The following is a 57,671-nucleotide window of genomic DNA, read 5'->3' as shown; positions in this document are numbered from 1 at the left end:
TACCGCTGCTCCATCGGCTTCTCGGTGCACGGCGGCTTCGTCACGGCCGGGCACTGCGGCACCCCCGGCACCTTCGTGCGCGGCTGGGACGGCTCGGACATGGGCTGGTTCCAGGGCTCCTCGTTCCCCGGCGACGACATGGCCTGGGTGAGCACCGGCTACGGCTGGTGGACCGTGCCCGTCGTGTACGGCTGGGGACAGACCTCGGACCGGCTGGTGCGCGGCTCGTGGGAGGCCCCGGTCGGCTCCTCCGTATGCCGCTCCGGCTCCACGACCAAGTTCCACTGCGGCACGGTGCTCGGCAAGAACGAGACCGTCAACTACGCCCAGGGCGCGGTGTACCAGATGACCCGCACCGACGTCTGCGCCGAGGGCGGCGACTCGGGCGGTTCGTTCATCACCGGCGACCAGGCGCAGGGCGTGACCTCCGGTGGCTGGGGCAACTGCTCCTCCGGCGGCAACACCTGGTTCCAGCCGGTCAACGAGATCCTGGGCCGCTACGGGCTGACCCTGCACACGGCCTGACCCGCCGTACGTCCCCGGGCCTGTCGCCTCCCCGCGACAGGGGCCGCACCCGCTTCCCCCAGGGAGCGGGTGCGGCCTTCGTCGTGACTAGGCGGGCTTCACCGAGTCCACACCCGACCGGGCCTTCGTCCACTCCCCGCGCGTGAAGTCGGGGATCGCCTGCGGCGCGCCCTTGGCCTTGATCGAGTCATGACTGAGCGGCACCGGAGCCGTCCAGGTCGCCGCGTCGTAGACGTCGAAGTCGGGGACCAGGCCGAGCCGCATGCACTGCGTCAGCCGGTAGAGCATGATGTAGTCCATCCCGCCGTGACCGCCCGGCGGATTGGCGTGCTCCCTCCAGAGCCAGTGCTCGAAGTCCTTCGCGTACGCCGCGAAGTCGCCCCACTGGTGACCCTGGTGGTCCGGCTCCAGATAGATCCGCGCCGGATAGTCCTCGAACACGCCCAGCGTGCCGCCCAGGCTGTTGATCCTGCTGTACGGGTGCGGGGTCGAGACGTCGTGCTCCAGCCGGATCACGCGCCCCTTGGCCGTCTGGACCAGGCTGATCGTCCGGTCGGCGCCGATGTACGACTCCTTCCAGCTCGGGTCGCCCGCCGGCAGGTGCTTCGCCCGGTACTCGGCGAGACCGAGCGCCGGCGTGCCGAAGCTGCTGATGCTGACCACCCGGTCGCCCCGGTTGACGTCCATGTAGTTGGCGACCGGCCCGAAGCCGTGGTTCGGGTAGAGGTCGCCGCGCAGCTTGGTGTGCCAGAGGCGGCGCCACGGGCCCTCGTAGTACGTGGGCGAGAACATCAGCTCGCGCAGGTCGTGGTTGTACGCCCCCGCGCCGTGCAGCAGCTCGCCGAACTTGCCCGCGTGCGCCATCCGCAGGACACGCATCTCGTTCCGGCCGTAGCAGCAGTTCTCCAGCTGCATGCAGTGGCGGCGGGTCTGCTCGGAGAGGTCGACCAGCTCCCACAGGTCCTTGAGGGTCATCGCGACCGGACACTCCACGCCCACGTGCTTGCCGTTCAGCAGGGCCGTCTTCGCCATCTCGAAGTGGAGCTCCCACGGCGTCGCCACATAGACGAAGTCCACGTCCGTGCGCTTGCACAGGTTCTCGTAGTCGTCCTCGCCGTTGGTGTACACGGCGGGGGAGGGCTGGCCGGCGGCGACGACCTTGGCGGCGGCGCGCTCCGTCTTGTCGCGGACCGGGTCGCAGACCGCGACCACCCGCACCCCGGGCAGGACCAGGAAGAGGTCGATCATGCTGCCGCCCCGGTTGCCGAGGCCGACGATCCCGACCCGGACCGTGGAGCGCTTGGCGAACGGGACGTTCACCATGGTGGCGCTTCTGCGGCGGGGCGCCCCGGCGGTCTGTCCGGCGATCTGCTCGGCGGCGGCCGCCTCGGGCGTGGCGGCCTCGGCACTCGTGGTGCCCAGGGCGCCGAGGCCGATGCCCGCTCCCGCGACCCCGGCCGTGGTCCGCAGAACGGAGCGGCGGCTCGGCGGCTGCGGTGCGTTGTCGTTCATGGAACCTCCAGTAGCTGTGTGCATGGCTGGCTCATGAATCCCGCTCAGGACCCTGTCCGCCGGGACTGGTGGTGCGCAAGGGCGCGGATTGGACTCTTGCGATGGGTGGTTGGACTCTTCCATTCCGCGTCGCCGGTCCATGCGGACGACAAGGGTCCCTCACCCACATGGGGTAAGGGACCCGTGATCTCACGGCCGAAATCCCGGCAAAGGAGTGACGAACCGTCAGGGTCGCGTCGCCCGTTCCAGCGCCAGCAGCGCCGACTGATAGCTCCGGCCCGTCGCCCGGTCCATGCCGATCTCGCACATCCGGTTCGCCGACAGATGGAGGTCGAACGGACGCGCCGTCACCTCGGCCGCCTCGCGAGCCGTCGCCGAGGCCGTCAGCTCCGGATGCAGCATGCCCCGGTCTCCCGCGAAGGCGCAGCAGCCCGCGTCGGCCGGCACGACCACCTCCTCGGCGCACGCCCGGGCCACCGCCGTCAGCTGCGCCTCGTCCCCCAGATGCCGCATCGAGCAGGTCGGGTGGACCACCGCCGACTCCACCGTGCGGCGCACGTCGAGCCGGGGCAGCAGCTCGTCCGCCGCCCACACCAGCGAGTCCACGACGGTCAGCTCCGCGTGCAACTCCCGGTTGTCCTCCGTGAGATACGGCACCACCTCATGGGCGATGCCCAGCGTGCACGAGGACGCGTCGACCACCAGGGGCAGCCGGCCCCCCGCCGTCCAGCCCCAGGCCGCCGCGACGATCCGGTTGGCCATCACCGCGTTGCCCCGCTCGTACCCCTTGGAGTGCCAGATCGTCGCGCAGCACGTACCGGCCACATCGTCCGGGATCCACACCGGGCGGCCCGCCCGGCCGGAAAGCGCCACCACCGCCTCCGGCAGGGAAGGCCCACGCAGCCCCTCCGGGCCGCCGAAGATCCGGTTCACACAGGCCGGGTAGTACACGGCGACGGCCGCCGGGCGGTGCGTCCGGGGGAGCCGGCGGCCGGCCGCCCCCGGGATCTCCGGCAGCCACTCCGGTACGAGGTCGGGCCGCACCACCCTGCGCGCCAGGCCGGTCGCCGCCTCCAGGATCCGGTCGCCGATCCGGTCGGCCGCCGCGACCGCGAGCCGGGCCGAGGCCTCCACGGCGCGGAAGTTCACCGCCGCGAGCGCCGCGACCCGCTCCTCGCGCGAGGAGTGCCGCCGATGGCGGAAATCCTTCATCAGCGCCCCGGTGTCGATCCCGACCGGACAGGCCAGCTTGCACGTGGAGTCCCCGGCGCAGGTGTCCACTGCGTCGTAGCCGTACGCCTCCAGGAGGCTCGCCTCCACGGCGGACCCGTCTCCCTGGCGCATCATCTCCCTGCGCAGCACGATGCGCTGCCGCGGAGTCGTCGTCAGATCGTGGCTGGGGCAGGTCGGTTCGCAGAAGCCGCACTCGATGCACGGGTCGGCGATCGCCTCGACCTTCGGGATCGTCTTCAGCCCGCGGAGATGCGCCTGCGGGTCACGGTCGAGGACGATCCGGGGCGCCAGCACCCCGTCGGGGTCGACGACCTCCTTGATCCGCCACATCAGCTCCGTCGCCCTCGGCCCCCACTCCAGCTCCAGGAACGGGGCGATGTTGCGACCGGTGGCGTGCTCGGCCTTCAGCGAGCCGTCGAACCGCTCCACCGTCAGCTTGCAGAACTCGTCCATGAACGCGGCGTACCGCTCCACGTCCGCCGGGTCGCCGGCGTCGAAGGCCAGCAGGAAGTGCAGGTTGCCGTGGGCGGCGTGACCGGCCACGGCCGCGTCGAAGCCGTGCCGGGCCTGCAGCTCGAGCAGGTCGGCGCAGGCCTCGGCGAGCCGCTCCGGCGGCACGGCGAAGTCCTCCGTGATCAGCGTCGTACCCGAGGGGCGGGAGCCGCCCACGGCCGTCACGAACGCCTTGCGCGCCTTCCAGTACCCGGCGATCCTGCCGGGGTCACGCGTGAACGAGTTCTCCACCGAGGCGACCGGCGTGACGAGTTCGAGCTCGGCGAGGACGGCGGCGGCCGCCCGCTCGTACGCCTCCCGCGCGGCGGTGTCCGGGGCGCGGAACTCCACGAGGAGCGCCGTCGTCTCCCTGGGCAGTTCCGCCCAGTCGGCCGGCACCCCGGCCACGCTGACGGAGGCCCGCAGGGTGTTGCCGTCCATCAGCTCGACCGCGAGCGCCCCGGCCTCGTTGAAGCGCGGCACGGCGGCCGCGGCGGCGGTCAGCGAGGGGAAGAAGAGCAGGGCCGTGGAGACCTCGCGGTCCAGCGGGAGGGTGTCGAAGACGACCTCGGAGATGAAGCCGAACGTCCCCTCCGAGCCGACCATGAGCCCGCGCAGGATCTCCACCGGCGTCGCGCCGTCCAGGAAGGCGTCCAGGCGGTAGCCGTTGGTGTTCTTGATGGCGTACTTGGCGCGGATCCTGGCCACGAGCTCCGGGTCCGCCTCGATCTCGGCCTTCAGCTCCCTCAGTCCCGCGCAGAGCCGGGGTTCGGCGCGGGCGAGCTCCTCGTCGGCGGCCGGGTCGCCGGTGTCGACGACGGTCCCGCTCGGCAGCACGACGGTGAGCGAGGAGACCGTGCGGTACGAGTTCCTGGTCGTCCCCGCCGTCATGCCCGAGGCGTTGTTGGCGACGACCCCGCCGATCGTGCAGGCGATCGCGCTCGCCGGGTCGGGACCGAGGACCCGGTCATGGCGGGCGAGCGCCGCGTTGGCCCGGACGACGGTGGTGCCGGGGCGGATCCGGGCGCGGGCGCCGGCGTCGAGGACCTCGACGCCGACCCAGTGCCGGCGCACGTCGACGAGGATGTCCTCGCCCTGCGCCTGCCCGTTGAGGCTGGTCCCGGCCGCCCGGAAGACCACTTCGCGGCCCTTGCCGTGGGCGTAGGAGAGGACGGCGGAGATGTCGTCGATGTCCTCGGCGACCACCACGACCTGCGGCACGAAGCGGTAGGGGCTGGCGTCGGAGGCGTACCGCACCAGGTCGGAGATCTTCGAGAGGACCTTCTCGGGGCCGAGGAGCGCGACCAGCTCCTCCCGCAACCGGCGCGGGGTGCCCCGGGACTGGAGGTCGGGGACCCGGTCGGGGGCGGCCCTGCGCGCCGTTCCGGGGCGCAGGGCCTGCGGGTTCGGCTCCAGGAGTGGCATGGACGGCTCCCCTCGGCGCTCCCGGCACCCGAGCGGTCAGCAGCGGCGCTCCGGCACGTGGTCGACCAGAGCGGACAGCAGACCTCCGAGCACCTCGCGCTGATCGACGGTCAATGGAGCAAGGATGTCCTCTGCGGCCGCCCGACGCGCGCTGCGCAACGCGCGCAGTGTCTCCCGGCCGGTGTCGGTGATCTCGATCCTGATCACCCGTCGGTTCGTCGGATCGGCCACCCGGCGCACCCGCCCCGCGGCCTCCAGGCCGTCCACGAGGCTGGTGACGGCCCGGGGGACCACCTCCAGGCGCTGGGCGAGGTCGGCCATCCGGGGCGGCTGCTCGTAGTGCGCGACCGTGCGCAGCAGCCGGGACTGCGCGGGGGTGATGCCGACCGGTTCGAGCAGCCGTTTCTGGCTGCGCTGCAGCCGCCGGGTGAGGCGGAGGAGCTGCTCGGCGAGGAGGCCGTCGGCGTCGGGGTTGTTCATGAGGGGAACAATATCAGGACCTGGTTCATTGTGAGTATAGGTAACAATGAGCTATGCTCTGATCGTCTTGACCTCTCACACCCTCGTAGGAGCCCATGCGTATCCACGAAGAGTCCGACTGGACACCCCCGCCCCGTGATGCCACGCAGCCGAAGGAGCCCGCCCAGACGCGGCGCATCCTGCGGCTCTTCCGTCCCTACCGCGGCCGGCTGGCGCTCGTGGGCCTGCTCGTCGCCGCCTCGTCCCTGGTGTCGGTGGCCTCGCCGTTCCTGCTCAAGGAGATCCTCGACGTCGCGATCCCGCAGGGCAGGACCGGGCTGCTCAGCCTGCTCGCCCTCGGCATGATCGTCACGGCGGTGATGACCAGTGTCTTCGGCGTGCTCCAGACGCTGATCTCCACCACCGTCGGCCAGCGCGTCATGCACGACCTGCGCACCGCGGTCTACGCGCAGCTGCAACGGATGCCGCTCGCCTTCTTCACCCGCACCCGTACCGGCGAGGTCCAGTCCCGGATCGCCAACGACATCGGCGGCATGCAGGCGACGGTCACCTCGACCGCCACCTCCCTCGTCTCGAACCTCACGGCCGTCGTCGCCACCGTCGTCGCGATGCTCGCGCTCGACTGGCGGCTCACCGTCGTCTCGCTGCTCCTGCTGCCGGTCTTCGTCTGGATCAGCCGCCGCGTCGGCCGCGAGCGCAAGAAGATCACCACCCAGCGGCAGAAGCAGATGGCCGTCATGGCCGCGACCGTCACCGAGTCCCTCTCCGTCAGCGGCATCCTCCTCGGCCGCACCATGGGCCGCTCCTCCTCGCTGACCAGCTCCTTCGCCGAAGAGTCCGAGCGCCTCGTCGATCTCGAAGTGCGCTCCTCGATGGCCGGACGCTGGCGGATGTCCACGATCGGCATCGTCATGGCGGCGATGCCCGCGCTGATCTACTGGGCCGCGGGCCTCGCCGTCCAGGCGGGCGGCCCCGCCCTCTCGCTGGGCACCCTGGTCGCCTTCGTCTCGCTCCAGCAGGGCCTCTTCCGGCCGACGGTGAGCCTGCTCTCCACCGGCGTCCAGATGCAGACCTCGCTCGCGCTCTTCCAGCGCATCTTCGAATACCTGGACCTGCCCGTCTCCATCACCGAGCCCGCCGACCCGGTCCGGCTCCCGAAGGTCAGCGGCGAGGTCACGTTCGAGAACGTCTCCTTCCACTACGACCCCGCGGACACGGGCGGCCGACCCACGCTCGACACCATCGACCTGGCCGTCCCGGCCGGCGGCAGCCTCGCCGTGGTCGGCCCCACCGGATCGGGCAAGTCCACCCTCAGCTATCTCGTGCCCCGGCTCTACGACGTGACCGGTGGCCGGGTCCTCCTCGACGGTGTCGACGTCCGCGACCTCGACTTCGACACCCTCGCCCGGGCGGTCGGCGTGGTGTCCCAGGAGACGTATCTCTTCCACGCCTCGGTCGCCGACAACCTGCGCTTCGCCAAGCCCGACGCCACCGACGAGGAGATCCACGAGGCCGCCCGGGCCGCGCAGATCCACGACCACATCGCCGGCCTGCCGGACGGGTACGACACCCTCGTCGGCGAGCGCGGCTACCGCTTCTCGGGCGGTGAGAAGCAGCGCCTCGCCATCGCCCGCACCATCCTGCGCGACCCGCCTGTGCTCATCCTCGACGAGGCGACCAGCGCCCTGGACACCCGTACGGAACACGCCGTCCAGCAGGCCATGGACGCCCTCTCCGCCGGGCGCACCACGATCACCATCGCCCACCGGCTCTCCACCGTCCGCGACGCGGACCAGATCGTGGTCCTCGACACCGGCCGGATCGCCGAGCGCGGCACCCACGAGGAGCTCCTCGCCAAGGACGGTCGGTACGCAGCCCTGGTGCGCAGAGACGAACACGCGAACGTGGGAGCGGTTGTTCCCCAGAACGTGTGATCGTTCTCGGATTCGTTGCTCAACTCCCTTGTGACGGCTGATGATTACGGTGCGCAAGCGACGGGCTGCAGACCGCGACCGCGCGCTGTCCCACCGATGCACTTTGCACAAGGAGAAGCACCACCATGAACGTCATCACCAACCTGCTCGCCGGCGTCTTCCACTTCCTGGGCTGGCTCGTCTGACCCATCCGCCCGGTACGCCCGGCAGGAAAGCGGCGCCGTCGGTCCCCCGTCCCAGGGGGCCGGCGGCGCCGCCGCGTGTGCGGGGCTCCCCGGTTTCGCGGGCGGGCCGGGTTAGCGTGCGCCCATGACGCACCGGACCTGGCAGCCCGAACACCGTCGCCGCCGCAGCCGGCTCACCCGGCGCGGCAGGATCGCCCTGCTCATCGGCGCCGCCCTCGCCGTCGCGGCGGCGATCACCGTCCCGCTGCTGCTCCTCGGCGGCGAGGACAAGCCCGCCCCCGAGAAGCAGCGGACCCTGCTCATCCCGGAGGGCTGGCGGGCGGGACAGGTCTACGCGGCCGTCGACCGCTCCCTGGGCCTCGCCGCCGGAACCACCCGCAAGGCCGCCGACACCCCGGTCACCGCCCTGGGGCTCCCGACCGCCGCCCAGGGCAACCCCGAGGGATACCTGTTCCCCGCCACGTATCCGGTCCTGTCGACGACCACCCCCGAGAGCCTGCTCCGGTACATGGTCCAGACGGCCGGCAAGCGCTTCGGCGCCGAGCACATCACCGCGGGTGCCCAGCGCAACGGTGTGAGCGTGCACCAGACGGTGATCATCGCGAGCATCGTCCAGGCAGAGGCTGACAGCACCGAGGACATGGGCAAGGTCGCGCGGGTCGTCTACAACCGGCTCGCCCGGGGCATGGCGCTCCAGATGGACTCGACCCTGAACTACGCCCTGGGGCGCTCCACCGTGGACACCACCCACGCCGACACCAAGATCGAGAGCCCCTTCAACACCTACGAACGCACCGGCCTTCCGCCCACCCCGATCGGAAACCCGGGAGAGCAGGCGATGACGGCGGCCATCGAGCCGGCCAAGGGCGACTGGCTGTACTTCGTGACCGTGAAGCCGGGGGACACCAGGTTCACCGCCGACTACGCCGAACACCAGGCGAACGTCGAGGAGTTCAACCTCGTCCGCCGGGCGTCCAGGGGAGAGGGCTGACCTACGCGACGGTCACCCGCTGCCGGTCTCCTTCAAGCAGGTGGCGGATCTCGGTGACGGCCGCGCGCCCGGCTCGGTTGGCGCCGATCGTCGAGGCCGAAGGCCCGTAGCCGACGAGATGGACGCGCTCGTCCCGGACCGCCCGCGTCCCCTCCACCTGGATGCCGCCGCCCGGCTCGCGCAGCCGGAGTGGGGTCAGGTGGTCGATCGCGGCGCGGAAGCCCGTGGCCCAGAGGATCACATCGGCGTCCACGGTCCGGCCGCCGGCCCAGGCCACACCGGTCGGGGTGATGCGGTCGAACATGGGGTTCCGCTCCAGGACGCCGCTCCGTCGGGCCGCGCGGATGGCATCGCTGAGCGGCAGACCCGTGACGGAGACGACGCTCTGCGGCGGCAGCCCCTGCCGGACCCTTTCCTCGACCAGAGCGACCGCCGCGCGGCCCTCCGCCTCGCCGAACGGCCCCTCGCGGTAGACCGGCTCGCGCCGCGTCACCCAGGTGGTCTCGGCCGCGACCTCGGCGATCTCCATCAGGTGCTGCGTCCCGGAGGCGCCGCCGCCCACGACGATCACCCGCAGGCCGGCGAACTCCTCGGGGCCCGGGTAGTTCGCGGTGTGCAGCTGGCGGCCCCGGAAGATCTCCTGGCCGGGGTAGCGGGGCCAGAAGGGCCGGTCCCAGGTGCCGCTCGCGTTGATCAGCGCGCGGGTGGCGTACGGCCCCTCCGAGGTCTCCACGAGCAGCCGCCCACCCTCGCCCTCGCGGACGGCGCGTACCTCCACGGGCCGGTGGACCCGCAGGTCGAAGCGGTCCTCGTAGGCGGCGAAGTAGTCGCCGATCACCTCGGACGAGGGCCGGTGGCCGTCGGCGCCGGTGAGCTCCATGCCGGGCAGCGCGTGCATGCCGTGGACCTTGCCGTAGGTGAGCGAGGGCCAGCGGAACTGCCAGGCGCCGCCGGGACGCGGGGCGTGGTCGAGGACGACGAAGTCCCGGTCGGGGACCAGGCCGGTGCGGCGCAGATGGTAGGCGGCGGAGAGCCCGGCCTGTCCCGCGCCGATGACGACGACGTCCACTTCTCGTACCCCGAGATCGTCTCGTACCCCGAAATCGTTCACGATTCCACTAACCGTGGCGGGGTCGAGGATCTTCCCGCCGTCGGCGGTGCCCGGTGTCCCCCACCCCAGAAGGGGGCACCGGGCACCGCGTCCTTCGCCCGCCTGCTACCGCTCGCCCGTCACCGTCCGCCGCCCGCCAGGAGCAGCGGGGCGCCGCCGGGCGCGGACGCCGGACGCCCGTTCGCGGCCGGGACGCCGAGCAGCGGGGAGGCGGGGATCCTCGGCAGCAGGCCCCGCGCCGCCAGCTCGGGGGTCACGCCCTCCCCGAACCAGTACGCCTCCTCCAGGTGCGGGTAGCCGGAGAGCACGAAGTGCTCCACCCCGAGGTCGTGGTACTCCTCGATCCGGTCGGCGACGTCCGCGTGGCTGCCCACGAGCGCGGTGCCGGCCCCACCCCGGACCAGACCCACGCCCGCCCACAGGTTCGGCGCGATCTCCAGCTTGTCCCGGTCGAGCGAGCCGCCGCCGTGCAGCGCCAGCATCCGCTGCTGGCCGACCGACTCGCTCCTGCCCAGCGTCTGCTGCGCCGCCGCGATCGTCTCCGCGTCGAGGTCCGACAGCAGCCGGTCGGCCACCGTCCACGCCTCGCGCGCGGAGTCCCGCGAGATGGTGTGCAGCCGGACGCCGAACCGCACCGACCGGCCGCGCTCCTCCGCGAGCCGGCGGATCCAGTCGATCTTCTCCTTGACCTGCCACGGCGGCTCGCCCCAGGTCAGATACACATCCGCGTGCTCCGCCGCGACCGGACCCGCGGCGGCCGACGAGCCGCCGAAGAAGATCTCCGGCAACGGGTCCGGCGGCAGCGCGGTCAGCGCGCCCTCCACCTGGTAGTGCTCGCCCTCGAAGTCGTACGGCTGCCCGGTCCAGGCCCCGCGGACGACCTTCAGGAACTCGGCCGTGCGGGCATAGCGGCGGTCGTGGTCCAGATGGTCGCCGAAGCGCCGCTGCTCCACCGAGTCCCCGCCGGTCACGACGTTGAGCAGCAGCCGCCCCCGGGTGATCCGCTGATAGGTGGCGGCCATCTGCGCCGCGAGGACGGGCGAGATCACACCGGGCCGGAACGCCACCAGGAACTTGAGCCGCTCGGTGTGCTGGGCGAGCGCCGCCGTCGTCAGCCAGGCGTCCTCGCACCACGTGCCCGTCGGCGTCAGGACGGCCTCGAACCCCAACTGCTCGGCCGCTTTGGCGATCTGCGTCAGATAGTCGATGTCGGGCGCGCGAACGCCGGTCACGGCCGCGGAGCGGGTGATGCCGCCGTCGGTGTAGGCGTGCCGGTCGACGAGCGTACGGCCGTCGCCGCCGGTCGGCAGGAACCAGTGCAGGTGGACGGTCATGAGGTGGATCCCTTTCCGTAGGTGCGCGGCGCGGTGGTGGACGGCGGCAGGTTCTTGTTGAAGCGGGTGTCGACGTAGTCGGCGAAGCGGAACTTCCGCGGGATCAGCTTCAGTTCGGCGAAGGTGTCGGCGATCGCCTGCTCGGAGGCGATGGCCTCGTCGTCGATCGCGACCGCGATCCGGGTGCCGCTGCTGCGCTTCACGGCGTCGAGCGCGACCCCGTAGGGCAGCCCGGTCTCCTTCGCCCAGACCTTCGCCCAGACGTCCGGGTGGTCGTGGACCCAGTCCTGGGCGCGCCGGAGCCGGTCGATGTAGTCGCCGATCGCCGCGGCCTTCTCTGTGTCGGCGAGCGCGGCGGGCGAGGCGACCGAGAAACCGAGCCCGTTGACCACTCCCCGGCCGTCGGTCAGCACCCGCGCCTTGCCGTTGGCCAGGACCTGTGAGGTGTACGGGTCCCAGACGGCCCACGCGTCGACCTTGCCGGTGCTGAACGCGGCGAGCGCGTCGGCGGGCTGGAGCAGGGTCACCTCGATGTCGTCGAGGGAGAGCCCCGCCTTCTTGAGGGAGGCGACCAACTGGAAGTGCGCGGAGCTGCCCTGGGCCACGGCGACCTTGCGCCCCTTCAGCTCCTGGGGCGTGCGGATCGGCGAGTCCGCCGGCACGAGGATCGCCTCCCCGGCGGCGTCGCCGTGGGTGGCTGCGACCACGGTGATCTTGGAGTCGGCTCCGGCGGCGAAGACGGGCGGGGTGTTGCCGACCGAACCGATGTCGACGGCCTTGGCGTTGACCGCCTCCAGGAGCGGTGGTCCGGAGGTGAAGGTCGACCACTGGATGCGGTAGGGCAGGTCGTCGAGTTCACCGGCCGCCCGCAGGACGGCCTCCGAACCACCCTTCTGGTCACCCACGTTGAGGACGACGGACCCCTTGCCGTCGGTGTTGGATCCGGATCCCGAGCCGGAGTCGGCGGACGAGGGGGAGGAGCAGGCGGAGGCGAGGAGGGCGAGGGGAAGGAGGAGGACGGCGGGCAGGAGGGAGCGCTTCATGGAGGTCTCTCGGTCTCTTGGTCTCTTGGTCTCGTGGGTTCTGGGGTCTCTCGGGCGCGCCGGGGGTCAGGCGGCCCGGTGGACGGCGGGGAGCTCGGCCTCGACGCCGAGCTCGGCGAGGAGACGGGAGCGCAGGGCGGCGAAGGCCGGGTCGCCGGTGGCGCGGGGGCGGTCGAGGGCGACGGGCGTGTCGTACGCGATGACACCGTCCCGCATCACCAGCGCGCGGTCGGCGAGCAGCAGCGCCTCGTCGACGTCGTGCGTCACGAGGAGCACCGCGCAGCCGCGCCGCTGCCACAACTCGGCCACCAGACGCTGGGCCTTGATGCGGGTGAGCGCGTCGAGCGCCCCGAACGGCTCGTCGAGCAGCAGGAGGTCCGGTTCCCTGACGAGCGCCCGGGCGAGTGAGGCGCGCTGGGCCTCCCCGCCGGACAGGGTCTTGGGCCAGGCGCCCGCGCGGTGACCGAGGCCGACCTCCTCCAACGCGCGCTCGGCGACGACCCTTTCGGGCCTGCCGGGCAGACCCAGCAGCACATTGCGCCACACCCGCTTCCAGGGCATCAGCCGGGGTGCCTGGAAGGCGACCGCCCGGCGGCGGGGGACGAGGACGGTCCCGGAGATCTCCCGGTCGAGCCCCGCGAGGACCCGCAGCAGCGTGGACTTGCCGCAGCCGCTGTGCCCGAGCAGTGCGGTGAACTCGCCCGCGCGCAGGGTCAGATGGAGATCGTCGATGACGGGCCTGCCGTCGAAGGAGCGGGTCAGCCCCTCGACGGTCACTGCCCGGTGAAGGTCGGTCGCCATTGCAGCAGCAGCCTTTCGAGAGTACGGACGACGGCGTCGGCCAGCAGGCCGAGGAAGGCGTAGACGACGAGGCAGACGACGATGACGTCGGTGCGGAAGAACTCCCGCGCCTGGTTCATCAGGAAGCCGATGCCGGCGTCGGCGTTGATCGACTCCCCGAAGACGAGCGCGAGCCACGCGGTCGCGAGGGAGTACCGCAGCCCGGTCATGGCACCCGGTAGCGCCCCGGGCAGCACCACGTGCCGGATCAGGCCCCAGCGCTTCAGACCCAACGACTGGCCTGCCTCCACCAGTTGGGCGTCGACGCCTCGGATCCCGGCGTACACGTTCAGATAGAGATGGAAGGCGACGCCGAGCGCGATGAGCGCGACCTTGGGCGCCTCCCCGATGCCCAGCCAGATGATGAACAGCGGGATGAGCCCCACCCAGGGCACGGTCCGCAGCATCTGCACGGTCGCGTCGACGAGGTCCTCGCCGAGCCGTGAGAGCCCGGAGACCAGGGCGAGCGACACCCCGATCGCGCCGCCCAGCAGCAGCCCGACGGCGACGCGCTGGAGTGACACACCCATGGCGTGCGGCAGGGTGCCGTCGGCGATCAGCTCGCCGCCGGCGCGGGCGATGGTGCCGGGGGAGGCGAGTACGTCGGCGGGCAGGACTCCGGCCGAACTGAGCACCTGCCAGGTGGCGAGCAACAGCAGGGGACCCACGGTCCGACGCAGCCAGCGCGGCGCGCGGGCGAGCCGACCGGAGCCGCCGCGCGCGGCGGGAGTCACCTCCTCAAGTGGCGAAACGGGGGATATGTCGGGCAGTGATGAGGGCGGGGCATGGCCGACCGTCATGAAGAGGCTCCGCGGAGAGGGGAGAGGGGTGCGAGGGGAGGAGAGGAGCTGAGTACGCGTCAGCGCCCGTGCGCACGCCGGAAACGGCGTGCGACGACGGGTGTCAGCGCGGGGAACTCAGGGTGTGAGAGGGCGTCAGCAGCCGCGACGACAGGCGGCGGAGGCCACCCGCAGCAGGTCGATGTGACCGCGCGTGGTGAGCAGGGCTGTACGCAACATGGCGCGAACGTAGCGACTCGTTCCGGTGGAGGTCAACGCCGTCTCGGAGCGTGGACGCGCCGTCCCGCGCTGTGAGCGGGCAGGATGACCCCATGTCCACCTTCAGCACCCGCGTCCTGACGCTCACCACCGGCACCACGGAGACGGTCACCGACCTCACCGGGGCCTGCGCGGACTTCCTCGTCGAGACCGCCCCGGGCCGCGACGGCCTCCTCAATCTCTTCGTCCCCCACGCCACGGCCGGTCTGGCCGTCCTCGAGACCGGCGCGGGCAGCGACACCGACCTCCTGACGGCGCTCCACCACCTCCTGCCGGCCGACGACCGCTGGCAGCACCGCCACGGCTCCCCCGGCCACGGCCGCGACCACGTCCTCCCCGCCCTGGTCCCGCCCCACGCGACGGTCCCGGTCCTGGCCGGCCGCCTCGAACTGGGCACGTGGCAGTCGATCTGCCTCGTCGACACCAATAAAGACAACCCCGAGCGTCAGGTGCGGTTGAGCTTCCTGGGCTGATCGAGCTGATCAGGAGCGTCCTGGGCGCGGCCGCCGCGGGCCGCGAGGGGCCCGGTGGCTGAGCGACGGTCAAGGGCAGTCTCACGGCCGGCTGTCCCGTCCTCCGGGGCCGGCGGAGGGGCCTTGAGCCAGCCCAGTTCGCAGGCCTGCCAGCCGAGTTGCAGCCTGGTGGTGCTGCCTGCCAGGTCCATCAGCCCCTTCACCCGTCGTTTCACGGTGCGCAGACCGATCCGCAGCTGCTTGGCGATGCTCGCGTCGGTCATGCCGACCAGGAGCAGGGCGAGGATCTCCAGGTCGGTCGGGGCGGGGCCGGCGGGGCGGTCCTCGATCAGCTCGCCTCTCTTCCCGAGCCGGAGCGGCAGCGCGTTCCGCCACACCCGCTCGAACAGGAACACCAGCAGGTCCAGCAGTCCACTCGAGTGGATCACCAGAGCGGTGGGCTCGGATCCGTGGTCGCCGAGCGGCACCATCGCCAGGGTGCGGTCGGCGACCACCAGCTTGGTCGGGACCTTCTCGACCAGCCGGGCCTCTTGCCGGCGTCCCAGGCCCACGGCCAGTTCGGTGAGCTGACCAGGCAGGGACAGCGCATCCCGTTCCAGGACGATGCGGTAGGCGACTCCGCGGGCCACGGCCGCGTCCTCGACCGGGTTCTCCATCGGTGTCACGGCGACCGGCGTGCCCGTGACCAGCACGCAGAGTTCCTCCATCGCACCCATCTGCAACTGGAGGAAGCGGTGCGAGACGGCGCTCGCTCCCGTCACGACCTCCACCCGGTCGTGCACGGCGGCCGCCGGCGCCTGCGAACGATACGTCTCCGCCAGCAGGGCAGCCGCCTGTTCGACCTCGTCGAGTACCTGTCGTCGCCGGGTGAGCAGCGCGCCCAGGGCTACCCCCGGCGGTGCCGGTATCCAGCGTTCGGCGTCGGTGCGGGGCCGTGCCGCGAGGCCCTCCTCCTCAAGACGGCGCAGCGCGGCCGCCACGGTCGCCTCGCCGAGCGCGAGCCTGCGCGCGAGGTCGCCCGCTTCGGCGCCACCGAGCCGGACGAGGCCGTGGTAGGCCGCCTCCTGCGTGTCGTCGAGTCCTATCGCTCCGAGCACTGTGGCCTCCTTCCGGAAGGTGTCCTTCCAACTCGCGTGTGGCGGGAAACGGTTGTGGCACCTTCCCGCCTGAAGCTGCTGTTCCGCCTTGCCCGTCTCCCTTGGCAAGGTGTCGACACCGCAGCAGAACCAACGACCGAGGGAGAACGATGCGCCCGATATCGCGTACGGCCCTGGGGGCGGCGACCGCCGCCGTCCTGGCCGTCACCGCGCTGACGCCGGCAGCGGCCGCCCGCCCGGAGCCCTCCGCTTCCGGCGACAGACCGCTCGTCGGCACGCAGGAAGCCGCGTCGCACGCGGGCAGGTCCGCGACGGTCACGCTTGTCACGGGCGACCGGGTCCTGGTCGTGACAGACCGCTCCGGGCGCGCCTCCGCGACGGCGTTGCCGCGCGAGGACGGCAGCTTGCCCCTGCTGGAGACGCGGCAGGCCGGTGAGGACCTGTACGTCTACCCCGAGAGCGCCGCCGGGCCGCTCGCCGCGGACCGCGTCGACGAGGAACTCTTCAACGTCACCGGTCTGATCCGGCAGGGCTACGACGATTCCCGTACCGCGGCCCTGCCGCTGATCGCCGTCTACGACTCCTCCGTCGACGTCGCCCGCGCCGTTCCGGCCTCCCCGCGCGGCGCCGACCGCGGCCCGGTGCTCAAGGCGGCCCACGGCATGGCGCTCAAGGCCGACAAGAAGAGCGCCGCCGCCTTCTGGGCCGACATCACCTCGCGCCGCTCCCACTCCGGCGCCGACATCAAGAAGGTCTGGCTGGACCGCAAGGTCGAGGCCACCCTGGAGCGCTCGACCAAGCAGGTGCACGCCCCCGAGGCCTGGGCGGCCGGCTTCGACGGCAAGGGCACCAAGGTCGCCGTCCTCGACACCGGCGCCGACGCCGAGCACCCCGACCTCAAGGGCCGGATCGTCGCCTCGGAGAACTTCACCGACTCCGACACCGCCGAGGACCGCGCGGGCCACGGCACCCACACCATCTCCACCGTCGGCGGCTCCGGCGCGGCGAGCGGCGGCAAGAAGAAGGGCGTCGCGCCCGGCGCGGAGCTCCTCAACGGCAAGGTCCTCAACGACTCCGGTTCCGGCGCCGCCTCCTGGATCATCGCCGGCATGGAGTGGGCCGTCGGCCAGGGCGCCGACGTCGTCTCGATGAGCCTCGGCAGCTCCGTACCCACCGACTGCACCGACCCGATGAGTGCCGCCGCGCAGCAACTCGCCCAGAACGCCGGCACGTTGTTCGTGATAGCCGCCGGCAACTCCGGACCGACGCTGAACACCGTCTCCTCGCCCGGCTGCGCCCCCGACGTGCTGACCGTCGGCGCCACCGACCGCGACGACTCCACCGCGTACTTCTCCAGCCGTGGCCCGACGATCGTCAACCACACCCTCAAGCCGGAGATCGCCGCGCCCGGCGTCGCCATCTCCGCCGCCGCCGTCGGCGGCCGGGGCGTGTACGCCTACCAGGCCATGTCCGGTACGTCGATGGCCACCCCGCACGTCGCGGGCGCCGCCGCGATCCTCAAGCAGCGCCACCCCGACTGGACGGCCCAACAGCTGAAGGCGGCCCTCGTCTCCTCCGCCGAGACAGACATCCCCGGCGACGTCCGGGAGACCGGCGGCGGCCGGCTCGACGTCAAGGCCGCGATCGACCAGACGGTCGTCGGCGCCCCCGCCGTCCAGGGCGGCACCTTCAACTGGCCGCAGAACAGCTCCGACCGCACCACGGTCACCGTCCCCTACACCAACACGGGCGACCGGCCGGTCAAGCTGGCCCTCGCCCTCCAGCACGTCACGGGCAATGACGGCACGGAGATCGGCTCCGGGATCGCGCGCCTCGGTGCGACCCGCGTCACCGTCCCCGCCGGGGCCACCGTCAAGGTCCCGCTCGTGCTGAACCCGGCCGCACGGCTGAAGGCCGCCCAGTACGGCGACATCACCGGCCGGGTCGTCGCCACCGCCGGCGGCGTCCAGGTCTCCACGCCGTTCTCCCTGTACGTGAAGCCGGACACCGTCACCCTGACCGTGAAGACCGTGGACCGGCTCGGCCGGCCCGCCTCGGGTCCCTCGTCGCTCGACGTCGTCAGCACCGACACCGCGACCGGCGAGCGCCGCTACAACGCGGGTGCCACCGAGCAGACGTACCGGCTGCGCCCCGGCAGATACTTCCTGTCCGGCTTCGTCGTCACCCCCGACGCCGGTGAGGGCGCGAAGCTCGCCGACTCGATCGCGTACCTGGGACGCCCGCAGCTGGAGCTGACCAAGGACACGACCGTCGTCCTCGACGCCCGAGAGGCGCACCGGCTGCGGCTGCGCACCGACCGCCCCACCGAGGTGCGCAGCGCGACCCTGTCCTTCGCTCGGTCCTGGGACGACACCTGGATGCACGCCGGAACCCTGTCCGGCAGCCGTGCCGTCCGCGGCTACTACGCCTCCGTCGAGGGCGAGGCGCACGACGGCGACTTCGAGTTCGCCGACTACTGGCGGGCCGCGGCACCGCTGATCAGCGAGTTCGCCGTCGCCGGGGGCGAGAGGCTGCACCCGGTCGCCGGCTCCGCGGGTTCGGTCAACCTCAACGGCGCCGGCGAGACGCCGCTCGTCGACGCGGGGACCGGCACGGCCGAGGAGCTGGCAGCCGCCGGCGTCCGGGACAGGTTCGCCCTGGTCCGGATCGCCGACGACCAGACATCCGTCGTGCAGCAGGTCCGCGCCGCGAAGGCCGCCGGGGCCAAGGCCGTCGTCGCCCACCGCACCACCCCCGGCCGCTGGTTCCCCGTGGTCGGTACCAACGGCGGCGAACTCCCGGCCCTCGCAGTCGAGTCCGCCGAAGCCAGGGTGCTGCTGGACCGCCTCGCGGCCGGCGGGGTCACGATCCGCTGGAAGGCCGCCTCGAAGAGTCCGTACGTCTACACGCTCGCCTTCCCGCACCGCGGCGAGGTGGACGAGGACCGGACGCACCGCGTCGACGACGACCGCCTCGGCCGCAGCCGGGCCACGTACCACTCGATGGGTGTCGCCACCGACTACATCGACATGATGCTGGTGGGGCGGCCGGACGGCCGTCAGGTGTTCGTGCCGTACGAGACCGTCGCGGCGCCCGGCACCCGTACCGAGTTCTTCACCCCCGGCGACACGACCTGGCGGCACTACGTATCCAGCAGCTTCCCCTGGGGCGAGTTCATGATCGACCGCCCTCGTGCGTACAAGGCGGGCGAGCGGCGTGACGACCAGTGGTACGACGGTGTGATCTCCCCGCGCGCCCCGATCGACGCCACCGGCAGGCCCATGCTCGCCGCGGAGCGCCAGGGCGAGCTGATCGGCTTCGCCACCGGGATGTGGGGCGACGGAGCCCACTACGCCGAGGCCGGCTCGTTCGGGGACATCGGCAACCTGCGGCTGCGTCGCGACGGCGAGCAGATCGGCGAGTCCATATACCCGTCCGATGTCTTCGAGGTCCCGGCGGAGGACGCCGCGTACGAACTGGAGCAGAACATAGAGAAGTTCGGGTATCCCGCCAAGTTCTGGCAGCGGTCCACCGTGATCAAGACGGTCTGGCGGTTCCGTTCGAAGCTCGACGAGAGCGTCTACTCGCAGGGCATCCCGATCCTCTTCCCTCGCTACACGCTCCCCGAGGACGGCATGAAGACCCTGGCCGCGGCGAACGGCCAGAAGATCAGCCTGACCGCGACCGGACACGGCGGATACACCCCGGCCCGGCTGGTCTCCGCGAAGCTCGCCTACTCCTACGACGGCGGCACGACCTGGACCGAGGCCCCGGTCACCCGGCACGACGGCACCTGGACCGCCACCGTGGACCACGCGGCCGCATCCGGCAAGCAGGTCACGCTGCGCGCCGAACTGGCCGACGCGAACGGCAACTCCGTGCTCCAGACGGTCACCCGCGCCTACGACGTGCGCTGACCGTGACGGCTCCGCAGGGCATCCCCCGTAGCAGGTGGATGCCCTGCGGGGCCTCTCTGGTTCGCGCGCCGACGGCCGTCAGGGCCGCTCCGGACACCGCCCCAGCCCGTGCTCACAACTGCTGGACTGCGGTAAATGTGGTCCTTGAGGAGGTTGGCGGACACGAACAAGGACAACCCGGAGCGCCAGGTGCGGCTGTGGTTTCTCGGGTAGTGGGTTCGGTGCTGCTGCGGCGAACGCCCGCATGGATGCCTCCGACCAAGCGGCCTTGATGTCTTGTGACTCGTCCAGAGCGGGGTCACGTACCCCGCCGGTCCGTACGCCGGAGACCGGCCGCACGCAAGGGGGCATGGGCGTCGTACGAGGCTCGTCAGGCACCGACTCGCTCAGCGTCTTTGCCGGTCCGCAGATGGTCGACCAAGGCCGCCATCACCCGGCGGCGTCCGAATGCGTAGACCACCGGGGGACCACACCATCGCCGAGCGGTCGAAGGACCATTGGTACTCCACCGACAACCCGGTCGTCATCGGCACCGATACCCGGCGCGTCGTCGCGGTCGGCCGGCCGCTCGCCGGAGACCGCAACGACTGCAAGGCAGGGGATGAATCCGCTGGCAAAGCCGCCATCGGCGACCGTCGGCTCAAAGGCGACGGAGTCCACTACGTCAGGGTCGGCGCTGCCCGCCTGCATAACCTCGCCTTGGCCGGACAGCGGCGAGCGTACGCACCGCAACTGCCCCTGCCCAGCGCGACTCGAAGATCGATGACCGGACAGCCCTCAGGGCGGCGCGGCCTTCCCGTCTGCTGAGTCGGGCGACGACCGAGGCGTAGGCGATGCCGAAGGCGAGCGAGGCGGCGAAGGCGAGGTGCTTGGAGATGCCGTCGAAGAGCGGGTAGATCTGCCAGTGCGTCAGATAGATGGCGAGGGAACTGCCGGCCAGGAGGCCGGCGGTCTGGCTGACGCGGCGGGTACTCGGCAGGGTGGGGAACCACACCAGGAGCAGGAAGCCGGCCATGACGAACAGTTCGCGGCGCGGCTCGCCGGGGAAGAATCCGGGGACGGTGGCGAGCGCGGCGACCGTGATGAGGAGCCGTCCGGGCATCGTGTTCGCTCGGGCTGCCGCCCAGCCGAGGGCGAACAGCCAGAAGACGGTGACCGCGTCGGTGATCTCGGTGCGGTCGGGCAGGCCGATGAGTTCGTAGCGGGTGAGCAGGCCGAGGCCGACGAGGGCGACGGGTAGTCCGTACGGGGAGCGTCGTTCCAGGCGGTCGACGACGGGCAGGGCCAGCAGGGCGAGCATCGTCAGGAGGATGTAGACGAGGGCCTCGACGAACCAGAGATGGATGCCCGGGCCCATGTCCTGCGGCTGCAGGGCGTTGTGCAGGAGGAGCAGGTTGGTCCAGTCGTAGTCGTCGCTGACGAGCAGCACGAAGGCGGTCCAGGCCATACAGGGAAGGGCGATCCGTCCGATGCTGCGCGCGGTGCGGCGGATCCGGGCGGGGCGCTCGGCCGAGGTGAGCAGGAAGCGGGCGAAGTTGAACCCGGCCACGGCGAGGAGGAGATGGGCACCGCCGCGGATCTCGAAGATCGGGATGTGGGAGCCGACGACGCAGACGATCGCCAACGCTCGGATGGCGACACTCGTCTCCAGGGTTCGCGCGCGGCTCGGGGCCGTCGGTGCGGGCCGCTGGAGTTCGCGTATCGGTGTGGTGTGCCAGCTCGGGGGGAGTATGCCCAGCCTCTGTTCGAGGTGGATCGACATCTCGACGTACGAGAGGGAGTCGCCGCCCAGGCCCACGAAGGAGCGGTTCGGGGTGACGTCCGCGCGGTCCAGGATGCGCGCGTACAGGGCGCAGAGGTCCTCGACCGAGACGCCGCCCGAGTCGGTCACGGTGCTTTCGGCAGTCGGCCGGGCCAGTGCGCGCACCGCCGCACGGTCAGGCTTGCCGTTCGCCAGCCGGGGCAGGTCATCGACGAGGTGCACGTCGACCGAGCTCGGCGGAAGGCCGCACTCGTCGGCCACCCGTCTTCGGATCCGCCGCACGTCCCAGCCGGGCTTGCGCGAGGCGGCGATGACGATCCGCTCGTCGTCGCCGGCGCACAGCGCCCGTACCCCGTGCCGTTCGAGCATCGTCTCCACCTGCTGCGGGTCGATCCGCAGGCCGAGGATCTTCAGGAAGCGTGAGCGCCGGCCCACGATCTCGTACATCCCGTCCTCGGCGCGACGCGCCAGGTCGCCGGTGCGCAGCTCGTCGACGGTACGGCCGAGGGCGAGGTCGTGCGGGGAGCGCGCGTAGCCGAGCATGACGTTCGGCCCGGTGTAGACCAGTTCGCCGACTCCGTCATCGGCCACCTCTTCCACCGGAGCCAGGACGAAGGAACCGCCATGCACCGGGATCCCGATCGCGTCGGGGCGGGTGAAGGCGCGGTCCGGCGGAAGGTAGGCCATCCGGGCGGTCGCCTCGGTCTGGCCGTACATGACGAACAGGTCCCAGCCGCTGCGCCGGCCGAGTTCGGCGTAGCGGACCACGTGTTCCGGTGCGAGCCGCCCGCCGGCCTGGGTGACGTACCGCAGGTGGGGCAGGTCCATGTCGGCGAACCCGATGCGGTCGAGCAGGTCGAAGGTGTACGGCACGCCCGCGAGCGCGGTGCCGCGAGCGGTACGGAACAGGTCCCAGAAGCAGGAATCGGCGACCGAGAGGCCGGTGAGGACGAGCCCGGCGCCGCGCAGCAGATGGCTGTGGATCACGGACAGGCCGTAGCAGTAGTGCATCGGCAGCGTCGTGGCGGCCCGGTCGGTGTCGCGGATGCCGAGGTAGGCCGCGATGGACTCGGCGTTGACCTGGAGGTTCTCGTACGAGAGCCGGACGAGCTTGGGTGAGCCGGTGGAGCCGGAGGTGCTGAGCAGCAGCGCCAGATCGGGGTGGAGGGTGTGGGCGGAGAGCGTCCGACGTTCCTCGATCAGCCAGTCGCCGTCTCCGTCGGGCTCCGGGTGAACGACGACGTCGGGGTCGTACGCGGCGGTGAGTGCCGCCACCGATTCCGGGTGGTCGCCCGGCACGAGGAGGACGGGGTGACCCGACGAGAGGGCCGCCAGGTGGATGACGAGTGCCTCGACGGTGTTGGCGCCCGGGAGCAGGACGAGCCGGCGTTCGGGGCCGAGGCGCTCGGCCGTCTCGGCGACCCTCCTGGCCAGTTCGCGGTAGGAGATCTCGCCGTCGGCGGTGACGAGCGCGGTGCGGTCGCCGTGGAGTGCGAGGTCGTGGGCGAGGGGAAGCAGGCTGCCGCGAGCAGGCGGGAAGGGGAGGAGTGTCACGGGCGCATCGTAGGTAAGCCTTTCCTAATCGAGAAGAGGGGGGTGGTTCCGGATGTGTGTTCGCGATGGGTTCGTTATCACGGATGGCTTGACCATTAGGTAAGGATTACCTTATTAATGCCTTGATCCGTTGGTTTCGCAGGAAGGTACCCCCGTCCCCATGCGCCGCCCCCTGGCCCGCGCCCTCGCCGCGCTCGCCGCGACCCTCCTGCTCGGTCCGGTGCTCGCCGCCTGCGGCAGCGACGAACCGGCCGACCTGGTCATCTACTCCGGCCGCAACGAGAACCTCGTGAAGCCGCTGATCGAGAAGCTGGAGAAGCACCTCGGCGCCAACGTCGAGGTCCGCTACGGCGACAGCGCCGAGCTGTCCGCCCAGCTTCTGGAGGAGGGTGACAAGACCGAGGCCGGCCTCTTCCTCTCCCAGGACGCCGGCGCCCTCGGCGCGCTCTCGACGGAGCAGCGCCTCGCCCCGCTCCCCAAGACCACCCTCGACAAGGTCGCGCCCGCCCATCGCAGTTCGGCCGGTGACTGGACCGGTGTCAGCGGCCGGGTCCGGGTGCTCGCGTACGACCCGGCCCAGGTCCCCACCCCGCCGAACAGCGTCCACGAGCTGGTGAAGCCGGAGTGGAAGGGCAAGATCGGCTTCGTCCCGACCAACGCGTCCTTCCAGGCGTTCGTCACCGGCATGCGCGTCCTGGAGGGCGAGGACGCCGCCCGTACGTGGCTCAAGGGCCTCAAGGCCAACGAGCCCAAGAAGTACGACAACAATCTCAAGGTGCTGGAGGCCGTCGACAAGGGCGAGGTCTCGCTCGGCCTGATCAACCACTACTACTGGTACGAGCAAGCCGCCGAGAAGGGCGTGGACAAGCTCAAGGCCAAGGTCCACTACCTGCCCAAGGGCGACCCGGGCGGCCTGGTCAACGTCGCCGGCGTGGGCATCCTCAAGGGCGCGGACGACAAGCAGGCAGCGTACGCCCAGAAGGCCGTCGACTACCTGCTCTCCGCCGAGGCCCAGACGTACTTCGCCGCGGAGACCAAGGAATACCCGCTGGTCGACGGCGTGAAGACAGCCGATGGCGTACCGCCGCTGGAGACCCTGCAGCCGCCGAAGCTCGACCTCGGGAAGCTGGACTCGCTCAAGCAGACCCTGGCCATGCTCCAGGAAGTCGGACTTGTCTGACGTGACCTCACCGGAGCGCTCCACCCCGGCCCGTCACGACCCCCGCCCGGCAGGCGCACCCGCGCCCGCTGGGCGGGCGCGCGACGGCGGCCGGCCCGGATGGATCCTGGTCGTGCCCGCCACGGCCGCCGCCCTGCTCGCGGTCCTGCCACTCGGCTACCTCGCGGTCCGCGCGCTCGAACGCGGCCCGGCCTACGCGTGGGACGTCGTCGCCGACGCCCGCACCGGGGAACTCCTCCTGCGCAGCCTCGGTCTGACCGCGACCGTCGTCGCCGCGTGCCTGGTGATCGGCGTCTCGCTGGCCTGGCTCACCGTCCGCACAGCCTTGCCCGGCGCCCGTGCCTGGTCCGTGCTGGTCACCCTCCCGTTGGCGGTGCCCAGTTACGTCACCGCGTTCGCCTGGCTGTCCGCCGCGCCCTCGCTGGCCGGTTTCACCGGCTCCGCCCTCGCGCTCACCCTGGCGAGCTTCCCCTACGTGTACCTGCCGGTCGCCGCCGCCCTGCGCGGCACCGACCCCGGGCACGACGAGGTCGCCCGGTCCCTCGGCCACGGCCCGCTGCGCACTTTCCTGCACGTGACCCTGCCTCAACTGCGACCCGCCGCCGCGGGCGGCGGACTGCTCGTCGCGCTGTACGTGCTGTCCGACTTCGGCGCTGTCTCGCTCATGCGGTACGACACCTTCACCCTCGGCATCCACACGTCCTACCGGGCCAGCTTCGATCGCACCCCGGCCGCCGCGCTGAGCGCCGTGCTCGTCCTCATCACGATCGCACTCGTCGCCGCTGAGACCCGCACCCGCGGGCGCGCCGACTACGCCCGTACCGGCACGGGCACCGCCCGGCGGGCCGTCCCCGCCGCGCTCGGCCGGTGGCGCCCGGCCGTCCTCGCCTGGTGCGGCGGCCTGGTCGCGGTGTCCGTCGCCTTCCCGCTCGCGGTGCTCGGCTACTGGCTGGCCGTGGGCTCCTCCGCCACGTGGAACCCGGCCGCGCTCACCAGCACCGCGCTCACCACGCTCACCCTCGCCGCCGGCGGCGCCGCGCTCACCACCGTGCTGGCGCTGCCGGTCGGCGTCATCGCTGCCCGCCATCGCGGCAGGGTCGCGCACCTCATGGAGCAGGCCGCGTACGCCGGACACGCCGTGCCCGGTATCACGGTCGCGCTCGCGATGGTCTTCTTCGCCGTCCGGTACGCCCGGCCGCTGTACCAGGAGACGCCGCTGCTGCTCTGCGCGTACGCGGTGCTCTTCCTGCCGGTCGCGGTGACCGCGACCCGGGCGGCGGTGCTCCAGGCGCCGCCCGTCCTCGACGACCTGGCCCGGTCGTTGGGTCGTACCCCCTTCGCTGTGCTGCGCGAGGTGACCGTGCCGCTCGCGGCCCCCGGCGTCGCGGCGGGCGCCGCGCTCACCTTCGTCGTCTGCATGAAGGAACTCCCCGCCACCCTGCTCCTGCGTCCCACCGGCACGGACACCCTGGCCACCCGGCTCTGGACGGAGACCGGCAGCGGGTCGTTCGCCGCCGCGGCCCCGTATGCCGCCGCGCTGATCCTGCTGGCCGCCGTCCCCTCGTACCTGCTCGGAAGGCACCGCACATGAACGACCTTCAGGTCACCGGAGTGGTCAAGGGATACGGGGCCGGGGCACCTGTCCTTGACGGCCTCGACCTCACCGTGCCCGGTGGCTCACTCGTCGCGGTCCTCGGACCGTCCGGCTGCGGCAAGACAACGCTGCTGCGGGTGATCGCCGGCTTCCTGAGGGCCGACGCAGGCAGCGTGACCGTCGCCGGCCGCCTCTTCGGCGGTCCGGGAGTCCACGTTCCGCCCGAGCGGCGTCGGATCGGCATCGTGCCTCAGGAGGGCGCGCTCTTCCCGCACCTGAGCGTGGCCCGCAACATCGCCTTCGGCCTCACGGAGCGCGACCGGGCAGGCCGGCGCGCCCGCGTGGCGGAGATGCTGGACCTGGTCGGCCTTCCCGGCTACGGCGACCGCATGCCGCACGAACTCTCCGGCGGTCAGCAGCAACGCGTCGCGCTCGCCCGCGCGCTGGCCCCCGAGCCGTATCTCGTGCTGCTCGACGAACCGTTCAGTGCGCTGGACACGGGTCTTCGCGAGGCCGTACGAGCCGACGTACGCGCTGTACTTCGCGACAGCGGCGCCACCGGTCTCCTGGTCACGCACGACCAGCAGGAGGCTCTCTCCACCGCCGACCTCGTCGCCGTCCTCAACAAGGGGCGCGTCGCCCAGTGCGCAACCCCCCGGGATCTGTACCACCGCCCGGCCGACCCCTGGGTGGCAACCTTCGTCGGAGAGGCCGTCCTCATCTCTGCCACCGCCGAGCGGTCCACCGCCACCACCGCCCTGGGCAGGGTCCCGCTCGCGGCCCCCGCGGCACTCCGCGACGGCGTCGTCCTGCTCCGCCCCGAGCAGCTCCGTCTCACGCCCCCGGCCGACGCCGTCGCCGAGGGCACCGTGACCGAGGTCCGCTTCCACGGCCACGACGCCCTGCTCACCGTCACCGTCGACGCCCTCGACACCCCGCTCAAGGTCCGCACCCCGGGCCCGGTCGCAGTCCGCCCTGGTGAGCGCGTAGGTCTCGCGGTCACGGGTGAGGCGACCCTCCATCCGAGCTTCTGAGGAAGCCCGGGGCAGGCGGCGACGTCACCATCCGGCGCCTCCGTCCCGGGCGCCGGGGGAGTAGGGTCCGGTTGTCCTTCCTTGGTGATGTGCCCGCAGTGCGGAAGCCCGGCGCGACGGGATGGTCATCTGTTGTCGCAGCGAGGTCAGCATCCGCTGCCGATGCGCCCACCAGTGGGTCCAGTGCGAGCTGACGTGCAGGTGGGCACAGAGGACGTGCTCGTCCACAACTGCACCGACCTGGCGCGTGCCCACCGAGAGTTCCCCGGCCTCGCGCACACGCTGGACGAGCACGTCGACGTGGACCTGGCGGAGATGAAGAACCTGGCGATCAGGAAGACGGAGAGGCTCGGAAGGCCCACGCGTAACAGCAGGTGGTCGAGTGCGGACCTGGCCCAGAAGGCGGTCAACGGGCGGGTGAGCGAAAGGAGCTCGCCCGCCCGTCGCTTTCCGACCACGGCTGGCCGGCAGGCCCGCTGGCCAGCGAGCGGTGAGCTGTTCCGACGGCAGCCTTCCGTAGACGGGCAGCCGTTCGACAAGCCGGACCATGACCGCACGCTCGAGCGCACCGGCGGCAGCCTGGAGCCGGTCGTGGACCGGAACGCCGCCGAAGCGCGGCAACCCAGGTGATCACGGACCCGGACTGGCAGCGGCTGCTCCAGCGGATCGCCCCCATGCCGGCAGGCCTCTCCGTCCAGACGACGGTCGGCGTCGACCGGCTCCCGATCGGCCCCTGGGAGGGGCTGGGCGTGCCGGCTCTGTGGGCGACCGCCGCGCTGACCTTCGGTGGCGCGATGCTGCGTCTGCGCGACGTATGAATCCGGGCCGTCCAGGGTTGTTTATCAAACGGGTCGACCCGTATCGTAAATCGTATGAGCTCTTCTCCGTCCTCCAGGGGACGTCCCAGGGATCCCCGCTCGCACGAGGCGATCGTCGGCGCGGTCACAGAGCTGGTGACCGAGGTCGGCTATGCCGCGACGTCGATCGGCGCGGTGGCCGCCCGTGCCGGTGTCGGCAAGGACACGGTCTACCGGCGGTGGCGGGGCAAGCCGGAGTTGGTCTTCGAGGCGGTGTTCACGACCACCGACCATGCGCCGGTCCCGGACACCGGAACCCTGGCGGGGGACCTGACCGCACTGCTGCGGGGCCTGGTCGACGAGTTCCAGGCACCTGCCGCGGCAGCGGCGCTCCCGGGACTGCTCGCCGACTTCGCCGCCGATCCGGTGCTGAAAGCGCGCATCCGCAGCGACTTCCTGGCTCCGGCGAAGGAGCGGCTGTTGGTCGTCTTCGAGCGCGCCGTGGCGCGCGGGGAGATCGCGGTCGACACGCCCGTGGATCTGGTTCTGGACACCCTGGCCGGCGCCGTGTTCTTCCACATCGGCCTCGCGGGGGAGGACCCCGACCCCGAGCTCCCCGGCCGGCTGGCCGCTGTCCTGGCCAAGGGGATGGAGGTCCGATGAACGGCTGGCTTCTCGCGGCGGGCGTCACCGCGTTCGGTGTGGCCGCGGTGCATGTGGTCGCCGGGGGCCGGGACGTCGTCCGCCCGCTGTTGTCCTGCGGACTCGCGGACGAACCCCGACGCGTCCTGCACGCCGTGTGGCACATGGTGAGCGTCGACCTGGTGCTCTCGGCGGCCGCCCTGGTCCTTCTCGCGCTGACGGAGGACACGTCGGCGACCGGCCCGATGGCGTGGTTCGTCGCCGCGCACTTCCTCGCGTACGCGGTCGTCTTCCTGGTCGTCACGCTGGCGGTCGGCTGGACGAGGCCACTGCTCCGGCTGCCGCAGTGGATGCTGCTCCTGCCGGTCGCGGTGCTCACCGTGGCGGGTGTCGCGTAGCGACAGCCCGTAGGGCTTCGCAGGGCCGGTGCGAACCCGGGGCGGTAGCCTCAGACCCGGGCTCGGCGGCCGGCCGACTGCTCGCTTGCCAGGAGTGCTGCCATGACCAGGCGGACGCCTCGGGCCAGGCCGCTCAGTTGCTGGAGTTCCAGGGCGTACAGCCTGATCGTGGTCTCGATCGTGGTGCCGGACACGCCCAGTGTGGGCAGCTCGGCGCGGCAGGTCTGCATCGCCACCCTGACCGCCCGGATCTCGTGCTCGACCTGCAGCTGGGCGTGGCGGGCCAGCAGGACCGGATGGTGCGTGAGGGTGGTGTATCCGCCGTACCTGGCCGGCAGGAGGTCGCGCAGCCAGCGGACGGCCGTGGTCTCCCAGTTGCGGTTGCCTGGGGCCGCGACCGTGTAGGGCCAGTCGGGGGTGACCGGAGGGGCGTGGTGGGACATCGTCGTCGCCTTAGGAAGGGTGGTCCTGTGCGGAGGGGCGCGGCGGCTCCGGCCCAGGGGTTGACCGGAGCCGCCGCGGGGGCATTCGCGGAACGCGAAGTGCTCCCTGTGGAACAACACGGGGGCCGACTGAGGAGGAGGGGGGCCGACCCGACGCTGTTCTGCCCGTGCCCGCGGGGCACCTGTAGTAAATATATATACCGTCGAGTACGCAAGGGCATGAAAAAATTCATGCGATCCGAGGGCGTGAAAGAAGCAATGCAGGATCGTGCCCCCGGGGGCCGGCCCGGTCAGTCCTCCAGGAAGAAGTCGTACTGGTCCGACGCCTGCTCGTACTTCTCCAGCCGGACCTGGGTCCGCTCGGGATCGGCGTCCGCCATCGCCTGGAGGATGGCCGCCGACAGCACGCCCGGTGCCGCGTACGAGTCGAAGACGAGGCGTGAGCCGGTGCCGGCGGTGAAGCTCACGTCGGCCTCGTGCGTCAGTGGGCCGAGCGCCACGTCCGTGATCAGGGCGACCCGCAGACCGGCGCGCCGGGCAGCCCTCATGGCGGCCAGGGTCTCCTTGGAGTGCCGGGGCATCGCGAAGGCCAGCACCCAGGTGCCGCCCGCCTCGCGCGACTGCAGCAGCGCGTCGTAGGCGACACTGCCGCCGCGGGTCACCACCCGCACATCGGGGTGGATGCGCCGCGCCGCGTAGGCGAAGTACTCGGCGAGGGAGACCGAGATGCGCAGCCCGAGCACCGTGAGCGGGGTGGAGCGGGCGAGTTCCCGGCCGGTGTCGAGGATCTGGTCGGTGCTGGCGAGGGTGCGGCGCAGGGAGGCCAGGTTCTCGATCTCGGCGTCGATCGCCGCCTGGAGCTCGTTGCTCCGCCGTGCCTCCCGCCCCTCGGTCGTTCCGGCGACCGCCTTGAGCGCGATGGGCTGGAGGGCGTCCCTGAGCGCGGGATAGCCGCTGAACCCGAGCGACGACGCGAAACGGGTCACGGACGGCTGGCTCACGCCGACGCGCTCCGCGAGCTCGGTGATCGACAGGAAGGCCGCCTCGGTGAGGTGGTCGATCAGGAACTGGGCGATGCGCCGCTGGCCGGGGGAGAGCCGGTGGCCCCCGAAGAGGGCGCGCACCTGGTCGACGGGCGGCGCCTCCTCCGCCTCCGAGGGGTGGGTGCCAGGTGTGATCGCCGCCGCCTGCGCACGCGCCTGCTGCCCTGATGGCACGGGGTGCCTCCCATTCGTACCGATGCCGCCCAAGATAGTTCATGAACGGGTGCCGCATGAGGCGGCGGCTCTCCCCGTGCGCCGCCGGGCCGATGCCCGCCCGTGCCCGGCCGGTGCCCGCCGATGCCCGCACCCACCGGCCGGGCAGCGGGTGCCGACGAGCGGGGCGTGGCCGATGCTGGTGGGGTGAGCGGTTTGCTGGGGCTGCCGGACGCGTATGCGGGGGCGGCCCGCAGCTCGGTGCGGGTCACGGTGGCGGCCGCGGGCGGGTTCTACCTGTTCCTGTACGGGTTCGGGGAGACCGTCACCGCGACCTACGCGCTGTTCGCCGCCGTCTCGTTGGGCGGCCTCTCGCGCATCCCGGGGACCGGGCGGCAGCGGGCGGTCGTGATGCTGCGGGTGCTGCCGGTGGCCTGCCTCCTGGTCGTCGTGGGGACCTTCCTCGCCGTGCGGACCGCGAGCGCGGTGGCCGGGATGCTCGTCATCGGCTTCGCGCTCGCCTTCGTCGCCGTCGGCGGGCCCCGCCCGGCCGGCGCCGCGCCGGGGCTCCAGCTGCTCTACATCCTCCCCTCGTTCCCGCCGTACGCCCCCGACACCCTGGGCGAGCGGCTGATCGGGACCACCACCGGGATCCTCCTGCTCGTCGTCGCCGAGGCCTGCCTCTTTCCCGAGCGGCCGACCGTGCCGTACCGGGAACTCGCGGCCCGCGCCGCCGACATCGCCGAGCGCTGCGCCGGTGAGCTGGCCCGGCCGCCCTACTCCCTCTCCCGGGCGGCGGGCGACGCGGCCGGTACGGCGTCCCAGTCGCTGCGCCCCTCACGGGTGCCGGAGGCCGACCGGCCCGCAGGGCCCGGGGTCCGCTCGCGGGCGCTGGCCCACACCGGCCTCGCGGCCCGCACCCTGCTCAACCGGCTGAACCGGTTGCCCGCCGCGCCGGACGGGCGGACACCGGCGGAACCGGGCCTCGAACTGCTGCGCGCCGTCGCGCGGTCGGCGGCCGACAGCGCCGCGCTGTTGCGCGGCGTTCCCGGGGCGGGCGCCGCGAACCCGGCCCCGGAGCGGGCCGCGGTCGCCGCCGGGCGGGATCGGCCGGCCGATCCGGAGGCCCTGCGCCGCGACGCGGCGCTGCTCGAACTGGCCGATGCCGCCATCGCCCTGTCGACCGCCGCGAGACTGGCCGTACGGGGGCGCGACACCGGAGCCGTACCGCCGCTCGGGCGGTTCTGGTACGCGCCCATGCGGGCGCCCCAGTTGTGGTGGCGGCGGCTGATCGGCAACACGGGGTCCCGGTCCGTCTTCTTCCAGAACGCGGTACGGATCAGCCTGGCCCTGGCGGCCGCCCGGGTCGTCGCCGGCCTGGACACCCTCCCGCACGGCTTCTGGGCGATGCTCGCCACGCTGAGCCTGACCAGGACCACCCTGGACGCGACGCGGACCAGCATCCGGCAGGCGCTGACCGGGACGCTCATCGGGGCGCTGTGCACCGCCGGGATCCTCGCCCTCGTCGGCACGGACACCACGGTCTACGCGGCCGTCCTCGTACCCCTGCTGCTGATCACGTTCACCGTGGGGCCGGTGAAGGGCATCGGCTGGGCCCAGGCGTTCTTCGCGATCGTGGTCTCGCTGGTCTTCGCGCAACTGGCACCCGCCACATGGGAGTTGGCAGAAGTGCGGCTGCTCGACGTCGTCATCGGCAGCGCCATCGGTGCCGTGTTCGGCCTGCTGGCCTGGCCGCGCGGCGCACACCGGGAGGTACGGCAGTCCAGCGCCGCGCTGCTCCGGTCGGCGGCCGAGACCGTCGTGGCCACGGCCTCGACGATCGCGGCGGGCGGCGTACGGGACCCGGCCGACCCGCCCCGCCACGCCGCCCTGCGCCGTACTCTCGTCCTCGCCGAGTCTGCCTACGCCCAGTTCCAGGCCGAGCCCCGGGTGCCCGCGGTGGGAGCGGGAGTACGGCCCACCGACTGGCAGGCCGTTCTGCTGACCGGGCACCACGCGCTGTGGGGCGCCGACCGGCTGCTCGTACCGCCGCCGGAACCCCGGGGCGAGACGCCCGGACCGGTCTCCGTGCCGCCGCTCGATCCGGCGGAGGCCGCCGCGCTGACCGGGCTCGGCGACCGGGTCGCGGGCCGGATGCTGCTGCTCGCCGCCCGGCTGGAGTCGCCCGACGAGGCCCCGGCCGCGCGGGAGGACCCGCCGGACGCCGTGCCGGACGCCGCGCCCGGGGCGTCCCCACCCGCCGGGGCCCCGGGCCGCTACTACGCGGCGGAGACCTGGCTCGACGCCCTCCTCGCCGACCTGGGCCGGATCACGGACGCCGACAGCGCGGGCCCTCGCGGAACCCCGTGATCCGCGATCGGAACAACCCGCTCGGATCCCCGGCCTCAGATCCCCGGCCTCAGATCCCCGGCCTCAGATGCCCGGCCTCAGATGCCCGTCACCTTCGCGCTCGCCGAGAGCTCGTAGACCAGGGTGACCGTACGGCGCCCGCCGGGCGGGAGCGGGACGTCCCAGCGGGCGATGCCGTCCGCGTCGACCGTGTCCGGAGCCGGGGAACAGGCGTCCTTCCGCAGCTGGACCTCCACCGCGGACACCTCGGAGACCGGGATCCGCTCCCGCACGACGACCACCCGCTCGCCCTGCTCGCCGGGTGCGGAGAACCGTGACAGGTGCAGCCGGACCGTGCGGGTCACCACGGTCCGCTGGCTGAGCCCCGTGGTGTCGCGGGACTCCTCCGTCTCCCGGACCACCCGGTGGTCGTCGCGGCTGCCGAAGGCCAGCTCGACGGGGGCGCCGGGGGCGGTGAAGTCCAGGGTGCCGCGCCCCGTGAAGCCGCCGCCGCGGAGCAGGTCCACCGGCCCGGCGAGGAGCGCGTGCCCGGAGCCGTTGTCGAACCGCACCACCTGGGTGACCAGCGGGGACAGCTCCGGGGAGCAGGCGTACTCATGGCGCGGGGCGGTCGTGAACGAGGAGAGCGGCACCCGGTGGGCCCGACCGTCACCGGCCACCGTGACCGGCCCGGGAGCCCGCAGCACCCGCGTCTCGCCGCCGTCGTCCACCCCCGGCAGACCGAGCACCGGGGCCGGTCCGAGCGTCGCGATCTCCTCCTCGCGCAGCTCGACGTCGACCGTCCGCCGCTCCGCCGCCGAGCGGTCCTTGAGGGTCAGCCGGTCCTCGCCCAGGCGCGGCGGATCGGTCGCGAGCGCCGAGCGGGCCGTCGACAGGGTGAGCCGTACGTCCGACCAGTCCTCCCCGGTGCGCTGCCACACGATCGCGTCGGTCTCCAGCGTGAGCGCGTCACCGTCGAGCACGGCACGGTACGCGGGCCGCCACAGCGCGCAAGGGGTGAGATGGCTCAGGCGTACGCCGACCGGCCCCGCCGCATCCGTCTCCAGCGTCAGCTCGACATGGCCGACGAGCTCGACGGGTTCGTCGTCGGCGAGGTCCATCGCCCGTGCGACAGCGCCGAGTTCCGAGCTGATCTCGGTCAACCGGGCCTCGGCGGTACGGAGTTCCTCGCCGCAGGTGTCCCGGTCGTCGTCCACCCGGTCCAGCTCGCGGGCCCAGCGGTCCCGTTCGCTCTCGCCGAAGCCCACGCCTTCGGCGATCTCCCGCAACAGGTCCGCGGCGAGGCGGCCGAGCAGGTCGAGGCGGGTGCGGAGCCGGTCGCGCCGGCGGTCCAGGCCGGCCCGCTCCTCTTCGAGGGCGTGCGCGCGTCGGCGCAGCGGCGAGTCGTCGTCGGTGGGCGGCTGCGGCCCGCGCGGGGTCCAGGAGCGGACCAGCCGTACATCGAGCACGGTCGCTCGATGATCGGCCGTCAGCTCGGCGTGCAGGGTCCGGTCGACGGCGAGCGCGCCGACCGGACCGAGCCGCAGGCGGTGGACACCGGCGGACAGGTCGAGCACGGTGGAGCGCTCGACCAGGGCGCGGTCCTCGAGGCAGGTGACCGCGGTGACGGGCAGGGCCGTCGGCTCCGGGGTCGTGGACGTCGAATCCGTGGACCGCGGGGCGGGGGAGATCGGGGCCGTGGACATGGGTGCGTCAGCTCCTGCGGTTTCCGCCGACCAGGGCCTTGCCGGTCGGGATGCGGATCTCGTAGCCGCCTTCGAGGGCGGCGGTGGCCCCGGCGGCTAGGTCGAGGCGCCACACCCGGGTGCCCGGCGCGTGGCGGTCGGGCCCGGAGTCGGCTTCGGGCGTCGTCCAGTCGGCCCGCTCCTCGACGCGGACGTCCGGCTCGGAAGTGACCGGGACGCGCTCGCGCACCTCCACGGTGACCGGCCGCGCGAGCGCGTTGGCCAGCTCCACGTGCACGCGGGTGTCGAGCACCGTGGTGGTGTTGCGCAGCCCCGCGGTCGACTCGCGCACCTGGCTGCGGCGGGTCACCCGGATGCCCTCGGCGGGGCCGAGACCGACCCGCCGCACACCGCCGGGGGCGAGCGTCGGCAGCGCGGTGGTCAGGAGGAACTCGTCGTCGACGGTGACCTCGACAGGGCCGGCCAGCAGGGCCTGGTCGGTGGCGTTGGAGAGTACGAGCGTCGCGTACACCGTCTGCTGCACGGACGGCACGGCGAGGTACTCGGTGCGCAGACCGACCGGGATCTCGCCGATGGTGACGGTGTGCCAGGTGCCGTCCGAGGGAATGTCGGCGCGGGCGGCGGCGTCGAACCGGTGGTCGAAGGAGCCCGCCGACTCCCGGGGCCGCACCGCGTGCCCGGGAAGCGGAAGCGCGGCCACCGCCTCGGCGCGGCGGCGGTGCTCCACGGCCACCGGATCGGACGCGGCGTCGGGGAACAGCCGGCCCCTGCGACCGCCCGGCTCCTCGGGCCCGCTCAGGACGAGGGCGGCGTAGTCGAGTTCGTCTCCGCTCGGCTGCGGTGGACCGACGGGCAGCCGAACCGGCGGGGCCGAACGCTCCGCGCCCGCCATGTCGTCCATGTCCTCCGCACGCGAGGCGGCACGAGAGGCGGCCCGAGCGCCGGTACGTGCCCTGGCGGCGCCCGGACGTCCTCCGGGCTCCTGCGGTCGGTACGGCTGCGCCGGCGCCGGCATCGGGGCGCCGTAGGAGGCGCTCGGCGGTGGAACGGCGCCGGGCGTCGGGAGGGCCCCGGCGGGTGCGCCGAAGCCCTGCGGCGCGGGCGGTGGCGGCGGCGGTACGGGAGCGGGCGGCGCGCCGCCCGCTGCGACGGCCACCGCCCCGGCGGCGCGGGCGGAGACAGGGGCGGGACCGGCCGCGTCGAAACCGGAGAACAGGTCGGCGAGACCGGCGGGGGGCTCGCGCCAGCCGGATGGCGCGGGGGCGGCCTGACGGCGCCCGATCCGGACCGAGCGGAGCCGTGGCAGATCGGTGCGGCGCCGCAGATCGGCGGTGGCCAGGGCGAGCCGTACGCCCGTCCAGTCCTCACCGGTCCGCTGGGCCACCGAGGCACGCAGCACCAGACGGCCGCTGCCGTCTCCCTGACGGTGCGTGAGCCGGTACGTTGGCACCCAGACCGCGCCCGGCACCCCGTACTCCACCTCGATCTCCACCTCGCCCTCGGCCGAGCCGTCGAGCGTCAGGAGCGCGCCGACCGTGGTCCGCACATGCTGCTGCGGGGCGTCCGTGGAGGCGCGGGCCTCCCGGTCGTAGGCGACTTCGAGGGCGTGCTCGGCCTCGCGCACCGCCTGCTCCAGCTCGGCGAGCCGGGCGTGCAGCCCCGTGAGCCGCTCGTCGACGAAGTCGGCGAGTTCCAGCCACGCCTCGACCGGGGTACGACGGTGCTGCGGGTCGTCCCGCTTGCGGGCGGGGGGCACGGGCCGGAGCGCCGTGACCTCCGCGATCAGGCCCAACTGCCGGTCCCGGTGGGCCTCGGCCCGTGTACGCGCCTCCCGCAGCCGCTCGACCTCACGCCGCACGTCGTCGGGGACCCCCGCGCCGACGGGCTCGGCCTCGACCTCGACCCGCGCCTCCGTGACGCGCACCCCGGGCGTGCCGAGGACCCGGGCCCGCAGCGAACCGGGGTCGAGCGAACGGGGCAGTCCCGTCACGAGCACCCGCCCGTCGGGTGGCACGCTGCCCCGGGCAAGCCGAAGACAGAGCGCCCCTTGCGCGTACATCACGACAGAATCGAGGGCCGAACCCCACCGCAGCGCCGTTCCCGCCTTCATGCTCCCCCGTCCCCTGGAACGTCCATGCCGAGCGAAGCCTATGCCGAGGCGGGCGGCGCGTCCCCCCGCATGGCCAGTCCGACGTGATCCGCCGGACAGACCCTAAGCTGCCATCCGGTACCCGGACGCGACCCAGGAGCGCACCTCATGCACGACCCCGCCCAGCAGCCCCCGTTCCCCGACGCCCGGCACCCGGACGCCTCACCCGCACCCCATCCGCTGCTCGCGCCGGTGGTCGGGCTGCTCGGGACCTGGGTGGGCCGGGGCCGGGGCGGATACCCGAGCCTCGAAGAGGAGTTCAGCTACGCGCAGCAGGTGACCTTCAGCCATGACGGGCGGCCCTTCCTCCAGTTCGAGGCGCGCGCCTGGCTGCTCGACGCGGACGGCGACCCGCTGCGGCCCTCGGCCCGGGAGACCGGCTGGTGGCGGCTGCAGCCGGACGGCCGGGTGGAGGCGCTCATCACCCAGCCGACCGGCATCGCCGAGATCCTCGTGGGCGGCGCCGACGCCGGCACCGTCGACCTCTCCAGCCACGAGGTGGCGCTCACTCCCACGGCGAAGGAAGTGCGCGCCACCCGCCGCCGCTACATCCTGACGGCCGAGGACACCCTCGACTTCACGCACGACCTCGCGGCGGTCGGCCGACCCCTGCAACACCACCTCTCCGCCCGCCTGGTGCGGGCCGGCGACGGCGACGTCACGTCGTAGGACGCAGGAAGTCCGCGAGCCCTTCGAGCAGCCGGTCCACCTCGTCGGCGGTGTTGTAGGGGGCGAGTCCGACCCGGAGGGCCGGGCCCTCCAGCTTCAGGGCGGTGAAGGGCTCGTACGCGTAGAACTGGCCCGCCGTGGCCAGGATCGAGCGGGCGGCAAGGTGGATCTGCGCCTCGCGGGGGTCCCGTCCTTCGAGGGTCATCAGCAGGGTCGGGGTGCGGTCCTGGGCCCTCGAGTGCAGGGTCACGGCGTCGCCGAGGCCGCGTATCCCCTCCTCGAGCCGGGTGCGCAGGGCCAGTTCGTGGGCGTGCAGCGAGCCGAGGGACGAGGCCAGGCGCTCGCGGCGCGAGGTGCCCGTCCCCGGGTCCACCGCCGCGAGGAAGTCCACCGCCGCCCGCGCGCCCGCGAGGATCTCGTACGGCAGGGTGCCGAACTCGAAGCGCTCCGGAACCGAGTCGGAGGACGGCAGGAGCTTGTCCGGGCGGAGGGTCTCCAGGAGTTCGGGCGCACCGGTGAGCACGGCGCAGTGCGGGCCGAGGAACTTGTACGGCGAGCAGACGAACAGGTCTGCCCCCAGCGCCGGTACGTCCACCAGGTGATGGGCCGCGTAGTGCACCCCGTCCACGTACAGCAGCGCGCCGACCTCGTGCGCCCGGTCCGCGATCCGGCGCAGCGGCGGCTTGGTGCCCAGGACGTTCGAGGCCGCCGTGACGGCGACGAGCCGGGTACGGGGGGACAGGACGCGCTCGTACGACTCCAGGTCGAGTTCGGCGGTCTCCGGCTCGATCTCGATCCAGCGGACCGTCGCTCCCGCGTGCTCGGCCGCCTGCACCCAGGGGCGGACGTTGCAGTCGTGGTCGAGACGGCTGACGACGATCTCGTCGCCCGCGCCCCAGCCCCGCGCGAGCACGCGGGCGACGTCGTAGGTGAGCTGGGTGGCGCTGCGCCCGTGGACGATCGTGTTCGCGGGCATGTTCAGCAGATCGGCGTAGGCGGCGCGGAACTCCGTGACGGAGCGTTCGGCGTTGAGCTCGGAGGGGCTGATCGTGCCGCGGTTGGAGAGGGGGCCGGTCAGCGTCTCGGCGATGGCCTCGGCGACGGGGCGGGGGGTCTGTGTGCCGCCCGGACCGTCGAAGAAGGCGAGACCGTGGTCGAGGGAGGGGAAGTGGGCGCGGAGTGCGGTGACGTCGATGGCCATGGCCTCGGCTTTCTGTCGGGAGGGCGAGACACCCCCCTGGGGGCTGGTGCGGGCCGTGCTCCGTGCGAAGGCTAAGGGGCGAGGGGGAGGGACTCGAGAGGCCCGGGCGAACCCGGGCAGCCCGGTCCCCGGTGCCGTTCGTCGGGCGCGACGACCGGCACCGGGGAGGCGGATGCCTGCCGGGCTCCTACTCGGTGACGCCGTAGGCGTGTCCCTCGCGCGGCGAGGCCGCCGCGGCCGCAGCGGCGGCGGTGCCGGTGTCCGCGCGCGCCGCGCCCGTCGGCTGCCGCAGCGAGCCGAGGTCGTGCGCGTAGGTGCCGACCGCGTTGGCGATGACGTCGATGTGCGTCTCGAACGCCGTCAGGCTGATGTTCCGGACCGTGTCGCCCGCCCCGTGGTAGTTCGGGTCGAACGCCACCCCGGCGGTGCCGCCGAACTTCTCCGCCTCGGCGGCCGTCTTGAGCGCCTCGGCGCCCGCGAACGTGCCGCCGGAGGGTATGCCCGCGTCGATGAACGGGCCGTAGTCGAAGCGGGCGACGAACGGGGTGCCGGCATGCGGCAGGCCCCGCTTGCCGAGGAACGCGGCGATGTCCTGTTCCAGCCGGTCCGAACCGGCCGGTGCGGTCTGCCCGTTGGCGCGGTCGGAGTTGTCGCCGTCGTAGACGAAGAGGCCGTGGTTGGTGGAGGCGATCAGCTCGAAGTTGAGGTAGAGCTTGATCTCCTGCTTGTCGAGCGGCGTGAGGTTCGCGACGTAGTGGTGCGAGCCGACCAGTCCGCTCTCGGCGGCCGACCACCAGGCGAACCGCACCTTGTTGCGGGGGCTCTTCTCCTTCTTGGCCAGCTTGAGGGCGACGTCGAGGAGCGCGGCCGAACCGGAGCCGTTGTCGTTGATGCCGGGGCCCGTGACGACCGAGTCGAGCGAGGCGCCGAGCATCACCGTCTCGGCCGCGTTGCCGCGCTTGGTCTCCGCGATCACGTTGTTGGTGGAACGCTTCTCCTGGAGCTGGCGGATCTCGAAGGAGAGGTTCACCGGGCCCTGGGAGAGGTCGGCGGCGAGCTTCTCGCCGGCGGCCTTGCTGATCCCGGCGGTGGGGATCCTGGCGGCGGACGGGTCGCCGAGGGTGCCCGAGAGCGGGCCGTACCCTGCGTCGATGTTGTTGTAGATGAGGGCGCCGATCGCGCCCGCGGCGGCGGCCTGCTGCTGCTTGACGGCGAAGGCGCAGCCGCCGCGCTTGATCAGCGCGATCTTCCCGGCGTAGGCGCCGCTCACGTAGTCGCCGGGCTCGCAGCCGGTGGTGCCGTCGGCGTCGACGGGCACGGCGGCCACGTCGGCCCGTACCCCGCCGACCGGCGTCGACTTCGTGTACGTGAGGGCCTTGGTCTCGATGTCGTACGGGGCCGGTGTGACGGCGGAGAGCTTCTCGGCGAGCGTCTGCGTGTAGACGAACTCAAAGCGCTGGTACGAGACGTTGTACCCGGCCTGCTTCAGCTCCTTGTAGACGTAGGCGGCCGAGGCGTCGTGGCCGAGGGAGCCGGCGACGCGGTGGCCGCCGGCCGAGTCGGCGATGGCCTGAAACTTCTCCAGGTGCCGTAAGGCGTCCTGCGCGGACGCCTCCCGGACGAGCGCCTGGGCGAGCTTGGCGGCGTCCTTGCCCGGCCTGTCCTGCTGAGAGGAGGCGGGGGAGGCGGCGACCAGCAGGAGCGGGGTCGCGAGAGCGGCTGCGGCCAGGGTGGCCACGGCTCTGCGAGGTGATGCGTTCACAGAGGTCCTTCCCGATGCGAACGAGGTTGAGGGGAAGCTAGCGATCTCTGGGGGGCTCTGTGAACAGATGTGCCACAACTCACGGCAATTCACGCACAGTTGTAGACATTATGTGGAGGGTGGGTGGCGGAGGGCCGCCGTCCGCACTGGTGTGCGTAAGGAGCCGTGCGGCGGCGTGCCGGTCGGCGGCCTCGTGGTCGGCCGGGTCAGTCCGCGTGGGGCGTCGAGTGCTCCGTCCCGCTTCCGGCCGTGGAGAGGAAATGCTCGTGGGCGAGGCGGCGCATCGCGGACAGGGCGACGTCGCCCAGTGCGGTGACCGTCACAAGCCGCGTCGCGGCACTTTCCGGGTCCTCCTGTTCGCTGAGGATTTGCATCTCCAGTCGGGCAATCCGCTCCAGGTTCTCGGCATACGCCGGAAACAACCGTGGAATGTCCTGGTGATCGAGCGACTTGCAGGCGATGGCCACCTGGCAGAGCGTCTGCCAGGCCGGGTTGTCCGGGCCCACCTGCCAGCCCCAGCCCCGGATCAGGCCGGACACCCTGGCCTGAGCCCAGTCCCACTCCTGGTCGGGCGAGGCGGCACCGGGTGTCGGTAAGGCGTGCTGGGTGAGGCGGAGGAGCTCGTTCGCCGGTGGTCGTTCCTCCTCCACGTGCCGGACGAGCCGCCGCACCTCGGCATGGGAAAGCCCGCCGACATTCAGGAGGGCCTTTACCAGTGCAACCCTGCGCACATGGGATTCGTCATATTCCGGCAGGGTCGGCAGGAGGTCCAGGTCCTGATACGAACGCAGGGTGTGAACGGGGACTTTGGTACGTCGACTCAGGGCGGCGAGCTGCGACACAATCCACCGGCTTTCGGGAAGCAGTTGGCGCGGGCATGGGGGTGGGGCCGGAAATCGAATTCGAGGCCGCGGTGACCCTATGGTGCGGGAATGCGGCGACACAAGGCATCACCGGCCGGGGTCGAGGGAATTTGGCTCAAAGGGGGAGCGGCCGGTGTCTCCACGCTCGTCGGTCTCTCTATACAGGCCTCACGGCGTGGCGCCTGCCTGGCCTGCGGGAGTTCTCCCGCTCGGCCTGAAAAGGCCGTTCAGCGGTAAACCGAAAACCGGCCAGGACGGGAGGCGAGTCCGCGATCTTCCGCCCCTCCGCGCCGTTCCCGCCGTGGTGTTCGGCGGGCGTTCGCCCTGCCCTCGGTTCCCGTTGGGCACCCCTTGGTGCCGGCGGGAAGTGGATATGCCGGGCGTTCGTGGCCGTCCGAACTCTTTCGTCGGATTTGTGTCCGGTCAATGAGGTCGGGAGGGCTGGATTCCGTAGGCGGGACACTTGACGTCCTTTAGGCGGTACGGCATGATCATGACGATCTCCGGCATTTCTCTCCGTTTTGCACCGTCCGCGGACGGCGGAGCGGTGGAGGGGGACGGGTAAAGGGGAGGGGGGAGGCGTTGTCCGACACGACGGCGCGGGGAATGTCAGGTCGTGCCCCGTGTGTCGAGGACGACGGGCTGTTCGCGGAATTAATCGCCTGTGAGCCCGAGTTGCTCGACCTCTATCGAAGCAGGTTGATCGATCAACGCAATCCGCTGGGTACCCATGCGGAATCCTGGGAATCGTGCCGTGACCAGGCGCGCAGAATACTGTCGGAATGCCGTGGCGCGTCGGGGGGCGCGGCCGTGGTGTCCGGCGAGGAGCGGCCCCCGGGCCCGCAGGCCGGGGCGCGGATCGCACGGGGGGTGGTACCCCTCCACGCCGTACGGGCGGGGACCCTGCTGGTCCAGCTCGTGGCCGAGTTCCTCGAACGGCCCCGGACACCCGGGCCGCGCGGCGATCAGGACGCCAGGACGCGGTTCCTGGCACGGGTCCACGCCGCCGTCGCCCGCCGTCTGGAGGAGGCCGCAGACGGATACGACCTCCATCTGCTCGATGTCGTCCGGGACTCCACCCGGGCGAGCCGCGACGCGATGGCGCGGGAGATCCACGACCGCGTCGGCAGCGCGGCCGGCCTGGCGCTGCGCCAACTCGAGCTCTACGAACTCACCCACAACGTCTCGTCGGTGCAGGACCCCCGGCTCGACGCCCTCAAGCAGGCGATACTGGAGACGATGTACAGCGCCCGGGACATCGTGACCGAACTGCGCACGGGAGCACACTCCGCCGGCTCCCTGGGCGTGGCGCTCTCCGCCTTCGTCACCGCCATGGCGATCGACCGGCCCGTCGTCGAGATCCGCGTCGAGGACATCGACGACCCGCTGCCGGACACCGTCGGCGAGCAGCTCTTCCTGGTCCTGCGCGAAGCCCTGCGCAACGCCCTGGCCCACGCCCACGCCTCCCGCGTCACCGTCGAGGTGCGCGGCGACGCAGGCGGCCAGACGGGTCACGACGTACGGCGATTACGGGCCTCCGTCAGCGACGACGGCGTCGGTCTGTCTCCGGAGCGGGAGTTCGGCAACGGGCTCGCCTCCGTGGCGGAGAGGATCCGGCTGCTCGGCGGCGGCATGGAGATCCGGAGCGCTCCAGGACACGGCACGACCCTCGCGTTCTCGGTGCCGATGGGGGAGGAGTGGCATGCGGACGCCGGATGACCACGGGACACCGCGACCGGGCGAGCCGATCCGCATCGTGGCGGTCGACGACCACTCGCTCCTGCGCGACGCCCTCTGTCAGCTGCTCAACGTGGAGGACGACCTGTGCGTCGTCGCCGAGGCCGACACCTCGGCCGGCCTCGGCGACCTGGTGGCGAGCACCCGGGCGCACGTCGTGCTGCTCGACGTCGAGATGCCGGGGCACCACGCGCCCACTGTGGTCAGCGAGTTGACGGCGCGCTTCCCCCGGCTGCGGGTGCTGATGCTGTCGATGCACGACCACCTCCCGCTGGTCCAGGAACTGTTGGCCCGCGGCGCGCACGGCTACCTCCACAAGAGCGCCCCGCGCGCCTCGCTGCTCTCCGCCATCAGGGGCGTCACGGCGAACGATCCGCAGGTCATGATCGTGCTGCCCTGCAGCGCCACGCCCAGCGCCGCCTTCAGCCCCGCAGGGCACCCCCTCTCGCCGCGCGAACGCGAGGTCCTCACGCATGTCGCGGGCGCACTGAGCAACCGTCAGATCGCGAACGAACTGGGCATCACGGAGGCCACCGTGAAACGGCACCTGAGGAACATCTTCGAGAAACTCGGCGCGGCCTCGCGCATCGGGGCCGTGAACAAGGCCGTGGAGGCCAGGCTGATCGACCCGGCGGCCATGGCCAAGCAGCCCGCGCCACGTCGGCCGCCGGTCCGGCGGCCCACGCCCTTCACGGAGCTGGCGTTCCGCCGCGTCGTCTGACTCGGCGGCCCGTGCGGCCCGCCCTACACCTTTCGGAGCATGCCCGATGCTCCCTGAAGAGCCTGGTGTCACACAGGTGACCGGATTAGATTCGCGGCCATGCCGCCAGTGACGCCTTGCGAGACTCACAGGAACCGCGAAAGCGACCGCGACCACCGGTCCGCGAGCGGGACGGCCCGGTACCTCCCCGGGCGTACGGCTGCTTCGTCCTGTTGTCACCGCATCGGCCGGCAGGCCCCGTGCCGGAGCCACTCGGGCACCGCCTGAGTCTTCGGCGGGGAATCCGCCCGACGCCGGGCCCGCCGTGGGCGGACGCACCGGCTCTTCATGAACGCGCGACGCGTGGCGCAACTCGCCGCCTTCGCGAAGCCCGGGGCCCGAACGGCCATCACCGGGGACCGGCATGAACAGCACGCGACCCTGAGGGGTGAACGGGATCATGACCTGCACGGGGGCATCTCTTCGCATCCAGCTCCTGGGACCGATACGCGCCTGGCGGCACGGTGAGGAGGTCGCGCTCGGCTCGCCGAAACAACGCGCGGTCCTCAGCCTGCTCGCCAGCCGCGCGGGCGAGGTGGTGAGCGGGGAAGCCATCACCAGCGCCCTGTGGGGCAGCGAGACCCCGCAGTCGGCCGCCAACGGCGTCCACACCTACGTCGCCCGGCTGCGCCGCGCCCTGGAGCCGGGACGCGGCAGCAGGGTCGCCAGTACGGTGCTGTCCTCCGAACCCGGCGGCTACTGCCTGCGGCTCGACCCGGCCGACGTGGACGCCAGCCTGTTCGTCGAGCGCCACGGCCACGCCCGCAGGTCCCGCGAGGGCGGCAGCGCCGAGACGACGTTACGGCTCTACGAGGACGCCCTCGCGCTCTGGCGGGGCGAGGCGTACGCGGGCGTCCCGGGGCCGTTCGCCGCCACCGAGGGCGTCCGCCTGCGCGACCTGCGGCTCACCGCCGTCGAGGAGTGGGCCGCCGTGATGCTGGCGACCGGCGGATGCGCGGAGGCGGTCGACACGCTGTCGCGCGCGGCCGTCGAGGAGCCGCTGCGCGAGAAGGTCCGCCTGCTGCTGATGCTGGCGCTCTACCACGCGGGCCGCCAGGCCCACGCGCTCGCCGTGTACACCGAGACCCGGCAGCTGCTCCGCCGCGAGCTGGGCATCGAGCCCGGCGCCGAACTGCAGGACCTGCACCGCTGGATCCTTGCCGGGCAGCGGGAGTTACGGCTCCCCGGCGGGAGCATCACCCCGGCGGGCCGGCCGGGACTCGGCGCCGTCGCCGTTCCCGTACCGGCCCAGCTCCCGCCGGTGGCCCGCGGATTCACCGGCCGCGAGGCCGAACTCGCCCATCTGGAGAGCCTGCTCGACGACGAGACGGCCCAGCGGAGCACCCCGGTCCTCGTCGTCGACGGCCCCGCGGGCGTCGGCAAGTCGGCCCTCGTGCTCGAACTGGCCCACCGGCTCGCCCACCGCTTCCCCGACGGCCAGCTGTACGTGGACCTCTGCGGCAACGGACTGCGCGGCAGACCCCTGAGCGCGTCGGACGCACTCCTGCACCTGCTCACCAGCCTCGGCGCCGACAGCAACCGGATCCCGCGCGACCCGGCCGGACGGGCCACGCTCTTCCGAAGCCTGCTGTACGGCCGGAAGATGCTGGTGGTCCTCGACGACGCGCTCAGCGTGGACCAGCTGCGGCCCCTGTTACCCCGCGGCGCGTCCTGCGTCGTGGCCACGAGCCGGCAGCGCTTCGCCGGCCTCGCCGCCCGGGACGGGGCGCGCACGCTCACCGTACGCCCGCTGGCCGTCGACGAGGCGGCCCAGCTGCTCACCACCCTGTCCGGCGGACGCCTCACCGGCCGGCCGGAGCCCGCCAGGCGGCTCGCGGCCCTCTGCGGCGGCCTTCCGCTCGCGCTGCGCATCACCGCGGAAGGGCTCCTCGCCAACCCCGACGTCCCGCTCGGGACACTGGTCGAGCAGTACACGGCCGAGAGCGGGCGACTCGACCGGCTCACCGTCGGCGACGACGCCCTCGCCAGCGTCCGCGACGCCTTCCAGACCTCCTACCAGGCGCTGCCCCCGGAGGCGGCCCGGATGTTCCGCTTCCTCGGCCTGCGCAAGGACGCGCCGATCACGGTCCCCGTCGCCGCGCGGCTCGCGGACACCGACCACGCCACCGCCCGGCACCTCCTCGACCTGCTGGTCGCCCACCACGTCCTGGAGGAGCACGGGCCCCTGTTCCGGCTCCACGACCTCCTCGGGATCTACGCGGCGGAGTGCGCCGAGCGCGAGCCCATGCTCAGCAGGCGGGCGGCCCTGGCCCGGCTGGCCCAGGCGCCACCGCACCGCAACCCGGGCGGGACGCCCCCGCACCAGAGCCCACCGCGGTCGGCGCCCGCCCCGTACCCCGACGCCGCCCCCGAGCCCGCGGCGCCCAAGGACGCGGGCGAGGCGGTGGCGGTCGTCCTGCGCAGGGCCGCCGTCCTGCGGCGGGCCGCGTACCGCCAGTGGGACGACCCCGCGCGGACCACCGACCTCACCGCGCGGTGAGCGCGGCGTCCTCCGGGCCGGTCGGCATCTCCCGCAGCCGGCCCACCGGGGACAGGAAGATCGGCACCAGCATCGCGGCCGACAGCAGGCCCGCGATCCACAGGGCGCCGTGCAACCCCGCCAGCGCCGCGAACAGTCCGCCGATCGGGCCGCCCAGCGCCCCGCCGCCGTACAGCAGCATCCGCATCGCGGCCGTCATCCGGCCCATCAGATGCTGAGGGGTGATGGTCTGACGCAGGCTCACGATGAGCACGTTCGAGACACTGGCGCCCACGTACTCGATGAAGAAGGAGGCCACGAAAAGCCCCACGAGCAGCCAGCGCGGACCGCCCGCCACCGGGATGAGCAGCGGCCCGAGAAAGATGATCGAGACCGACAGGCGGTAGGCGGTGCCCACCGAGAGCCGGCGCACCACCGCGCCCGACACCAGCGCGCCGAGCAGCCCGCCCACCGCCGCAGCGCCCATCACGAAACCGACCGCGGCGGCCGACAGGTCCTGCTCCCGCACGGCGTACAGCAGGAACAGCGACTGCACCATCGTGAGCAGGAAGTTGCAGGCACAGCCGACCAGGCCCATCGCACGCAGCCAGCGGTTGCCGAACACCCAGCGCAGCCCCTCGGATAGCTCGGCGCGCAGCCGCCGCTTCTCCTTCGGGACCTCAGGGGCCGGCTCGGGCGTCCTGATGAGGAGCAGCGACAGCACCGACAGGGCGTACGAGAACGCGTTCGCGGTCATCGCGAACGGCGCGGAGAACGCGCTCACCAGCGTGCCCGCCAGACCCGGACCGGCGATGTCCGCCGAGGAGTACGTGGCGTTCAGCCTGGTGTTGGCCTCAAGCAGGCTGCGCCGGTCCTTCACGAGGACCGGGACGTACGACATCCAGCTGACGTCGAAGAGGACCGTCGCGATCCCGACCCCGAGCGCCAGCGCGTACAGCGCCGGAAGCGTCAGCAGGTCCAGTTCGTACAGGATCGGGACCAGGCCGATGAGCACCATCCGCACCAGGTTGGCGCCGAGCATCACCGGCCGCTTCCGCCGCCGGTCCACCCACACCCCGAAGAGCAGGGCGAGCGCGAGGAAGGGCACCAGCTGGGCGAAGCGGAGCATGCCCAGCTCCCCCGCGCCCACGTCGAAGACCAGGACGGCGGTCAGCGGCAGCGCGAGGTGGGTGATCTGGGTGCCGTAGAGGGAGAGCGCCTCGCCCACCCAGAACACCATGAAGTCCTTGTCCCGCCAGAGCGACCGAGGGGGGCCCTCCGCCTCGGCCGGGGAGGCCGAGGCGGTGGACGTGCCGTGCTCCGTCATGCGCCCGTCGCCTTTCGCAGGCCCGCCTCGACGATGCCGGTGATGGCGTCGAGCCCCGGGCCCTGCCACACCGAGTGGTGGTCGCCCGGCGCGGTGTGGACGGTGAGCCGCTCGACGTACGGCTCCCAGTCCAACAGGCCGTCCACCGAGTCCTCGGCCTTGATCAGGATCGCCGGACCCGGGAGGACCCCGTCGAGGCGGTGCCGGCGCAGGGCCAGGACGCCAGTGCGGAAGAGGGCGTACCGCTCCAGCAGGAACTCGGCGTCGAACTCCTCGGGCACGGCGCCGTGCTGCTCCGCCGCCGCGAAGATCACGGCCGGTTCCGCCCCCGGCGGGACGTCCACGAGCGCCTTGTCGATGCCCGGCGCCCGCTCCCGGGTCACGCCGAGGAAGTCGTACAGGAAGTGCCGGGCCAGCTGGTCGTCCGGGAGCACCGCCTGGGTACCGGGCAGGGCCGCGTCGACGATGACCAGCAGCGGGACCTCCTCGCCACGGGCGGCGAGGAGCCGTGCCATCTCGTAGGCGACGACCCCGCCGAGCGACCAGCCGAGCAGCTGGTACGGGCCGTGCGGACGCTCGGCGAGCAGCGCGGCCGTGTGCAGTTCGGCCAGCTCGGCGATGGACGAGGCGGGCTCGGAGACCCCGTCGAAGCCCGGGGCCTCGAAGCCGAACACCGGTCGCCCGGAGGGGAGCCGGTGCGCCATCGCCGAGTAGCAGTAGGGCGAACCGGAGACCGGATGGACGCAGTGGAGCGGGGTCAGGCCGCCCTCGTCCCGGAGCGGGACGAGGCTGCCGCCGGAGGGTGATGTCACGGTGCCTACGCTCCGTTCGAAGGGGGAGAGAGCCGCTCGTCGATGACGGCGGCGATGCCGCTGACGGTGGTGCCGCCGTACAGCAGACGGACATTCACCCGGATCCCGAAGTGCTTGTTCAAGCGGGTGACGGCCCGCATGGCCTGAAGTGAGTTGCCGCCGACCGCGAAGAAGCCGCTGTCCGCACCGATCCGGGAGGCGCCGAGCACGTTCGCGAAGATCCCGGCCACCGTCTTCTCGGTCTCCGTGGCCGGCGGGGTGTAGGGGGCCCGCGGCTCGCCGACGCCCTCGGGCGGCTCGGGCAGGGCCTTGCGGTCCACCTTCCCGTTGGGCGTCAGGGGCAGCTCGGGCAGGACGAGGACCGTGCCCGGCACCATGAAACCGGGCAGCGAACGGGACGCGTGCGCGCCGACCTCCGCCAGGTCCACGCTCCGGCCCGCCTCGGGGACGAGGTAGGCCACGAGCCGCCGGTCGCCCGCGCCGTCCGGCGGCGCCGTCACGACCGCCTCCCGGACGTTCTCGTGGGCGCGGAACACGGCCTCGATCTCGCCCAGTTCGATCCGCAGACCGTGCAGCTTGACCTGGAAGTCCGCCCGGCCGAGCAGCTCGATCAGCCCGTCGGGACCGTGACGGGCCACGTCGCCGGTCTTGTAGAGCCGCTCGTCCGACACCTCGCCGTGCGACCAGGTGAAGAACCGCTCCGCCGTCTGCTCCGGCCGGCCGAGGTATTCGCGGGCGAGCCCGATGCCCGCCAGATGCAGCTCCCCGGGCACACCGGGCGGCACGGGCTGCAGGGCCTCGTCGAGGATGTACGTGCGCTGGTTGGCCATCGGGCGCCCGTACGGGATGCTCGTCCAGCGCGCGTCGGTCTTCACGACCTCGTAGATCGTGGAGTGGATCGAGGACTCGGTGGCCCCGCCGAGCGCGACGAAGCGCAGCGCGGGGGCCACCGACCGGGTCCGGTCAGGGAGCGACACGGGGATCCAGTCGCCGCCGAGCAGCGCGAGCCTCAGGTCCGGCAGCGGCTCCGCGCCCGTCGATTCGAGGTGCTCGACGACCATGTCGAGGAGCGCGGGCGCCGAGTTCCAGACGGTGACCCGGTGCGCGGCGAGCAACTCGGCCCAGTGCTCGGGGTCCTTGGCGCGTTCCGGCTCGGTCAGGACCACCGTGCCTCCGGCGGTCGTCAGACCGAGGAACTCGTACACCGACATGTCGAAGCTGGGCGACGACAGCGCGAGGACGCGGTCGCCCGGCCCCACACCGAACCGGGAGTTGAGGTCCGCGATGTTGTTCATCACCCCGCGGTGGCGCAGCGCGATCGGCTTGGGTGCGCCGGTGGAACCCGAGGTGTGAATGACGTACGCGAGATCGTCGGGCGTCGCGCCGCCCTCGGGACGGTGCGCCGGGTACGCGGCGAGGAGCGCCTCGTCCCGGTCGAGGACCAGCACGGGGGCGGCGGCCTCGTCGTCCGCCGCCGGGAGGCTCCCGGCCGGGCCGCTACGGCTGACCACCACCGCGCAGGACGTGCCGGCCACCATGGTGGCCAGGCGCTGCCTCGGGTAGTCGGGGTCGAGCGGCACATAGGCCCCGCCCGCCTTGAGCACCCCCAGGACGGCGACCAGGAGTTCGGCGGACCGGTCGAGACAGATGCCGACCCGCCCGTCCGGACCGACCCCGAGCTCCCGCAGCCGGTGGGCGAGCCGGTTCGCCGCCTCGTCGACCTCGCGGTACGTCCAGGTCCGCCCGGGCCCGATCAGGGCGGGGGCGTCCGGCGCCGCGGCGGCACGCTCCTCGAACGCCGTGTGCAGGCACACCGCGTGCGGCAGCTCCGTCGCCGTGTCGTTCCAGTCGACGAGCATCCGGCGAAGCTCCCCGTCCGGGAGCAGCCGAAGGCGTGCCACCGGCCGCTCCGGGTCGCCCAGTCCGTCCTCCAGGAGCGTGACGTAGGAGGCGAGGAACCGGAGCGCGGTCTCCCGGTCGAAGAGCTCGGGCGCGTACCGCAGCTCCGCGCTCGGCAGGCCGTCGTCGGCCGCGCCCGGCGGGTACAGCAGCAGCTCGAACTCGTCCTGGCCCGGGCCGCTTTCGGCCGGATCCCGCCGGTCGGCGGCGAGGCCGTCGTCCGGGTCGCCGGCCGCGAGCACGGCCAGGGTCTCCGCCCCGGTGACGGTCCGCTCCAGGCGGACCGGACCACCGGCGGTCCGCACCGCGAGGCCGAAGACCGCCTGGCCGCTCCACCGGTGGACCAGCGCCGTGAAGCCGGCGAGCAGCACCTCCTCCGGGGCGGAACGGGCCGAGGGCCCGAGCCGCACCCGGGCGGAGGCGGTGCGTTCCGGAGTGGCTCCTGACATGCGCGGCCGGTCGGCCGGCAACAGCGCGGGCGGCGCGGGCGCACGCCCCGGCGTCGGAGCGGGGGAGGCTTCGGTGGGTTTCACGGGGGCGGGGTTCCGGCTCAAGACCTCTCACCTGGCTCGTGGTCGGCGGCGCCGGCCGGCGGGAGGCCGGCGCCGAAGGGCAGGGGATGGGTACGGCACAGGGCGGCCACCTCGGCCTTGACCCGGTCCCGTACCGACGGGTCCGTCTCGAACTCGGTGTCGCTCAGCACGGTCGTCGCGCCGAGCACCTCGTCGAGCAGCCGGGCGCAGCTCCGCATCACGTCCGGCCCCATGCCCCGCTGCGCCAGCACGTTCGTGCCGAGCCGCAGCCCGCTCGCGACCAGCGGGGCCTTGGTGTCCTTGGGGATGCGGTTGCGGTTGGTGAGGATCCCGCACTCCTCCAGGGCACGTTCCGCGACCACCCCGGTGATGCCCCGGTCGAAGATGTCGAGCAGCACCATGTGGTTCTCGGTGCCACCGGTCAGGACCCGGTAGCCGTACTCGTCCAGGGCGTCGGCGAGCGCCGCCGCGTCGTCCCGGACGAGCCGCATCGTCTCCCGGAACGCCGGCTCCGTGACGAGCTTGAGCGCGTGTGCCTTGGCCGCGATCGACGCCGGACTCGGCGTGCCCTGCGACTGCGGGAAGACCGCCCGCTGCATCAGCCGGGCCAGCGGAGTGCGCCTGCTGTCGGGGCCGGGCGCACGGTGCTCCGCGCCGATCAGGATCAGCCCGCCGCGCGGCCCGCCCAACTGCTTGTACGTACTCGTCGTGGTGACGTGCGCCAGGTCGATCGGGCTGGGGTGCTCCCCGGCCGCGACCAGGCCCGCGATGTGCGAGATGTCCGCGACCAGATACGCCCCGACGGAGTCCGCGATCGCCCGGAACCGGGCGAAGTCCAGGGTCCGCGGATAGGCGCTGGCCCCCGCGATGAGCACCTGGGGACGGTGGGCGAGCGCCAGCTCGGCCACCTGCTCGTAGTCGATGAAGCCCTTGTAGTCCAGGCCGTAGTGGACGGCCCGGTAGTGGTGGCCGGTCACCGAGGCGGCCGAGCCGTGCGTGAGGTGGCCGCCCGAATCCAGGTCGAGGGCGAGCAGGGCGCCGCCCGGCGGCAGCAGCGCCGCCAGGACGGCCTGGTTCGCCGACGAGCACGAGTGCGGCTGCACATTGGCGTACTGGGCGCCGAAGGCCTGCCGGGCCCGCGACACGGCCAGCCGCTCCACCCCGTCGAACCGCGCGGCGCCGGGGTGATAGCGGGCCCCGGGGTAGCCCTCCGCCGTCACGTTCGACAGGGCGGCTCCACCGGTGGCCAGGACCGCCGGGTTCGCGGCGCTGGCGGAGGCCACCATGGCCAGGGTCATGGCCTGCTCCTCCACCTCGCGGTCGAGGAGCAGGGCCAGCTCGGGGTCGGAGTCGCCGAGCAGCTCCGCCCCCTGACGCAGCAGCAGATCCTGCGCGGAGCCGCGCCGGGCGGCGGCGGCCTCCACCGGCGGTCGCGGGGGCGGGAGGGCCGCCCCTGGGGCCTCACGCACGTGCACCCGCCTTGGCCTCCACCAGCGCGTCGATGGCGCCGGCGACCGTGGCGACCGACGCGCCGCCGTACAGCAGCCGGACGTTGACCTTCACCCCGAAGTGCTTGTTGAGCCGGCTCACCACCCGCATCGCCTGCAGCGAGTTGCCGCCCAGCTCGAAGAAGTTGCCCTCGGCGCTGACCTGCTGCGCGGCCAGGACGGCACCGAACACCTCGGCCACCTTCTCCTCCGTCGCGGTGACCGGGGCCACGAAGCTCGCCGTACCGTCGCCCGAACCGGACACCGGGGCGGGCAGCTTGGCACGGTCGATCTTGCGCGCCGGGGTCAGCGGGAACTCGGTCAGCTCCACCCAGGCCGTCGGCACCATGTACTCCGGCATCGTGCTGCCCAGGTGCTCACGGAGCTCCGCCACCGTCGGCGCGGTGTCGCCCAGGACCGTGTAGTACCCGACGAGCTGCTTCTCACCGAAGTCCTCGCGCAGCAGGACCAGCGCCATCCGGACCTTCGGGTGCGTCAGCAGACCGGACTCGATCTCCCCGAGCTCGATCCGCAGACCGCGCAGCTTCACCTGGTTGTCGAGCCGCCCGATGAAGTCGATCTGCAGATCACGGGTCCAGCGCACCAGGTCACCGGTCCGGTACACCCGGCCCTCGCCCAGGAACGGGTCGGGCACGAACTTCTCGTCCGTCAGCTCCGGCAGGTTGAGGTAACCGCGCGCCAGGCCCTCGTCCCCGCCGATCAGCAGCTCGCCCGGGACACCGACCGGCACCAGGTTGAACTCCTTGTCCACGACGTAGTGGAGGCGGCTGAACTCGGGCCTGCCGATGGGCGGCGAGGACAGCCACTCCTTGTGCTCGCAGAGGTACTCGGTCGTCGCGATCGACGCCTCGGTCGGGCCGTACAGGTTCACGAACTTCCGGCCCGGCAGGTTCCACTTGTTGACCAGCTCGGCCGGCAGGGCCTCCGCGCCGCCCATGATGTACTTCAGATCCGGGTACGGACCCGCCTCCACCACGGAGAGGATCGCCGGCGAAAGGCCCGCGTACGTCACCCGCTGGTCGCGCATCAGACCGCCGAGCGCCTCCGGGGACGAGGCGTCCTCCGGCGCCACCAGGACCAGGGCCGAGCCGCTGATCAGACCGGCGAAGATCTCGCCCTGGGACATGTCGAAGGTCAGCGCGGGCAGCTGCAGCAGCCGGTCCTCGTGGGTCCACTCGCCGAAGGTGCGGCGGTACGCCTCGACGAACATGCGCAGACCGCGCTGCTCGATCATCACGCCCTTCGGGCGGCCGGTCGAGCCCGAGGTGTAGAGGACGTAGACCAGCGAGGTCGGCTCGGCCCACTCCTCCAGCGGCTCGTCGTCCGGCAGCGCCTCGATGGCCGCCCAGTCCGCGTCGATCCGGACGCTCTCCCAGCCGCACGAGTCCGGCAGGTCGCCCAGCGAGCCCTCCCGCGTGATCACCAGCGGGCTCTTGGTGTCCCGCAGCATGTGGTCGAGGCGGGCGTTCGGGTGCGAGGGGTCGATGATCGTGTACGCCGCGCCCGACACCATGACACCCAGGATCGCCACCAGCGCGTCCAGGTCACGGTCCATCGCGATGGCGACGACCTCCTCCTGCCGCACGCCCCGGGACCTGATGTAACGGGCGAGCTTGCCGGCCCGGCGCATCAGCTCCCCGTACGTCATCTCCACGCCCCGGCAGACCAGCGCGACCAGCTCCGGGTTCTCCTTCGCGATCCGGGCGATCGTCGCGTGCACCGGCTCCGTCGGGTAGTCGAAGTCCGCGCCGCGCCCCACGTCGAGCAGCTCGCGCCGCTCCTCCGCGGAGAGCAGCGGCAGCTCCGCGACCGGGGTCTCGGGGGCGTCCGCGGCCGCGTCGAGCACGGTCCGGAAGTGGCCGATCATGGCCTCGACGCGCCAGCGGTCGTACAGGTCGGTGGCGAACTCGACGATCAGGCGCAGCCGTTCGGCGCCCTCGACGAAGCTGAAGGAGAGGTCGAAGCGCGAGCGGGAGGTCGCCAGGGTGATCGACTCGGACGTGAGGCCCGCGAGCTCCAGGGCGTCACCGGTGGCCGCCTCGCCCAGGAGCTGGCAGGCGATCTGGAAGAGCGGGTTGCGCCCGGCGTCCCGGGTCGTCTGCACCCGGTCCACGACGTGGTCGAACGGCACGTCCTGGTTGTCGTACATGTCGAGGTTGGCGTCGGCGATGCGCTCCAGGAGCTCGGCGAAGGTGACCCCGCCCGACAGGTCGCAGCGCAGCACCGTCATGTTGATGAACAGGCCGACGACGTCTTCGAGTTCGGGGTCCGTACGGCCCAGCATCGGCACGCCGAGGGCGATGTCGTCCTGTCCGCTGTAGCGGCTCAGGACGACGTTCAGCGCCGCCGCCACCACCATGTACAGGGACGCGCCCTGCTCGTGCGCCAACGTCCGTGCCTTCGCCAGGAGTTCGGCGGGGAAGTCGACCACGAAGGTCTCGCCGTTCTGCGTGGGCTCGGCCGGGCGGAGCCGGTCGGCAGGCAGCTCGAGCGCTTCGAGGCCCGAGAGTCGCTCCTCCCAGAACTTCAGCTCCTCCTCCCAGACCCCGTCGGCCCGCTGCTTGCGCTGGCGCTTGATGTGGTCGTGGTAGCCGATCTGCAGCTCGGGCAGCGAGGGCTCCCGGCCGGCGGCGAGGTCCGCGTACGCCTGGGAGATCTCACGGCTGACCACGCCGCCGGACCAGCCGTCGGTGATGATGTGGTGGAAGCTCAGGCCGAGGACGTGGTGGTCGGGCGCGAGGCGGAACAGCTGGAACCGGGAGATCGGCCCCGCCGCCAGGTCGAACGGCGTGTCCGCCTCCACCTGCAGCTCGCGCAGCAGGGTCGCCTCGGCCTCCTCAGGAGCCAGGCCGGACAGGTCCCGCAGCGGCAGCGGCCGGTGCTCGGCCGGCGAGACGACCTGGTACGGCACGCCGTCCGCCGCGTGGAAGGTCACCCGGAGCTGCTCGTGCCGCTCCACCAGCTGGTTGAGCGCCCCCTCGAGGGCGGCGGTGTCGAGCGGACCGCGCAGCCGGTACGCGATCGGGACGTTGTACGTGGTCTCCCCGGGGCTCATCTGGTCCAGGAACCACAACTGCTCCTGTCCGAAAGACAGTTGGATACGAGACTCGGCGGTGTGGTCGCTCATCGTCACAGAACTCCGTTTCGGGCATGGCAGGGCATGGAGTGGCAGGGCATGGAGTGGCAGGGCATGGCGGGGCAAGGCAGGGTGAAGCGAGGGGCTGGGGAAGCGGGGGACAGCGGCACGGCAGGGCGCGGCGGGGCGGCGCGGGCCGCGGGCGGCGCATCGTCCTGGGGTGGCGCGGAAGGGATACCCGGGAGGAGCCCGGGGTGGCTTGCTCGGGGTGGTGCGCGGCGGGTCCGCCTGGTCGGCTCCGGACGGCTGGTGGCCGGACGGCCGGCTCCCGACGGGCCGGGGCTGCGGCCCCCGGTTGGGGGCCGGGGCCCCGGCGGGTCAGCGTCCGGGCGTCAGGCCGGCCGGGGGAGCGGTCGGTCTGAGGACCCGCTCGACGCGGCTCAGCCCTTCCGCCACGGACTCGGGCGAACGCGCGAAGCAGATCCGGAAACCGTCACTGGCGCCGAGCGTCTCGCCGGGCATCAGCAGCACGCCCAGCTCCAGCGCGCGGCGGCACATCGTCAGCGGCTCCTCCCCGGTGGTGAGCCAGAGCCAGGCGAACGGAGTGTCCTCCGGCTCCACGAGGGTCACCGCGTCGGCGTTCCTCCCCGCGAACTCCCGCACCAGGTCGAGACCTTGGCGGGTGAGCTCGTGATAGGAGCGCAGATGGTCCGTACGGTGCGCCAGGACGTCCAGGGCCAGCGTCTCGCACAGGACCGAGTTGGAGATGGTGGACAGGAACTTGCGGCGGGCACAGCGCTCCACGACGGCCGGTGGACCGTAGAGCCAGCCGACCCGAAGGCCGGGGAAGCCGTACACCTTCGACAGGCTCGACACGGAGATCACCCGGTCGGAGCCGACAGCGGCGGAGGACGAGAGGTCGAGCGCGTACTCCTCGTCCAGGAGCAGATGGGCTCCCGTCCGCTCCGCCAGGTCGACCAGGGCGCGCAGGTCCTTCTCCGCGATCCGCCGACCGGTCGGGTTGCACGGGCTGTTGGCGACGATCAGTCGCACATCGGAACCGGCCAGCGCCTCGGCGGCCTCGACGTCGAAGCTGAGGTCCGGCCGGAAGCCCACGAGGTCCACCGTGGCACCCAGTTCGGGTGGCACGTCCCAGGACTGCTGCCAGCCGGGCCGGAAGGCGATGACCCGCGAGCCGGGCTCCAGGAGCGCCGCGTACACCACGTACAGCGCCTGCTGGGCGCCCTGGGTGATCAGGACCGAGTCGGCCGCGCCGCCGTACAGGCCGGCCACCGCCTCGCGCAGCACGCGCAGGCCCCGGTCGTGGCCGTAGTCCAGCTCCAGGTCGGGCGGCACCGAGAGGGCGTCCAGTCGCCCGGGGAGCATGTTGCTGTCGCCCAGGTCGATGTCGAAGCGCCCGGCGGCGTCCTCGAACACCCAGCGCTGGATGGGGTAGTCGCGCGAGCGCGACGAGGAGACGGTCACCGTACGACCTCCGTCGCTGCCGTGGTGGGGTTGGCTGAGTCCGCTGCGTCCGACGCGGCCGACGAGCGGGTCGCCGTGCGGTCGAGCCGGGCGCGCAGCGCGGGTGCGAAGGACCCGGCCGCCACCTGCTCGGCGTCGCCGGTCATCGTGACCGAGCCGTCCTCGGCGACGGCGATCTCCACCGCGCCCCCGGGCATCCTGACCTCCACCCGGGCCTCGCACAGGCCGAGTTCGCGGGCCACGGAGACCGCGGCGCAGGCACTGGCCCCCGACGCCGTCACATACCCGGCGCCCCGCTCGTAGACCTCGATCTCCATCACCGACCGGCTCACCATGCGCATGAACTGCACGTTGGTGCGGTGCGGGAAGCGGGCGTGCCCGGCGATCGAGGGACCCAGCCGGCGCGCGAGCTCGGCCGTCGGCTCGTCCACCGGCACCACCGTGTGCGGGTTGCCGTTGTACACACAGCTGACGGTCAGTTTCTCGCCGTCCACGGTGAGCGGGACGTCCACCGCCCGGCCCTCGAACGGGGTCGTCCCGTCCTCCTGGAGCAGCGGCAGGTCGGCGGCGTCGAAACCGGGCCGGCCCATGCCGACCGCCACGCGTCCACCGGCCAGGTCCAGGACCCGCACCGAGGATTCGCCGGCGCCCGTACGGAGCGTGAGCTCCCGCCCGTCGGCCCAGGTCTCCGGCTCCTGGCCGGCGAGGTGGAGAGCGAACATCCGCAGCCCGTTGCCGCTCCTGCCGCAGTCGGAACCGTCGGAGTTGTACAGGTCGAGCACCACGGGGACGCCCGGTCTCGGCGCCTCCAGCGGACCGTGGAGGACACCGTCCGCCCCGATCCCCAGGTGCCGGTCGCAGATCAGCCGGATCGCCTCACGGGTCACCGCGATGTCGGTCTGGCGGGGGTCGATCACGACGTAGTCGTTGCCTGCTGCCTGGTACTTGTAGAAGTCGATCACGGATGATCTCCCTTGGCTGCCGGTCGCGGGGGGGGGGCCCGGGGGGGGGGGGGCCCCCCCCCCGGGGGCCCCCCCCCCCCCCCCGCGGCGGGCCCGCGGGGGGGGGGGGCGGCGCCCCCAACTACCCCCCCCCCGGGGGCCCCC

Annotated in this window: 42 protein-coding genes and 1 pseudogene (1 of these 43 cut by a window edge); 18 read left to right on the top strand and 25 right to left on the bottom strand. The window is 72.5% G+C overall.

Annotated features, from left to right (window positions below; genetic code table 11):
• A protein-coding gene (locus ACF09C_RS03720) for a S1 family peptidase (RefSeq protein ID WP_392088230.1) crosses the window boundary here: on the top strand, positions 1-525 show its end. The gene continues 642 nt to the left of window position 1, outside the view; 525 of the gene's 1,167 nt are visible here — the last part of the coding sequence; its start codon lies off the left edge, out of view; the stop codon is at positions 523-525.
• Positions 526-612: 87 nt separating this feature from the next.
• Here ACF09C_RS03720 and ACF09C_RS03715 read toward each other — a convergent pair whose 3' ends face one another.
• The 3 genes from ACF09C_RS03715 to ACF09C_RS03705 form a co-directional block, all read right to left on the bottom strand.
• On the bottom strand, positions 613-2,037 hold the full coding sequence (locus ACF09C_RS03715) for a Gfo/Idh/MocA family protein (RefSeq protein WP_392088228.1): 1,425 nt from the start codon (positions 2,035-2,037) through the stop codon (positions 613-615).
• Between the two features lie 225 nt (positions 2,038-2,262).
• Positions 2,263-5,187, bottom strand: a complete 2,925-nt coding sequence (locus tag ACF09C_RS03710; RefSeq protein WP_392088225.1) for an FAD-binding and (Fe-S)-binding domain-containing protein — start codon at positions 5,185-5,187, stop codon at positions 2,263-2,265.
• Between the two features lie 36 nt (positions 5,188-5,223).
• The gene (locus tag ACF09C_RS03705; RefSeq protein WP_392088223.1) at positions 5,224-5,667 is read right to left on the bottom strand and encodes a MarR family winged helix-turn-helix transcriptional regulator; all 444 of its coding nucleotides are present in this window, start codon (positions 5,665-5,667) and stop codon (positions 5,224-5,226) included.
• A 95-nt stretch (positions 5,668-5,762) separates the two neighbouring features.
• Between ACF09C_RS03705 and ACF09C_RS03700 the strand changes: the two genes are divergently transcribed.
• Entirely contained in the window at positions 5,763-7,601 is a 1,839-nt protein-coding gene (locus ACF09C_RS03700) for an ABC transporter ATP-binding protein (RefSeq protein ID WP_392088220.1), read from the top strand.
• A 309-nt stretch (positions 7,602-7,910) separates the two neighbouring features.
• Positions 7,911-8,777 (top strand): endolytic transglycosylase MltG, encoded by an 867-nt coding sequence (mltG, locus tag ACF09C_RS03695; protein ID WP_392088218.1) that lies wholly within the window; start codon positions 7,911-7,913, stop codon positions 8,775-8,777.
• 1 nt (position 8,778) lies between these two features.
• Here the strand turns inward: mltG and ACF09C_RS03690 are convergent, their stop codons facing one another.
• The 6 genes from ACF09C_RS03690 to ACF09C_RS03665 form a co-directional block, all read right to left on the bottom strand.
• Positions 8,779-9,888 (bottom strand): NAD(P)-binding domain-containing protein, encoded by a 1,110-nt coding sequence (locus tag ACF09C_RS03690; RefSeq protein ID WP_392088216.1) that lies wholly within the window; start codon positions 9,886-9,888, stop codon positions 8,779-8,781.
• Between the two features lie 119 nt (positions 9,889-10,007).
• A complete protein-coding gene (locus ACF09C_RS03685) occupies positions 10,008-11,222 on the bottom strand; it encodes an LLM class flavin-dependent oxidoreductase (RefSeq protein ID WP_392088214.1) in 1,215 nt (404 codons plus the stop codon).
• On the bottom strand, positions 11,219-12,265 hold the full coding sequence (locus ACF09C_RS03680; protein WP_392088212.1) for an ABC transporter substrate-binding protein: 1,047 nt from the start codon (positions 12,263-12,265) through the stop codon (positions 11,219-11,221). The genes ACF09C_RS03685 and ACF09C_RS03680 overlap by 4 nt, the downstream gene beginning before the upstream one ends.
• A gap of 66 nt (positions 12,266-12,331) precedes the next feature.
• Positions 12,332-13,066, bottom strand: a complete 735-nt coding sequence (locus tag ACF09C_RS03675) for an ABC transporter ATP-binding protein (protein WP_392088210.1) — start codon at positions 13,064-13,066, stop codon at positions 12,332-12,334.
• A complete protein-coding gene (locus ACF09C_RS03670) occupies positions 13,039-13,905 on the bottom strand; it encodes an ABC transporter permease (RefSeq protein WP_392088208.1) in 867 nt (288 codons plus the stop codon). Before ACF09C_RS03670 ends, ACF09C_RS03675 begins: the two co-directional genes overlap by 28 nt.
• Before the next feature lie 135 nt (positions 13,906-14,040).
• The gene (locus ACF09C_RS03665; RefSeq protein ID WP_351816447.1) at positions 14,041-14,124 is read right to left on the bottom strand and encodes a putative leader peptide; all 84 of its coding nucleotides are present in this window, start codon (positions 14,122-14,124) and stop codon (positions 14,041-14,043) included.
• 92 nt (positions 14,125-14,216) lie between these two features.
• Here ACF09C_RS03665 and ACF09C_RS03660 point away from each other — a divergent pair, with 92 nt between their 5' ends.
• Positions 14,217-14,636 carry a YjbQ family protein gene (locus tag ACF09C_RS03660; RefSeq protein WP_392088206.1) on the top strand — a complete coding sequence of 140 codons (420 nt, stop codon included), beginning with the start codon at positions 14,217-14,219 and terminating at the stop codon, positions 14,634-14,636.
• On the opposite strand, the gene ACF09C_RS03655 is transcribed toward ACF09C_RS03660, so the two are convergent.
• A complete protein-coding gene (locus tag ACF09C_RS03655; protein ID WP_392088204.1) occupies positions 14,609-15,733 on the bottom strand; it encodes a helix-turn-helix domain-containing protein in 1,125 nt (374 codons plus the stop codon). The two genes, ACF09C_RS03660 and ACF09C_RS03655, sit on opposite strands and share 28 nt — an antisense overlap.
• A 149-nt stretch (positions 15,734-15,882) precedes the next feature.
• On the opposite strand from ACF09C_RS03655, the gene ACF09C_RS03650 reads away from it, so the two are divergent.
• A complete protein-coding gene (locus tag ACF09C_RS03650; RefSeq protein WP_392088202.1) occupies positions 15,883-19,650 on the top strand; it encodes a S8 family serine peptidase in 3,768 nt (1,255 codons plus the stop codon).
• A gap of 456 nt (positions 19,651-20,106) precedes the next feature.
• A pseudogene (locus ACF09C_RS03645) lies at positions 20,107-20,358 on the top strand (hypothetical protein); the annotation flags it as partial.
• Here the strand turns inward: ACF09C_RS03645 and ACF09C_RS03640 are convergent.
• Entirely contained in the window at positions 20,315-22,966 is a 2,652-nt protein-coding gene (locus ACF09C_RS03640) for an AMP-binding protein (RefSeq protein WP_392088200.1), read from the bottom strand. The pseudogene ACF09C_RS03645 and the gene ACF09C_RS03640 sit on opposite strands and share 44 nt — an antisense overlap.
• A 160-nt stretch (positions 22,967-23,126) precedes the next feature.
• Between ACF09C_RS03640 and ACF09C_RS03635 the strand changes: the two genes are divergently transcribed.
• The 7 genes from ACF09C_RS03635 (at position 23,127) to ACF09C_RS03605 (ending at position 28,611) form a co-directional block, all read left to right on the top strand.
• Positions 23,127-24,146 (top strand): iron ABC transporter substrate-binding protein, encoded by a 1,020-nt coding sequence (locus tag ACF09C_RS03635; RefSeq protein ID WP_392088198.1) that lies wholly within the window; start codon positions 23,127-23,129, stop codon positions 24,144-24,146.
• 1 nt (position 24,147) lies between these two features.
• Positions 24,148-25,737, top strand: a complete 1,590-nt coding sequence (locus ACF09C_RS03630; RefSeq protein ID WP_392088692.1) for an ABC transporter permease — start codon at positions 24,148-24,150, stop codon at positions 25,735-25,737.
• Entirely contained in the window at positions 25,734-26,774 is a 1,041-nt protein-coding gene (locus ACF09C_RS03625; RefSeq protein ID WP_392088196.1) for an ABC transporter ATP-binding protein, read from the top strand. Before ACF09C_RS03630 ends, ACF09C_RS03625 begins: the two co-directional genes overlap by 4 nt.
• A gap of 216 nt (positions 26,775-26,990) precedes the next feature.
• Positions 26,991-27,404, top strand: coding sequence for a hypothetical protein (locus ACF09C_RS03620; protein WP_392088194.1), 414 nt, complete (start codon positions 26,991-26,993; stop codon positions 27,402-27,404).
• Positions 27,401-27,592: a hypothetical protein gene (locus ACF09C_RS03615; protein ID WP_392088192.1), complete on the top strand. Its 192-nt coding sequence runs from the start codon at positions 27,401-27,403 to the stop codon at positions 27,590-27,592. Before ACF09C_RS03620 ends, ACF09C_RS03615 begins: the two co-directional genes overlap by 4 nt.
• 54 nt (positions 27,593-27,646) lie before the next feature.
• Positions 27,647-28,234, top strand: coding sequence for a TetR/AcrR family transcriptional regulator (locus tag ACF09C_RS03610; protein ID WP_392088190.1), 588 nt, complete (start codon positions 27,647-27,649; stop codon positions 28,232-28,234).
• Positions 28,231-28,611 (top strand): hypothetical protein, encoded by a 381-nt coding sequence (locus ACF09C_RS03605; protein ID WP_392088188.1) that lies wholly within the window; start codon positions 28,231-28,233, stop codon positions 28,609-28,611. The genes ACF09C_RS03610 and ACF09C_RS03605 overlap by 4 nt, the downstream gene beginning before the upstream one ends.
• A 50-nt stretch (positions 28,612-28,661) precedes the next feature.
• Here the strand turns inward: ACF09C_RS03605 and ACF09C_RS03600 are convergent, their stop codons facing one another.
• Together ACF09C_RS03600 and ACF09C_RS03595 are read right to left on the bottom strand one after the other, a co-directional pair.
• A complete protein-coding gene (locus ACF09C_RS03600; RefSeq protein ID WP_392088186.1) occupies positions 28,662-29,054 on the bottom strand; it encodes a hypothetical protein in 393 nt (130 codons plus the stop codon).
• A 290-nt stretch (positions 29,055-29,344) separates the two neighbouring features.
• Positions 29,345-30,271, bottom strand: coding sequence for a MurR/RpiR family transcriptional regulator (locus tag ACF09C_RS03595; protein WP_392088184.1), 927 nt, complete (start codon positions 30,269-30,271; stop codon positions 29,345-29,347).
• Positions 30,272-30,457: 186 nt separating this feature from the next.
• Between ACF09C_RS03595 and ACF09C_RS03590 the strand changes: the two genes are divergently transcribed.
• Complete coding sequence (locus ACF09C_RS03590; protein WP_392088182.1) at positions 30,458-32,620, top strand: FUSC family protein; 2,163 nt, start codon at positions 30,458-30,460, stop codon at positions 32,618-32,620.
• A gap of 77 nt (positions 32,621-32,697) precedes the next feature.
• Here ACF09C_RS03590 and ACF09C_RS03585 read toward each other — a convergent pair whose 3' ends face one another.
• Both ACF09C_RS03585 and ACF09C_RS03580 read right to left on the bottom strand, forming a co-directional pair.
• A complete protein-coding gene (locus tag ACF09C_RS03585) occupies positions 32,698-34,305 on the bottom strand; it encodes a DUF4139 domain-containing protein (protein ID WP_392088181.1) in 1,608 nt (535 codons plus the stop codon).
• A gap of 7 nt (positions 34,306-34,312) precedes the next feature.
• The gene (locus tag ACF09C_RS03580) at positions 34,313-36,415 is read right to left on the bottom strand and encodes a DUF4139 domain-containing protein (RefSeq protein WP_392088179.1); all 2,103 of its coding nucleotides are present in this window, start codon (positions 36,413-36,415) and stop codon (positions 34,313-34,315) included.
• Between the two features lie 147 nt (positions 36,416-36,562).
• Here ACF09C_RS03580 and ACF09C_RS03575 point away from each other — a divergent pair, with 147 nt between their 5' ends.
• Positions 36,563-37,123 (top strand): FABP family protein, encoded by a 561-nt coding sequence (locus tag ACF09C_RS03575; protein ID WP_392088177.1) that lies wholly within the window; start codon positions 36,563-36,565, stop codon positions 37,121-37,123.
• Here the strand turns inward: ACF09C_RS03575 and ACF09C_RS03570 are convergent.
• The 3 genes from ACF09C_RS03570 to ACF09C_RS03560 form a co-directional block, all read right to left on the bottom strand.
• Positions 37,113-38,324, bottom strand: a complete 1,212-nt coding sequence (locus tag ACF09C_RS03570; protein ID WP_392088176.1) for a cysteine desulfurase-like protein — start codon at positions 38,322-38,324, stop codon at positions 37,113-37,115. The two genes, ACF09C_RS03575 and ACF09C_RS03570, sit on opposite strands and share 11 nt — an antisense overlap.
• A gap of 187 nt (positions 38,325-38,511) precedes the next feature.
• Complete coding sequence (locus tag ACF09C_RS03565; RefSeq protein WP_392088174.1) at positions 38,512-40,086, bottom strand: M28 family peptidase; 1,575 nt, start codon at positions 40,084-40,086, stop codon at positions 38,512-38,514.
• 206 nt (positions 40,087-40,292) lie between these two features.
• Positions 40,293-40,928, bottom strand: a complete 636-nt coding sequence (locus ACF09C_RS03560) for a MerR family transcriptional regulator (protein WP_392088172.1) — start codon at positions 40,926-40,928, stop codon at positions 40,293-40,295.
• 891 nt (positions 40,929-41,819) lie between these two features.
• Between ACF09C_RS03560 and ACF09C_RS03555 the strand changes: the two genes are divergently transcribed.
• The 3 genes from ACF09C_RS03555 to ACF09C_RS03545 all read left to right on the top strand — a co-directional run bounded on the left by ACF09C_RS03555 (position 41,820) and on the right by ACF09C_RS03545 (position 45,946).
• Positions 41,820-42,668 (top strand): sensor histidine kinase, encoded by an 849-nt coding sequence (locus tag ACF09C_RS03555; RefSeq protein WP_392088170.1) that lies wholly within the window; start codon positions 41,820-41,822, stop codon positions 42,666-42,668.
• Positions 42,652-43,407 carry a response regulator gene (locus ACF09C_RS03550; protein WP_392088168.1) on the top strand — a complete coding sequence of 252 codons (756 nt, stop codon included), beginning with the start codon at positions 42,652-42,654 and terminating at the stop codon, positions 43,405-43,407. Before ACF09C_RS03555 ends, ACF09C_RS03550 begins: the two co-directional genes overlap by 17 nt.
• Before the next feature lie 439 nt (positions 43,408-43,846).
• Positions 43,847-45,946 (top strand): BTAD domain-containing putative transcriptional regulator, encoded by a 2,100-nt coding sequence (locus tag ACF09C_RS03545; protein WP_392088166.1) that lies wholly within the window; start codon positions 43,847-43,849, stop codon positions 45,944-45,946.
• Here ACF09C_RS03545 and ACF09C_RS03540 read toward each other — a convergent pair.
• The 7 genes from ACF09C_RS03540 to dapF form a co-directional block, all read right to left on the bottom strand.
• Positions 45,933-47,252 carry an MFS transporter gene (locus ACF09C_RS03540; protein ID WP_392088164.1) on the bottom strand — a complete coding sequence of 440 codons (1,320 nt, stop codon included), beginning with the start codon at positions 47,250-47,252 and terminating at the stop codon, positions 45,933-45,935. The genes ACF09C_RS03545 and ACF09C_RS03540 overlap by 14 nt on opposite strands.
• On the bottom strand, positions 47,249-48,064 hold the full coding sequence (locus tag ACF09C_RS03535; RefSeq protein ID WP_392088163.1) for an alpha/beta fold hydrolase: 816 nt from the start codon (positions 48,062-48,064) through the stop codon (positions 47,249-47,251). The genes ACF09C_RS03540 and ACF09C_RS03535 overlap by 4 nt, the downstream gene beginning before the upstream one ends.
• Before the next feature lie 5 nt (positions 48,065-48,069).
• Positions 48,070-50,412, bottom strand: coding sequence for an amino acid adenylation domain-containing protein (locus tag ACF09C_RS03530; RefSeq protein ID WP_392088161.1), 2,343 nt, complete (start codon positions 50,410-50,412; stop codon positions 48,070-48,072).
• A gap of 101 nt (positions 50,413-50,513) precedes the next feature.
• Entirely contained in the window at positions 50,514-51,965 is a 1,452-nt protein-coding gene (gene glyA, locus ACF09C_RS03525) for a serine hydroxymethyltransferase (RefSeq protein WP_392088159.1), read from the bottom strand.
• Entirely contained in the window at positions 51,958-55,131 is a 3,174-nt protein-coding gene (locus ACF09C_RS03520) for an amino acid adenylation domain-containing protein (RefSeq protein ID WP_392088157.1), read from the bottom strand. Before ACF09C_RS03520 ends, glyA begins: the two co-directional genes overlap by 8 nt.
• 327 nt (positions 55,132-55,458) lie before the next feature.
• Positions 55,459-56,565 carry a pyridoxal phosphate-dependent aminotransferase gene (locus tag ACF09C_RS03515; protein WP_392088155.1) on the bottom strand — a complete coding sequence of 369 codons (1,107 nt, stop codon included), beginning with the start codon at positions 56,563-56,565 and terminating at the stop codon, positions 55,459-55,461.
• A complete protein-coding gene (gene dapF / locus ACF09C_RS03510; RefSeq protein ID WP_392088153.1) occupies positions 56,562-57,527 on the bottom strand; it encodes a diaminopimelate epimerase in 966 nt (321 codons plus the stop codon). Before dapF ends, ACF09C_RS03515 begins: the two co-directional genes overlap by 4 nt.
• Between the last annotated feature and the right edge of the window lie 144 nt (positions 57,528-57,671).

This window comes from Streptomyces sp. NPDC014870 (assembly GCF_043081505.1).
Taxonomy (GTDB): Bacteria; Actinomycetota; Actinomycetes; order Streptomycetales; family Streptomycetaceae; genus Streptomyces.
The sequence above is the reverse complement of the archived record's forward strand: the minus strand, read 5'-3'. Positions and strand labels throughout refer to the sequence as shown.

Bases quoted from the DNA above. Each gene is read 5' to 3' on its own strand.
- ACF09C_RS03650 (WP_392088202.1), top strand. From the start codon at position 15,883: ATGCGCCCGATATCGCGTACGGCCCTGGGGGCGGCGACCGCCGCCGTC.
- ACF09C_RS03680 (WP_392088212.1), bottom strand. From the start codon at position 12,265: ATGAAGCGCTCCCTCCTGCCCGCCGTCCTCCTCCTTCCCCTCGCCCTC.
- ACF09C_RS03575 (WP_392088177.1), top strand. From the start codon at position 36,563: ATGCACGACCCCGCCCAGCAGCCCCCGTTCCCCGACGCCCGGCACCCG.
- ACF09C_RS03540 (WP_392088164.1), bottom strand. From the start codon at position 47,252: ATGACGGAGCACGGCACGTCCACCGCCTCGGCCTCCCCGGCCGAGGCG.
- ACF09C_RS03685 (WP_392088214.1), bottom strand. From the start codon at position 11,222: ATGACCGTCCACCTGCACTGGTTCCTGCCGACCGGCGGCGACGGCCGT.
- ACF09C_RS03580 (WP_392088179.1), bottom strand. From the start codon at position 36,415: ATGAAGGCGGGAACGGCGCTGCGGTGGGGTTCGGCCCTCGATTCTGTC.
- ACF09C_RS03605 (WP_392088188.1), top strand. From the start codon at position 28,231: ATGAACGGCTGGCTTCTCGCGGCGGGCGTCACCGCGTTCGGTGTGGCC.
- ACF09C_RS03625 (WP_392088196.1), top strand. From the start codon at position 25,734: ATGAACGACCTTCAGGTCACCGGAGTGGTCAAGGGATACGGGGCCGGG.
- ACF09C_RS03550 (WP_392088168.1), top strand. From the start codon at position 42,652: ATGCGGACGCCGGATGACCACGGGACACCGCGACCGGGCGAGCCGATC.
- ACF09C_RS03585 (WP_392088181.1), bottom strand. From the start codon at position 34,305: ATGTCCACGGCCCCGATCTCCCCCGCCCCGCGGTCCACGGATTCGACG.
- ACF09C_RS03665 (WP_351816447.1), bottom strand. From the start codon at position 14,124: ATGTTGCGTACAGCCCTGCTCACCACGCGCGGTCACATCGACCTGCTG.
- ACF09C_RS03700 (WP_392088220.1), top strand. From the start codon at position 5,763: ATGCGTATCCACGAAGAGTCCGACTGGACACCCCCGCCCCGTGATGCC.
- ACF09C_RS03600 (WP_392088186.1), bottom strand. From the start codon at position 29,054: ATGTCCCACCACGCCCCTCCGGTCACCCCCGACTGGCCCTACACGGTC.
- ACF09C_RS03545 (WP_392088166.1), top strand. From the start codon at position 43,847: ATGACCTGCACGGGGGCATCTCTTCGCATCCAGCTCCTGGGACCGATA.
- ACF09C_RS03670 (WP_392088208.1), bottom strand. From the start codon at position 13,905: ATGACGGTCGGCCATGCCCCGCCCTCATCACTGCCCGACATATCCCCC.
- ACF09C_RS03660 (WP_392088206.1), top strand. From the start codon at position 14,217: ATGTCCACCTTCAGCACCCGCGTCCTGACGCTCACCACCGGCACCACG.
- ACF09C_RS03610 (WP_392088190.1), top strand. From the start codon at position 27,647: ATGAGCTCTTCTCCGTCCTCCAGGGGACGTCCCAGGGATCCCCGCTCG.
- ACF09C_RS03530 (WP_392088161.1), bottom strand. From the start codon at position 50,412: ATGTCAGGAGCCACTCCGGAACGCACCGCCTCCGCCCGGGTGCGGCTC.
- ACF09C_RS03715 (WP_392088228.1), bottom strand. From the start codon at position 2,037: ATGAACGACAACGCACCGCAGCCGCCGAGCCGCCGCTCCGTTCTGCGG.
- ACF09C_RS03705 (WP_392088223.1), bottom strand. From the start codon at position 5,667: ATGAACAACCCCGACGCCGACGGCCTCCTCGCCGAGCAGCTCCTCCGC.
- ACF09C_RS03520 (WP_392088157.1), bottom strand. From the start codon at position 55,131: ATGAGCGACCACACCGCCGAGTCTCGTATCCAACTGTCTTTCGGACAG.
- ACF09C_RS03635 (WP_392088198.1), top strand. From the start codon at position 23,127: ATGCGCCGCCCCCTGGCCCGCGCCCTCGCCGCGCTCGCCGCGACCCTC.
- ACF09C_RS03570 (WP_392088176.1), bottom strand. From the start codon at position 38,324: ATGGCCATCGACGTCACCGCACTCCGCGCCCACTTCCCCTCCCTCGAC.
- mltG (WP_392088218.1), top strand. From the start codon at position 7,911: ATGACGCACCGGACCTGGCAGCCCGAACACCGTCGCCGCCGCAGCCGG.
- ACF09C_RS03675 (WP_392088210.1), bottom strand. From the start codon at position 13,066: ATGGCGACCGACCTTCACCGGGCAGTGACCGTCGAGGGGCTGACCCGC.
- ACF09C_RS03710 (WP_392088225.1), bottom strand. From the start codon at position 5,187: ATGCCACTCCTGGAGCCGAACCCGCAGGCCCTGCGCCCCGGAACGGCG.